Below are 56560 nucleotides of genomic sequence, written 5' to 3'. Positions count from 1 at the left end.
CCGGTCGCGGCCGGCGCCTCGCCCGACGACTCGCCGACCAGGCCGCGGAGGCGCTTGAGCGGGGTGAAACGCCACTCCTCCTCCAGGCCGGTGAGGGCCGGGAAGTCGGCGACGTCGAACGAGCGGAGCGCCTGCGACTTGGTGCTGGGCGGCGGCGCGGAAGCCTGGGTAGTCATTTCTTCCTTGGTCTGTTCTCTGCTGCGACGACGGTGTCAGGTCGGCCGGACGGGACGGACGGCGTCAGCCGACCGCGCCCTCCATCTGGAGCTCGATCAGCCGGTTCAGCTCCAGGGCGTACTCCATCGGAAGTTCCTTGGCGATCGGCTCGATGAAGCCACGCACGATCATGGCCATCGCCTCGTCCTCGCTCAGACCACGGCTCATCAGGTAGAAGAGCTGGTCGTCGCTGATCTTGGAGACGGTCGCCTCGTGCCCCATCGACACGTCGTCCTCGCGGATGTCGACGTACGGGTAGGTGTCCGAGCGGGAGATCGTGTCGACAAGCAGCGCGTCGCACTTGACCGTGCTGCGGCTGTGGTGCGAACCCTCCAGCACCTGCACGAGACCCCGGTACGAGGTGCGGCCGCCGCCCCGGGCGATCGACTTCGACACGATCGTCGAGGACGTGTGCGGCGCGGCGTGCACCATCTTGGCGCCCGCGTCCTGGTGCTGGCCCTCGCCGGCCATCGCCACCGAGAGCACCTCGCCCTTGGCGTGCTCGCCGGTCATGTAGACCGCCGGGTACTTCATGGTGACCTTGGAGCCGATGTTGCCGTCGACCCACTCCATGGTCGCGCCCTCGTGGCAGACGGCGCGCTTGGTCACCAGGTTGTAGACGTTGTTCGACCAGTTCTGGATGGTCGTGTACCGGCAGCGCGCGTTCTTCTTCACGATGATCTCCACGACCGCGCTGTGCAGCGAGTCGGAGGAGTACAGCGGCGCGGTGCAGCCCTCGACGTAGTGCACGTACGCACCCTCGTCGACGATGATCAGCGTCCGCTCGAACTGGCCCATGTTCTCCGTGTTGATCCGGAAGTAGGCCTGCAGCGGGATCTCCACGTGCACGCCCTTCGGCACGTAGATGAACGAGCCACCGGACCACACGGAGGTGTTGAGCGCGGCGAACTTGTTGTCACCGACCGGAATCACCGTGCCGAAGTACTCCTTGAAGACGTCCTCGTGCTCGCGCAGCGCCGTGTCGGTGTCCAGGAAGAGGACGCCCTGCTCCTCAAGGTCCTCACGGATCTTGTGGTAGACGACCTCCGACTCGTACTGCGCCGCGACACCGGCGACCAGGCGCTGCTTCTCCGCCTCCGGGATGCCCAGCCGGTCGTAGGTGTTCTTGATGTCCTCGGGCAGGTCCTCCCAGCTGGTGGCCTGCTTCTCGGTGGACCGCACGAAGTACTTGATGTTGTCGAAGTCGATCCCGGTGAGGTCCGCGCCCCAGGCCGGCATCGGCTTACGGCCGAACAGCCGCAGGCCCTTCAGGCGCAGGTCGAGCATCCAGGCCGGCTCGTTCTTCTTGGCCGAGATGTCCCGCACCACCGCCTCGTTGATGCCGCGCTGGGCGACCGCCCCGGCGGCGTCCGGGTCGGACCAGCCGTACTCGTAGCGACCCAGGGCGGCGAGCTGCTCTTCCTGGGTCAGGGGCTGGACGATCTGCTCGGTCATCTATCTGTCCTCACAGTGGTTACGGGATTACCGGACTGGGCGCGGGTCGGCTGGGTCGGAATGTGCGTGGTGCACACCCCGTCGCCGTGCGCGATGGTGGCCAGGCGCTGCACGTGGGTGCCGACCAGACGGGAGATCACCGCGGTCTCGGCCTCGCACAGCTGGGGAAACTCGGCGGCCACGTGCGCCACCGGGCAGTGGTGCTGGCAGAGCTGCCCGCCGGAGGCGATCGTGGTCGCGTTGGCAGCGTATCCCTCGGCGGTGAGCGCTCCAGCGAGTGCCTCCGCCCGCGCGAGGGGGTCGTCGCCGGCGTCCTCCATGGCGGCCCGGCAGCGCGACTCCAGGGCGGACACCTGCTCGGTGGCGAACGCCTCGACGGCGTCCGAACCACCGCTGCGGGCGATCCACCGCAGCGCGGCGGTGGCCATGTTGTCGTAGTGGTGTGTGCCACAGCGGACCCGGGCGGCCTCGGTCAGCAGGAACACCTTCGCCGGGCGCCCCCGACCACGACTGCCCTGCACGGTCTGCTCCCGGGCGAAGACGTCACCGTCGGCGAGCATCGCGTCCAGGTGCCGGCGGATCGCCGCCGGGCTCAGGCCGAGCGCCTGCCCGAGCTGCGCGGCGGTGGTGGCGCCCCGCTCCAGCAGCAGCTGGGTGACCCGGTCCCGGGTGGAGACCTCGGCCGCAGCGGCGCCGGAGAACCCGGTCGACGTGGTCACGGCGTGCGCGGACGCGGAAGCACCGACGGCCGGGACGGCCGCCGACCGCTGCCCGGAGAGCGCCGCCGCGTTTTTCACAACGCCAACGTTACGTAATTACCCTGAGGGTCGCAAACCCGGGCCCCGGTGATCCGAACCACCGACCCGACGGAGTCGGACGAACCTCGATCACTACGGTGCGTAGGATTTGCGCCGTGAACCGAATCGTCCGTCCGGTCTCCGGCACCCTGCTGAGCCGCCTCGCGCTCGCCTCGATCATCGCGAACGTGGGCATCGTCGTCACCGGCGGGGCCGTCCGGTTGACCGCGTCGGGCCTCGGCTGCCCCACCTGGCCCCGGTGCACCGACGATTCGTACGTCACCACCCCCGAGATGGGCATCTACGGGGTGATCGAGTTCGGCAACCGGATGCTGACCTTCGCGGTGGGCCTCATCGCGCTGGCCACCGTGCTGGCCGTACTGGCCCACCGGCCCCGCCGACCCGGGCTCCTCGCGCTGGCCGTCGCCGTCTTCCTCGGCATCCCCGCGCAGGCGGTGGTCGGTGGCATCACCGTGCTGACCAACCTCAACCCGTGGGTGGTCGGGCTGCACTTCCTCGCCTCGATGGCGGTGATCGCCGCCGCGTACGCCCTCTGGCGGCGGATCGACGAGCCGGACGGCCCCACGGTGGCCGTGGTGCCCACGCCGCTGCGCGCGCTGGCCCGGATCACCACAGGCGTCAGCGTCGCGGTACTGGTGATCGGCACCTGGGTCACCGGCAGCGGCCCGCACGCCGGCGACCAGGGCGCGGCCCGCAACGGGCTCGACCCGGAGTCGATCTCGCAGGTGCACGCCGACGGGGTCTTCCTGCTGATCGGCCTCTCGGTGGCGTTGATCTTCGCATTCCGGGCGGTCGGCGCGCGGCGGGCCACCCGGGCCGCGATCGTCCTGGTCGCCGTCGAGCTGAGCCAGGGTGTCATCGGCTTCGTGCAGTACTTCACCCACGTGCCCGCGCTCCTGGTCGGCGCGCACATGCTCGGCTCCTGCGTGGTGCTGCTCGCCACCCTCTCGGTGCAGTGGTCGACCCGGGAACGCCGCCCGGCCGCCTCGGCGCCGCAGACCACCGCGACCGAGGCCGAAGCCGTCCCGGTCACCGCCTGACACCCCCGCGCCGATCTTGCACGTCCACTCAATCTGCACAACTTCGGGGATGTTGCTGCTTCCGGGGCGCGGGAGACAGCAGCATCCCCGATATTGCGCGGATCTTGGGGGCTACGCCCAGGGCCAGGCGGCGGGGTGGGAGGTCAGGCGCGGCGGGCCAGGTGGGTGGTGATCGCTGTGGCGAGGCGGTCGGGGGCGCCGTCGGCGTACCCGATGAACAGCGACGGCTCGGTCAGCTCCAGCTCGACCAGGACGGGGTCGCCGTCCGGGCCGGGGATCAGGTCGACCCGGGCGTAGAGCAGTTGCCGCGTGCCGCCGGGCACGGTGGCGAGGGTGCGTTCGGCGACCGCCAGCTGGTCCGGTCGCGCGGTGCGGGCGGTGATCTCCTCGGCCTTGTAGAGCCCGTCCGGGCCGAGGTCCGGCCCGGTCAGCATCGGCCCCTTGCGGATGGCGTGGCTGAACGCGAGCCCGTCCGGGCCGGCCAGGAAGAGCAGCGCCGTCTCGCCCTCGGTGTCGACGGCCTCCAGGTACGGCTGGACCATTGTCGCCCGACCGGCGGTGGACAGCCGGCGTACGTGCGCCACGGCCAGGTCGCGGTGCTCCGGGTCGGCCAGGTCGTACCGGCCGGTGTCCTGGCTGCCCGCGCTGACCGCTGGCTTGATCACGTACTCGCCGGTGTCAGCGGGCGGCTGCCAGCTCTCCCCCGGCTCGACCCAGGAGGTCGGCACGGTGGGCACGCCTGCCGCGGTCAGCTCGGCGAGGTACCGCTTGTCGGTGTTCCAGTGGACCACGTCGGCCGGGTTGACAAGCGCCGGGACGGTGGCCGCCCAGGTGACGAACTCGTCGCGGCGCAGCGCGTAGTCCCACGGCGAGCGGAGCACGACCAGGTCGTACGAGGACCAGTCGACGTCGGGGTCGTCCCAGACGGGGGCCTCGACGGTGACGCCCCGGGCGGCGAGCGGGGCGAGGACGAGCCGGTCGTCCGGGTCCAGCTCGGTCAGCTCGGTGCAGGTGACGAGAGCGACCCGGGGTTTCCCCCGGGTCGACTGGTGGTGGTCGGTCAATTCAACTGTCTATCTCAGCGGGCCATCGTGCGCCGGGCCATCGACCGCCAGAGGTCGTTGCTCGGACGCATCTGGTCCATCAGTTCACGCTCCCAGGCGTTCTCGACGGTGACTCCCGCCCTGGCGCACGCCTCCCGGGCGGTGACGGTGTCGTCGGCGAACTGGTCGCCCCACTCACCGTCGGAACCCACGAGGACGATCCGCGCGCCACGCTTGCCGACGTACTCGATGACCGCCTTCGCTCCGCCGTGTCCGGCGGCGAACGCCTTGAGGCCGGCGACCAGGCCGTGCGGGGCCTGCTCACCAACGGTCTGCTCGTCCGTCAGCGTCGTATCGGAACCATCTGCCATGACGCGAAGCCTAAGCAGAGTTCCACTCGCACGGGCGAGAAGCATGAAGCTTTTGTGATGCCAATTACCTACAGGTTTAAGGAAGAACACAGGTTTGCTGCCCGGTTTTTTCCCGACTTACAGGTGCAAAACGCGCTGGCAAACCAGTACCGAGCCGCCACAGGTTGAGCCCATCCGACTCATGCGAAAGTTACCCCGATGTGACGTTAAACCCGGACAACCCATCCATGATGATGATTAGTCGAGTCAGCGGAACGGGCCGGTCGAGCCGGCTCCGGTCAGATCAGCGCGTCGAGCGCGACGGCCACGAACACGATCGTCAGGTACGTGGTCGACCAGTGGAACAGGCGCATCGGCTTGACGGCCTCGCCGCGCGTCGCGCGACGGCACAGCCGGTGCGCCTCGACGATGAAGATGGCGCCCACCACAAGCGTCGGCACGCCGTAGATCGCGCTCAGGCCCAGCGGCCAGACCGCCAGGGAGGTCAGCACGGTGAGCCAGGCGAAGATCAGGATCTCGGCGTTCACCCGGCGGGTGGAGGCCACCACCGGCAGCATCGGGATCCCGGCCCGCGCGTAGTCGTCCTTGTACTTCATGGCGAGCGGGTAGAAGTGCGGCATCTGCCAGAAGAAGACCACCGCGAACAGCCCCCACGCGGCCGGCGCCAGACCACCGGTCACCGCCGCCCAGCCGATGAGCACCGGAGCGGCCCCGCAGGCGCCACCCCAGAACGTGTTCGTCGGGGTGGAGCGCTTGAGCCACAGCGTGTAGACGACGTCGTAGTAGACGATCGCGGCGAGGGTGAGCGCGGCGGCGAGCAGGTTGGTGAACGCCGCCATCAGCACGATCGAGACCGCCGCCAGCACCAGACCGAAGACCAGGGCGCTGCGCGGTGACACCGTGTGCGCCGGCAGCGGCCGGCGCTTCGTCCGCCGCATCAGCTGATCGATGTCCCGGTCGATGTAGCAGTTGAGCACGCTGGCCGCGCCCGCGGCGAGCGAGCCACCGATGAGCACCACGGCCATCAGCCACAGCGACGGCAGGCCACCCTCGGCGAGCATCATCGCCGGCACGGTGGTGACCAGCAGCAACTCGACGATGCGCGGCTTGGTGAGCGCCACGTACGCCGAGACGATCGCGCGTACGTCCCGCCGCGCCACCGGGCCGTCGGCCGCCCGCGCCGGGGGCTGCCCGGCGGGATTGCTCGCGGGGCGCTCGGTGATCATGCTCACGGATTGCCACCTTCCGGCATCGCCACGGGGAGATCGGTCGGCCCAACCCGTTCGGGGGCCGCACACCGACCCACACACTACGCGTTGTCGTTTTGGCTGCCCGGCCGACCCGACAACGGTGCGGGCCGTCACACCACCGGGTTGAACGACTCGAGCCTTCGTCCCGTACCGCACACCATGCAGAGATCCGTGGGCGGACGTTTAGGGCCGCTCGATAGGGTCACCAGTGAGGGTTCCGCCCATCTGCCGAGGAGCACAACCATCGTGGCTGCCAACCGACCCGAGCACTCCGAACTCAACTGGTCCGACCTCGATCGCCGGGCTGTCGACACCGTCCGCGTCCTGGCCATGGATGCCGTGGAGAAATCCGGCAACGGCCACCCGGGTACCGCGATGAGCCTGGCGCCCGCGGCGTACCTCCTGTTCAACCGGGTCATGCGGCACAACCCGGCCGACCCGAACTGGCCCGGTCGGGACCGGTTCGTGCTGTCCGCCGGGCACTCCAGCCTGACGCTCTACATCCAGCTGTTCCTGTCCGGGTACCCGCTGAGCCTGTCCGACCTGAAGTCGCTGCGGCAGTGGGGCTCGCTCACGCCGGGTCACCCCGAGCACGGGCACACGCCGGGCGTGGAGACCACCACCGGCCCGCTCGGGCAGGGCCTGGGCAACGCGGTAGGCATGGCCATGGCGGCCCGCCGGGAGCGCGGCCTGTTCGACCCGGAGGCCGAGCCGGGCGCGTCGGTCTTCGACCACGACATCTGGTGCATCGTCTCCGACGGCGACATCGAGGAGGGCATCAGCCACGAGGCCAGCGCCCTCGCCGGGCACCAGCAGCTGGGCAACCTCACGGTGATCTACGACGACAACGAGATCTCGATCGAGGACGACACCCGCATCGCCAAGAGCGAGGACGTGGCGGCCCGCTACGAGGCGTACGGCTGGCACGTGCAGACCGTCGACTGGCGCAGCGGCGACGCCGACCAGGGTGACTACCACGAGGACGCCGAGGCGCTGCACCGCGCGCTGCTCGCCGCCAAGGCGGAGACCGGTCGTCCCTCCTTCATCGCGTTGCGCACCATCATCGGCTGGCCCGCGCCCAACAAGCAGAACACCGGCAAGATCCACGGCTCGGCGTTGGGCGCCGACGAGGTGAAGGCCACCAAGCGGATCCTCGGCTTCGACCCCGAGCAGACCTTCGAGGTGGACGAGGAGGTGCTCGGCCACGCCCGCGCGGTGATGGGCCGCGGTTCCGACGCCGAGCAGGAGTGGACCAGCGCGTTCGACGCCTGGAAGAAAGCCAACCCGGAGCGCGCCGCGCTCTACGAGCGGATGGCCGGCCGCGTGCTTCCCGACGGCTGGACCAACGCGCTGCCGGTCTTCCCCGCCGACGCCAAGGGCATGGCCACCCGGGCCGCGTCCGGCAAGGTGCTGGAGGCGCTCGCGCCGGTGCTGCCGGAGCTGTGGGGTGGCTCGGCCGACCTGGCCGAGAGCAACAACACCACGATGAAGGGCGAGCCGTCGTTCATCCCGGCCGCGCACGCCACCAAGGACTTCCCCGGTCACGAGTACGGCCGCACGCTGCACTTCGGCATCCGTGAGCACGCCATGGGAGCGATCCTCAACGGCATCGCGCTGCACGGGGGCACCCGCCCGTACGGCGGCACGTTCCTCGTGTTCAGCGACTACATGCGTCCGTCGGTGCGGCTGGCCGCGCTGATGAAGCTGCCGGTGACGTACGTCTGGACGCACGACTCGATCGGCCTGGGCGAGGACGGCCCGACCCACCAGCCGGTGGAGCACCTGACCGCGCTGCGCGCCATCCCGGGCCTGGACGTGGTCCGCCCGGCCGACGCCAACGAGACGGCATGGGCGTGGCGGCAGGCGCTGGAGCACACCGACCGGCCCACCGCGCTGGCGCTGAGCCGCCAGCCGCTGCCGACCCTGGACCGGGACGTCCTGGGCGACGTGGCCGGCGTGGCCAAGGGCGGTTACGTGCTGGCCGAGGCGTCCAACGGCAAGCCGCAGGTGATCATCGTCGGCACCGGCTCCGAGGTGCAGCTCTGCCTGACCGCCCGGGAGCGGTTGGAGGCCGACGGCACGCCGACCCGGGTGGTCTCGATGCCCTGCCAGGAGTGGTTCTACGAGCAGGACGAGGCGTACCGGGAGTCGGTGCTCCCACGCGGGGTAAAGGCAAGGGTGAGCGTGGAGGCGGGCATCGCGATGTCCTGGCGCGGGATCGTCGGCGACCTCGGCGAGAGCGTGAGCCTGGAGCACTACGGAGCGAGCGCCCCGCACACCGTGCTCTTCGAGCAGTTCGGGTTCACCCCCGACCGGATCGTGGCGGCGGCACACGCCTCGCTGGCCCGGGTGGGCGACATCACCGGTTTCACGACCGGCAACTGAGGGAGCGTGGACGGCATGACCGACAAGCTGAATGAGCTCACCGCCGCGGGTGTGGCGGTCTGGCTCGACGATCTCTCCCGGGTGCGTCTGAGCTCCGGCGGGCTGGACCAGCTGCGCCGCGAGAAGCACGTGGCCGGGGTCACCACCAACCCGACGATCTTCGCCAAGGCGTTGAGCGACGCCGACGAGTACAACTGGCAGCTGCGCGACCTGGCCATCCGTGGCGTGGACGTGGAAGAGGCCGTACGGATGCTCACCACGTACGACGTGCGGTGGGCGTGCGACGTGATGCGCCCGTCGTACGACGGCAGCGACGGTGTCGACGGTCGGGTCTCCATCGAGGTGGACCCCCGGCTGGCCCATGACAGCGACAAGACCGTGGCCGAGGCCAAGGCGCTGTGGTGGCTGGTCGACCGGCCCAACCTCTACATCAAGATCCCGGCCACCGAGGCGGGCCTGCCGGCGATCACCGCGACGCTGGCCGAGGGGATCAGCGTCAACGTGACGCTGATCTTCGGTCTGGACCGCTACTCGGCGGTCATGGAGGCGTTCCTGGCCGGCCTGGAGCAGGCCAAGGCCAACGGCCACGACCTGTCCACCATCGGTTCGGTCGCGTCGTTCTTCGTCTCCCGCGTCGACTCCGAGGTCGACAAGCGGCTTGAGAAGATCGGCTCGGACGAGGCCAAGGCGCTGAAGGGCAAGGCGGCCATCGCCAACGCCCAGCTGGCGTACGAGCGCTACTCCAAGGTGTTCTCCTCCGACCGCTGGAAGGCGCTCGCCGCCGCCGGAGCGCACCCGCAGCGGCCGCTGTGGGCGTCGACCTCGACGAAGAACCCGGACTACCGCGACGTCATCTACGTGGAGGAGCTGATCGCTCCCGGCACGGTCAACACCATGCCGGAGTCGGTCATCCACGCGTACGCCGATCATGGCGAGACCCGCGGCGACACCGTCACCGGGGCCTACGACGCGGCCCGGAAGGTCTTCGCGGACCTGGAGTCGGTCGGGGTGGACATGGACGACGTGATCGTCACCCTGGAACGCGAGGGCGTGGAGAAGTTCGAGGCCAGCTGGCAGGAGCTGCTCGACGGCGTCCGCAAGTCGCTGGAGGCGGCGGCGAAGGGCACGGGCGCTCCGAACAAGGCCGCCAAGGGCAACGCGAAGGCCGCCGAGCAGGCTGGTGGTAACGCATGAGCGACCTCCTCGCAGGGCCGGCGGAGGCCGCCGCCGGGCTCGTCGTGCACGGCGCGGACGCGGTCGACAAGTCCGCACCCGCCTCGACCCGGGACGCGCTGGTCAAGGCCGGCGTCCCGGGCAAGCTGGCCGCGAAGGACCCGGGCCTGTGGGGTCCGGACGCCGAGGCCGAGGCGAAGGTCCGGCTCGGCTGGGTGGACACCCACCGGCGCAGCCGGGAGCTGCTGGTGCAGCTCGCCGAGCTGACCACCGAGCTGGCCGACCTGGACCACGTGGTGCTCGCCGGCATGGGCGGCTCGTCGCTGGCCCCCGAGGTGATCACCCGGACCCTCGGCCGGCCGCTGACCGTGCTGGACACCACCGACCCCGGCCAGGTCCGCGCGGCCCTGGGTGACCGGCTGGAGCGCACCGTCGTGGTGGTGGCCAGCAAGTCCGGCTCGACGGTGGAGACCGACAGTCACCGGCGCGCGTACTGGCAGGCGTTCCTGGACGCCGGGATGACCGAGGCGGAGGCCGGCCGGCACTTCGTCATCGTCACCGACCCGGGCTCGCCGCTGGAGACGACCGCTACCGAGATGGGCGCGTTCACCGTGCTGGCCGACCCGAACGTGGGCGGTCGGTACTCGGCGCTGACCGCGTTCGGCCTGGTGCCGTCGGCGCTGGCCGGTGTCGAGGTGTCCGAGCTGATCGACCAGGCCGACGCGCTGGCCGCGTCGCTCGCCGGTGACCGGGACAATCCGGCGTTGGCGCTGGGCGCCGCGCTGGGCGCCGCCGCCACGCTGGCCCGGGACAAGGTCGCGCTGATCTCCGACGGCACCGGCATCGACGGGCTGGGCGACTGGGCCGAGCAGCTGATCGCCGAGTCGACAGGCAAGGCCGGCGTGGGCATCCTGCCGGTGGTGGTGGAGTCCCCGAGCAGCCCCGGCGCCACCGGGTCGGACGTGCTGACCGTCACCTACGGCGGCGCGCTGGCCCCCGGCGACGTGCCCGGTGGCGGCACCGCCCCGGACGTGGCGGTCAACGGCCCGCTCGGCGCGCAGTTCCTCGCCTGGGAGTACGCCACGGCGGTGGCCGGTGTGGTGCTCGGCATCGACCCGTTCAACCAGCCGAACGTCACCGAGTCCAAGGAGAACACCAACAAGATCCTGGCCTCGGGTCTGCCGGCGGAGACGCCGTCGTTCACCGAGGGCGCGATCGAGGTGTACGCGCCGCAGGGCGCGCCCGGCGACCTGGCGGGTGTGCTGCGGTGGCTGCTCGACGGGCTGGGCGACGACGGCTACCTGGCGGTCATGGCGTACCTCGACCGGTTCGCCGACGCGGACACGGCCCGGCTGCGTCCGCTGCTGGCCGAGGCGGCCGGCCGGCCCGTCACCTTCGGGTGGGGGCCGCGGTTCCTGCACTCGACCGGCCAGTACCACAAGGGTGGGCCGCAGGTCGGCAGCTACCTCCAGGTGACCGGCGCGGTCGCCGAGGACCTGGACGTGCCAGGCAAGCCGTACACGTTCGGTGAGTTGCAGGCGGCGCAGGCCGCCGGCGACCGGCAGGCCCTCGCGGGGCGGGAACGGCCCGTGCTGCGACTGCACCTGACCGACCGGGCGGCCGGCGTCGCCCAACTGCTCGACGCGGCCGGTCAGCTGCGCACGTGAGGATGGACGACGTGACCCAAGGCGTGAACCCGCTACGCGACCCGCAGGACCGCCGGCTGCCCCGGATCCCGGAGCCCTGCGCTCTGGTGATCTTCGGGGTGACCGGCGACCTGGCCCGCAAGAAGTTGCTCCCCGCGGTCTACGACCTGGCCAACCGGGGCCTGCTGCCGCCCGGTTTCGTGGTGCTCGGCTTCGCGCGCCGCGACTGGGGTGACGGCGACTTCGAGACCCTCGCCTGCGAGGCGGCCCGCAAGCACGCCCGTACCCCGTGGCGGGACGAGGTGTGGGCGCGTCTGGCCGGCAACATCAAGTTCGTCGGCGGGTCGTTCGACGACGACGCGGCGTTCGACACCCTCGCCTCGACGCTGGACGACCTGCGCCAGACCCACGGCATCACCGGCAACGCGGCGTTCTACTTCTCGATCCCCCCGGCCGCGTTCCCCGTCGTGCTCAAGCAGCTGGCCCGCACCGGGATGGCCGACAACGAGAAGTCCGGCGGTTGGCGCCGGGTGGTGGTGGAGAAGCCGTTCGGCAACGACCTGCCGTCGGCGAAGGCGCTCAACGACCTGGTCGACGACGTCTTCACCCGGCAGGACGTGTTCCGCATCGACCACTACCTGGGCAAGGAGACGGTCCAGAACATCCTCGCCCTGCGGTTCGCCAACAACCTGTTCGAGCCACTGTGGAACTCCAAGTACGTCGACTCGGTGCAGATCACCATGGCCGAGGACGTCGGCATCGGCACCCGGGCCGGCTTCTACGACACCGTCGGGACCGCCCGCGACGTCCTGCAGAACCACCTCCTCCAGCTCCTCGCCCTGGTGGCCATGGAGGAACCGACCAGCTTCGACGCCGACGAGATCCGCGCCGAGAAGCTCAAGGTGCTCAAGGCCATCACCCTGCCCAGGGACGTCGCCCGGGACACCGTCCGCGGCCAGTACCTGCCCGGCTGGGTCGGCGGCGAACGCGCGGTCGGTTACCGGGATGAGCAGGGGGTACCCCCCGACTCCACCACCGAGACGTACGTGGCGGTGCGGCTGGGCATCCAGAACCGTCGCTGGGCCGAGGTGCCGTTCTACATCCGGGCCGGCAAGCGGCTGCCCCGGCGGGTCACCGAGGTCGCCATCATGTTCAAGAAGGCGCCGCACCTGCCGTTCAACGACGCCGACATGGAGTCGCTGGGCAACAACCAGCTGGTCATCCGGGTGCAGCCGGACGAGGGCGTGGTGCTCAAGTTCGGCTCGAAGGTGCCGGGCACCACGATGGAGGTCCGCGACATCGCGATGGACTTCCAGTACGGCGAGGCGTTCACCGAGTCCAGCCCGGAGGCGTACGAACGTCTGGTGCTGGACGTGCTGATCGGCGACCGCACCCTGTTCCCCGACGCGGCCGAGGTCGAGCAGAGCTGGCAGGTGATCGACCCGTTGGAGCACGCCTGGGCGGGCACCACGCCGGAGCCGTACCGTGCCGGCGAGTGGGGGCCGCGGGCGGCCGACGAGATGCTGGCCCGCGAGGGCCGCGCTTGGAGAAGAGCATGATCGGGTTGTGGGACACCACCGGCAACGAGGTGGTCAAGGCGCTCGCCGCCGAGCGGCGCAGCGCCGGTGGCGTGGCCAGCGGCATGGCGCTCACCCTCATCGTCGTGGTGGACGAGAAGCGGGTCCGCGAGGCGGAGGCGGCGGCCACCATCGCCGCCGCCGCCCACCCGTGCCGGCTGGTGGTGGTGGTCCGCTCGGACATCGAGCGGGACCGCAACCGGCTGGACGCGGAGATCGTGGTCGGTGGTCGGCTCGGCCCGTGCGAGGCGGTGGTCACCCGGATGTACGGGCGGCTGGCCCTGCACGCCGAGTCGGTGGTGATGCCGCTGCTCGTTCCGGACGTGCCGGTGGTCACCTGGTGGCACGGCGAACCGCCGGCGGAGATCGCCACCGACTTCCTCGGTGTGGTCGCCGACCGGAGGATCACCGACTCGGCGCAGGCCGCCGACCCGCAGGAGGCGCTGCGGCAGCGGGCCCGGGACTACGCCCCGGGTGACACCGACCTGGCGTGGACCCGGATCACCCCGTGGCGGACCCTCGTAGCGGGGGCGTTCGACACCACCGAGGCGAAGGTCACCGAGGCGACCGTCGTCGCGCCGCCCAGCGACCCGACGGCGACGCTGATGGTCGGCTGGCTGTCCAGCCGGCTGGGCATCACCCCGCGCCGGGTGGACGACACCGAGTTCCCCCGGATGCGGGAGGTGCAGTTGACCTGCGCCAACGGTGACCAGCTGACGTTGACCCGGGAGGACAGCCTCGCCGTCTTCCGCCGGACCGGTCAGGACGACCGAACCCTGCCGCTGGTCCGTCGCCCGCTCGGCGACGAACTGGCCGAGGAACTGCGCCGTCTGGACGCCGACCAGGTGTACGCGGAGGCGCTCGGCGCGACCGTCGGGCTACGCGGCCTGGAGCAGCGTCCACCGCAGCGGGTGCACGTCTGGAAGGACCCGGCCACCGCGCAGCGCGCCGAGGCCGGGGTCACCGCGCACGCCGGTACGAGCGGCGAGAGCTGAGCCGCCCCGGGGCAGGGCCGGGCACCGCCCCGGCTCTGCCCCGGCACCCTCGGGGGCGCCCCGCCCCACACCTCCTCCCGGGCGTACGTCCGGGCACTACGACGCGACAGCGACCGCTCAGCGGTCGGGAAGGCACAACCCATGAGTGAGGCGAGTGTCGCCGTCCACGCCGACGCCGACCTGCTGGCGCAGGCCGTGGCGGCCCGGCTGCTTGTGAAACTGCTCGACGCGCAGGCCGACCGTGGTGAGGCGTCGGTGGTCCTGACCGGCGGCCGGGTCGCCGCGGCCGTGTACCGGGCGGTCGCGACGCTGCCGGCCCGCGACGCGGTGGACTGGTCCCGCGTCGACGTGTGGTGGGGCGACGAACGGTTCCTGCCCGCCGGCGACCCGGAGCGCAACGAGACCCAGGCACGGGCCGCCCTGCTGGACGTGGTGCCGTTGAACCCGGACCGGGTACACCCCATGCCGGCCTCCGACGGCCCGGCCGGCAACGACCCCGAGGCGGCCGCCGCCGCGTACGCCGAGGAGCTGGCGCGCGCCGCCCGACCCGGGCACGCCGCGCTGCCGCACTTCGACGTGCTGATGCTGGGCGTCGGCGAGGACGGCCACGTCGCGTCGGTCTTCCCCGGGCATCCGGTGCACTACGACACCCGTCCGGTCAGCGCGGTGCGGGGCAGCCCGAAGCCCCCGCCGGTGCGGACCACCCTCACCCTCGCCGCGATCAACACGGCCGAGGAGGTCTGGTTGGTCGCCGGCGGCGCCGACAAGGCCCGCGCGGTGGGCATGGCGCTTGCCGGCGCCGGGCCGGTGCAGCTGCCGGCGGCGGGCGTGCACGGCGTGGACCGTACCCGCTGGCTGCTGGACCGGGCCGCGGCAGCCGACGTGCCCGCCCGGCTCCGCAGCCTGCGCTGACGGCCGGCTACTCGCCTCGGCGGCGGCGCAGCGCGGCCAACGCCTCGTTCAACAGCGCCTCCCCCTCCTCGGCGGTGCGCCGCTCCTTCACGTACGCCAGATGGCTCTTGTACGGTTCGGCGCGGACCCGGCCGGGCGGGTTCTGCTCGTCCTGGCCGGCGGGCAGCCCGCACCGGGGACAGTCCCACAGCGGCGGCGGCGCGACGTCCGCGGCGATCCGGATGCTGGTCCGATGGTCGTTGCGGCACCAGTAGGTGACGTCCTGTCGGGGGGCGGGTTGGTGTCGCTCGTCCGGGCGGACGGGCGACGACCCGACCCGGGCGCCGCGGATGACGTTGCCACTAGGCACGGCTGCTCGCTCCTGTCGTCGGAGGGGACCCGCCATCTTCGGGGGTGGACGGCGGGCGACGCGGTGCAGCGGAGAAAAGCCTGCGCGCGGCCCGTCGAGTGACGGACCGCGCGCAGATTGTACGACTTTACGAGCCTGCTCAGGCGCCGCTGTTCATCTGGAGGCGGAGCCAGAGGCCGAGCCCGACGATGGCGGCGAACCAGACGACGCCCACCAGAACGGTGTAACGATCCAGGTTCTTCTCCGCCACCGAGGAGCCGGCGAGGCTGGAGCTGACGCCACCGCCGAACATGCTCGACAGTCCGCCGCCCTTACCGCGGTGCAGCAGGATCAGCAGGGTGAGCAGAACGCTCGTGATGACCAGCAACACGATCAACGTGTATGCGAACCAGATCGGCATGGCTGGGGGCAGTCCTCTCGTAGCGATCCTCGCCCGGACAGGTCGGGCACGATGGCACCGGCCGGTGGACGGGCGGTGTCAAGGATAGCGAGCGATCAGCGGGCGATGTGCTCGGGGAACCGGCAGATCTGCGCGAATTCCTCCGCGTCCAGGCTGGCGCCGCCCACCAGGCCGCCGTCCACGTCCGGCTGCGCCATGATCGAGGCGACGTTCGACGCCTTGACCGAGCCGCCGTACAGGATACGGACCGCGTCGGCGGTCTCGGCGTCGAAGCGCTCCGCCAACCGCTTCCGGACCGCGCCGCAGACCTCCTGGGCGTCCTCCGGCGTCGCGGTCTTGCCGGTGCCGATCGCCCAGACCGGCTCGTACGCGATGACGACCTGCCGCACCTGCTCGGCGGTGAGCCCGGCGAGGCCCCCGTCGAGCTGGTCGGCGCAGTGCGCCACGTGGGTGCCCTGCTCGCGCACGTCCAGCCCCTCCCCCACGCAGAGGATCGGGGTCAGGCCGTGCGTGAGCGCCGCCTTCACCTTCGCGTTGACCAGCGCGTCGTCCTCGTGGTGGTAGGCCCGCCGCTCGGAGTGCCCGACCACCACGTACGTGCAGCCGAGCTTGGCGAGCATCACGCCGGAGATGTCCCCGGTGTACGCGCCCGCCGTGTGCGGGGATAGGTCCTGCCCGCCGTAGCCGATCAGCAGCTTGTCGCCGTCCACCGCCGTCTGCACGGTGCGCAGGGCGGTGAAGGGGGGCAGCACGACCGTCTCGACCTCGGTGAGCTGCTTCTCGGTGAGGCTCGCGGCCAGCTTCTGCACCAGCAGGTTGGCCTCGAGGTGGTTGAGGTTCATCTTCCAGTTGCCGGCCATCAACGGCCGGCGGGTCGTGCTCGCCATGCTCAGTTCTCCAGGGCCGCGATGCCGGGGAGGGTCTTGCCCTCGAGGTATTCCAGGGAGGCGCCGCCGCCGGTGGAGATGTGACCGAACGCCTTCTCGTCCAGGCCGAGGAGCCGGATCGCGGCCGCCGAGTCACCGCCGCCGACCACGCTGAACGCGTCGGAGTGGGCGATGGCCTCGGCGACGCCCCGGGTGCCCGCGGCGAAGGGCGGCATCTCGAACACGCCCATCGGCCCGTTCCAGAAGATCGTCCGCGCGTTCCCGGGATCTCCACATGCGGAGGTGGTCAGGGCGGCGGCGAAGCCGGCGACCGTTTCCGGGCCGATGTCCAGCCCGACCCGGTGGCTCGGGATGCCGTCGGCCCGGAAGACGTCGTGATCGGCGTCCGGGGAGAAGGCGGTCGCGGCCACCACGTCGACCGGCAGCATGATCTTGCCCTCGGAGCGCTCCAGGAGGTTGCGGCAGGTCTCCACCATCTCCTCCTCCAGCAGCGAGGTGCCCACCTCGTGGCCCTGGGCCTTGAGGAAGGTGAAGCACATCCCGCCGCCGATGAGCAGCCGGTCGACAGTCGGCAGCAGCGCCTCGATCACCGCCAGCTTGTCGGAGACCTTGGAACCGCCGAGCACCACCACGTACGGCCGCTCCGGGCCGCCGGTGAGCTTCGAGAGCACCTCGACCTCACGCAGCACCAGCCGGCCGGCCACGTGCGGCAGCCGGGCCGGCACGTCGTACACGCTGGCGTGCTTGCGGTGCACGGCGCCGAACGCGTCGTCCACGTACGCGTCGCCGAACGCGGCGAGCTGGTCGGCGAAGGCGCCCCGCTCGGCCTCGTCCTTGCTGGTCTCCCCCGCGTTGAAGCGCAGGTTCTCCAGCAGTGCGACCTGACCGTCGGCCAGGCCGGCGACTGTGGAGCGGGCCGAGTCACCCACGGTGTCGTCGGCGAAGTGCACCGGCGCGCCGAGCAGCTCACCGAGCCGCCCCGCGACCGGACGGAGGCTGAACTGCGGGTCCGGCGTGCCCTTCGGGCGGCCCAGGTGCGAGCAGACGACCACCTTCGCGCCGGCCTCGACCAGCGCGCCGAGCGTCGGCAGCACCGCGCGGATGCGGCCATCATCGCTGATGGCACCGGTCTGCTTGTCGAGCGGGACGTTCAGGTCGGCGCGCACCAGCACGCGCCGACCCGACACCCCCTCGGCGAGCAGGTCGTCGAGGGTCCGGATGCTCACAGCGAGGAACCCACCAGCTTGACGAGGTCCACCAGGCGGTTGGAGTAGCCCCACTCGTTGTCGTACCAGCCGACGACCTTGACCTGGTTGCCGACGACCTTGGTCAGCGGCGCGTCGAAGATGCACGACGCCGGGTCGGTGACGATGTCGGTGGAGACGATCGGGTCCTCGTTGTAGACCAGGATGCCCTTGAGCGGGCCGTCCGCGGCGGCCTTCAGCGCGGCGTTGACCTCGTCCACGGTGGTCTCACGGCCCACGTTGACGGTGAGGTCGGTGACCGAGCCGGTCGGGATCGGCACCCGCAGCGCGTACCCGTCGAGCTTGCCCTTGAGGTCCGGCAGGACCAGGCCGATCGCCTTGGCGGCGCCGGTGGAGGTCGGCACGATGTTCAGCGCGGCGGCGCGGGCCCGACGCAGGTCCGAGTGCGGCGCGTCCTGCAGGTTCTGGTCCTGGGTGTACGCGTGGATCGTCGTCATCAGACCGTGCTGGATGCCGAACGTGTCGTGCAGGACCTTCGCCATCGGGGCGAGGCAGTTGGTGGTGCACGAGGCGTTGGAGATGATGGTGTGCTTCGCCGGGTCGTAGGTGTCGTGGTTGACACCCATGACGACGGTGACGTCCTCGTTCTTCGCCGGGGCGGAGATGATGACCTTCTTGGCACCGCCGTCGACGTGCGCCTTCGCCTTGGTGGCGTCGGTGAAGAAGCCGGTCGACTCGATGACGACGTCGGCGCCGACCTCGCCCCACGGCAGCTTCGACGGGTCCTTCTCGGCGTACGCCTTGATGGTCTTGCCGCCGACGGTGATCTCGTCGGCGGTGGCCTTCACCTCGTACGGCAGGCGACCGAGGATGCTGTCGTACTTGAGCAGGTGGGCGAGCGTGCCGTTGTCGGTCAGGTCGTTCACCGCCACGACCTCGATGTCGGCGTCGGACGCCAGCACTGCCCGGAAGAAGTTACGGCCGATTCGGCCAAAGCCGTTGATGCCAACCCGGATGGTCACAGGTCCCATCTCCTCGCGTTCTGGTCCGCCGGCTTCAGACAACGGGCCGGCGGGAATGGTGTGCGCCGACCGTTTGGAGCCGGCCGTCGACGGTTCATCTCGGCCACCCCGCCGCGCGGTCTGAGGACCTGACCGCCCGAGGCGGTGGGCACGACGAGAGGTGCCGGGTGTCGGCCCCCTTGCCGTACTCAGCGACCTTATCCGAGCGTGCGAGACCACGCTGCGCCGGGTCGTGCTCCCGGGCGCACCGTGCGGCCCCACCGTCCTATCAGACCACGAGCATGTCGGGCGTGACGGCTGCTTCCGTATCCGGGATGCCGAGGTCGCGGGCCCGCTTGTCGGCCAGCGCCAGGAGCCGGCGGATCCGCCCGGCGATGGCGTCCTTGGTCAGCGGAGGGTCGGCGAGCGCGCCCAACTCCTCCAGGGACGCCTGCCGGTGCTCCAGGCGCAGCCGCCCGGCGTCGGTCAGGTGGTTGGGCGCCTCGTCGGCGAGGATCTCCAGTGCGCGGGTCACCCGCGCGGCGGCGGCCACCGCCGCACGCGCCGAGCGGCGCAGGTTCGCGTCGTCGAAGTTCGCCAGCCGGTTGGCGGTGGCCCGCACCTCGCGGCGCACCCGCCGCTCCTCCCACGCCAGCACGCTGGAGTGCGCGCCGATGCGGGTGAGCAGCGCCGCAATGGCGTCACCGTCCTTGACGACCACCCGGTCCACCCCGCGTACCTCGCGGTTCTTCGCGGTGATGCCGATGCGGCGTGCCGCGCCGACCAGCGCCAGCGCCGACTCCGGACCCGGGCAGGTGATCTCCAGTGCGCTGGAGCGGCCGGGCTCGGTGAGCGAGCCGTGCGCCATGAACGCGCCCCGCCACGCGGACACCGCGCAGCAGACGTTCGCGGCCACGACGTGCGGGGGCAGCCCCCGCACCGGGCGTCCGCGCACGTCCAGCAGGCCGGTCTGCCGGGCGAGGGCCTCGCCGTCCTTGACCACCCGGACGATGAAGTGGCTGCCCTTGCGCAGGCCGCCGGAGGCCAGCACGTGGATCTCGCTGGGGTAGCCGTAGACCTCGGCGATCTCCCGCCGCAGCCGGCGGGCCACCGCCCCGGTGTCCAGCTCAGCCTCCACCACCACGCGGCCGGAGACGATGTGCAGCCCACCGGCGAAGCGCAGCAGCGCAGCCATCTCCGCCCGCCGACAGCAGGGCTTGGGCACGTCGACCCGACTCAGCTCGTCCTTGACCGCAGCCGTCATCGCCATTGTGCGTCCCCTCACGGACCTGTTCCGGCGTGTCGCCGGAGATTACGTACGTGTCTAACGATCGGCACCCAGGACAGGCACCAGCGCGGCGCCCAGGGCAGCCGGATCATGGCGGGGAGTGCCGTCGGTGACGGCGACGGGGGCGAGGACCAGGCGGGCACCCAGCGATTCTGCCGCACGTTCGACCGGTTCGGGGTCACCCACCGCCTTGGCGTCGGCCAGCACAAGATCCACCTTGAGCTCGGGAAGGTACCAGCGCAGCGCCGCGAGATGATCGGCGACGGAGAGTCCGAGCGTCTCCTTCTCGGCGGCGAGGTTCAGGGTGACCAGCCGCCGGGCCGGGCTGGACACGATCGCGTCGGCGAGCTGCGGCACCAGCAGGTGCGGAAGCACGCTCGTGTACCAACTGCCCGGTCCGAAGATCAACCAGTCCGCCGCGCCGATCGCCGCGAGGGCCTCCGCGCAGGCCGCCGGCGCGGCCGGGGTGAGCCGCAGCGACTCGACCCGCCCGGTGGTGACCGCCACCTGGTGCTGGCCGCGTACGGTGCGCACCTCGTCGGGGGCGGCCGGGTCCGCCCCGCGCACCCGGGCCTCGATGCCCACCGGCTGGCGGGACATCGGCAGCACCCGGCCGACCGCGCCGAGCATCGCCCCGGCGTGTTCCAGCGCCGCCACCGGGTCGCCGAGCAGCTCCATGAGGCCGCAGAGCACCAGGTTGCCCACCGCGTGCCCGGCCAGCCCGTCCGCGCGGGCCGCCGCCGGGTCCGCGTCGGTCTCCCCGAGTGGGGGTACGTCGTTCGCGGGTGCGTCGTTCGCGGGAACGGCGGCGAAGCGGTGCTGGAACAGCCCGGCGCTGCGCCGGGTCGCCGGGTGGTCACCGGCCAGCGCGACCAGGGCCTGCCGCAGGTCGCCCGGGGGCAGACCACCCCGCTCGGCGCGCAGCCGACCACTGGACCCACCGTCGTCGCCGACCGTCACCACCGCGGTGATGTCCAGGTCGAGTTCGGGAGCGCAGTGGCGAAGCGCCCGCAGCGACGCGGACAGCCCGTGCCCGCCACCGAACGCCACCACCCGACGCGCCGTCATTCCCGCCCCAGGTCACGGTGCTGCGCGTTGGCCGCCAACCCGGACTGGCGCAGCCGCCCGGCCAGCTCCTCGGCGATGGCCACGCTTCGGTGCTTGCCGCCGGTGCAGCCCACGGCGACCGTCAGGTACCGCTTGCCCTCCCGCTCGAAGCCCGTGGTGGTCGCGTTGACCAGGTCGGCGTACGAGGCGACGAAGGCGTCCGCGCCCTCCTGACCCAGCACGTACGCGCTGACCGCCTCCTCCCGCCCGGTGTGCTCCCGCAGCTCCGGCACCCAGTACGGATTGGGCAGGAACCGGGCGTCCAGCACGAAGTCGGCGTCCGGCGGCAGGCCGTACTTGAACCCGAACGACAGCACGGTCACCCGCAGCCGGCGGGCGTCCTCGCCGCCGAACAGCTCCTCGATGCGCCGCCGGAGCTGGTTGACGTTCAGGTGACTGGTGTCGATGATCACGTCGGCCTGGTCGCGGGCCTCCTCCAGCAGCCCGCGTTCCACGGCGATGCCGTCGGCCAGCCGCCCCTCGCCCTGCAACGGGTGCGACCGGCGCACACTCTCGAACCGCCGGATCAGCACCTCGTCGTCGGCGTCGACGAAGACCACCCGGGGCGAGAAGCCGCGCTCCTTGAGCTCGCGGATCGCCCCGGCCAGGTCCGTGGAGAAGGCCCGCGACCGCACGTCCAGCACCATGGCCGTACGCCGGGCAGCTCCCCCGGCCTTGAACGCCAACTCGGCCATGTCCAGCATCAACGCCTGCGGCAGGTTGTCCACCACGTAGTAGCCGACGTTCTCCAACGCGCGGGCCACGGTGCTGCGGCCGCCACCGGAGAGCCCCGTGACCACCACCAGCGTGGTCTCCGACTCGGCCGTCGCCTGCCCGTCGGCGCCCGTCGGGGCGTCGACCCGGTCTGCGGCTGTGCGCGCCTCGCTCACCCGTACGTCCCCCCAAGCCCGTGGCGCCGCGGCCGCCATCGGCCGCGATTGGTCAATCAGCGACTCTATCCCGCCGCGCGGCGGGGAGCCGGGCACCCGGCACGGGTCACGCGGCGCGCCCGCGGCTCGGGTGCGCCGGGCGTGCGGTGTCGGGGTGGGCTCGTAGACTCCGCGGATGGCTTCCCCCACCGATCTGCGGACCGAGGACGCGCTGCCGGTGCTGCGCCGGGTGTTCGGGTACGACGCCTTCCGCGGCTTCCAGCAGGAGGTGATCGACCATGTGGTCGGCGGTGGGGACGCACTGGTGCTGATGCCCACCGGTGGCGGCAAGTCGCTGTGCTACCAGATCCCGGCCCTCGTCCGCGACGGCGTCGCGGTCGTGGTGTCCCCGCTGATCGCGCTCATGCAGGACCAGGTCGACGCGCTCACCGCGGTCGGCGTCCGCGCCGGGTTCCTCAACTCGACCCAGACCCTCGACGCCCGACGCCGGGTCGAGGCCGCGTTCGTCGCCGGCGAACTGGACCTGCTCTACCTGGCCCCGGAGGCCCTCGGCGTCCGCTCCACCCTCGCCCTGCTGGACCGGGGTCGCATCTCCCTGTTCGCGATCGACGAGGCGCACTGCGTGTCCCAGTGGGGGCACGACTTCCGCCCCGACTACCTAGCGCTGTCGATGCTGCACGAGCGCTGGCCGCAGGTCCCCCGGATCGCCCTGACCGCTACCGCGACGAGCGCCACCCGCACCGAGATCGCCACCCGCCTCAAGCTCGACGACGCACGGCACTTCGTGGCCAGCTTCGACCGGCCCAACATCCAGTACCGGATCGTGCCCAAGCGGGAGCCCCGCAAGCAACTGCTGGCCCTGCTCCGCGACGAGCACCCCGGCGACGCCGGCATCGTCTACTGCCTGTCCCGCGCCTCGGTGGACAAGACCGCCGAGTTCCTCGTCGCCAACGGCATCGCCGCCCTGCCGTACCACGCCGGCCTGGACGCGGCCACCCGCGCCGCCAACCAGCAACGCTTCCTGCGCGAGGACGGCCTGGTCATGGTGGCCACCATCGCCTTCGGCATGGGCATCGACAAGCCCGACGTCCGCTTCGTCGCCCACCTCGACCTGCCCAAGTCGGTGGAGGGCTACTACCAGGAGACCGGCCGCGCCGGCCGCGACGGGCTGCCGTCCACGGCCTGGCTGGCGTACGGGCTCCAGGACGTCGTCCAGCAACGCAAGATGATCGAGACGTCCGACGGTGACGTCGCGCACCGCCGCAACCTCGCCGCGCACCTGGACGCGATGCTCGCCCTCTGCGAGACGGTGCGCTGTCGCCGCGTCCAACTGCTCGAATACTTCGGCGAGACGACGACGCCCGCCTGCGGCAACTGCGACACCTGCCTCACCCCACCGGAGTCCTGGGACGGCACTGTCGCCGCCCAGAAGCTGCTCTCCACAGTCTTCCGCCTCGACCGCGAACGCAACCAGCGGTTCGGCGCCGGGCACTGCATCGACATCCTGCTCGGCAGACAGACCGACAAGATCCGCCAGTACGGTCACGACGCGCTTACCGTCTTCGGCATCGGCGCCGAGTTGAGCGAGGCCGAATGGCGGGGCGTGGTCCGGCAACTGCTCGCCGAAGGACTGCTCGCCGTGGAGGGCGACTACGGCACCCTCGCCCTGACCGAGGCGAGCGCCGACGTGCTGGGCCGCCGCCGTACCGTCACCATGCGCCGCGAACCGGAGAGGCCGGCATCGAGCCGCTCGTCGAAACCCCGCGGCTCGGCCACCGTCGTCGCCGAACTGGCCCCGGCCGCCGTACCGGTCTTCGAGCGTCTGCGCGCCTGGCGGGCGACCACCGCCAAGGAACAGGGCGTCCCCGCGTACGTGATCTTCCACGACGCCACGCTCCGGCAGATCGCCAGCGACGCGCCGGGCACCCTCGCCGAGCTGTCCCGGGTCAGTGGTGTCGGCGAGAACAAACTCGCCAAGTACGGCGAGCAGATCCTGGCCGTCCTCGCCGGCGAATGACCTGGATGTGTTGAAGGGCCGGACCCCTGTGGTGGGGTCCGGCCCTTCAGTGTTCGGTGGTGTGGGTCAGCTGGTGGAGTAGCCGCGGGTGGCGATCCAGTCCGCGAGGTGCTCGACGCTGATCCAGTAGGAGGCGGTGTCGGGGTTGGCCGAGTCGGCGATCTTCACCGTCTGGCCGTTGTCGCGGTACCCGACGACGCTGATGTAGTGCCCGCCCTCGAAGGAGTGGACGTTGCCGTCGACGTCGGTGCTGGTGCCGGCGATGTTCGCGACCACGGCCCGACCGTCGTCGACGGTCTTGACGATGTCGGCGCGCAGCTTGTCGGTCTGCTTACCGTCCGCGGTGGGGGTGGAGATCTCCACGGAGTGGTAGGCGTCGCTCTTACCGGTCTCCTTGTTCAGCACCGGGGTGATGTCGTTGATCGAGTTGGTGCCGGCCTCGGTGGTGCCCATCTCCTTGGCCATGTCATCAACGTTGATGTTCTTACCCTGCACACTCAGGGCGTTACGGGTCGCGGCCGGGCCGCAGTAGTAGAAGTTCGGCTGCGCCTCGTAACGCACACCCAACTCCCGCTCACCGCTCTGACGGTCAGCCTGCGTCTGCGAAGCCGGCTTGGCGTCCGACATCGCGTACGCGGCGGTCACCGGACCGGCGATGGCACCACCGGCGAACGCGAGCCCAGCAGCGGTCAGAGCGGTCTTACGCATCAGATCGGTACGCATGATGGCGTGCTCCTCTGCATATCGGGGGATACCGCACCACCGCAAAAGGGGGGATCACGGCGGCGGCGCGGATGTTCGGGGGAAAAGTTCTGCACCCGGCAGCCCCTGCGAGGGGGCCGGCATCGGGAGACTGTGCAACGGCCGGCGGCGGCGGATCATTCCACCGCGCTGTCAGCCTCGTGGGGCTCGGCCGTGCGGGGGATGTAACCAACCCGGCCGGCGGCGCATTCCACCGACTCGGTTCAAGCCGCGTGCCAGGTATAACGACCCCGCCCGGCCCCCGATTCCGCCACCGGAGTGGCCCCGCCCACGGCACAAACCGCACACCGCCGGACACACCCACAGCCAGACGCAGCCCGAATCCGACACGGCGCCCATTCGAACCCGGCCCGATCCGAACACGTCCCACCCGGTCTCAGCTCGATGCGACACGTCCCCCCCTCGGCCTCGGACGGATCCGGACATCTCCGCCCGGACCCCACCACACGACACGACCTCCAAGATCCACACAGCGTCGGGGAAACTGCTGCCTTGCTGCCGCCTGAGGCAGCAACTTCCCTGAAGCTGCGCCCACCCGGGCGGGGATGGCGGGGCCGGAGCAGACGGCAGTAGCGGGTGGCTCGAGAGCGGCCCAGGGCCGAATGCGACATACAAGCACGATCATGCGAGACCATGCGCCACCTCGCGCGACCACGAAGCGCGTCCACGGCGGCTCCGCCGCTGCACGCGCCAGATCACGCTGAAACCCGGAAACAGGCCGATCACGAGGCCACCACGACAAGGGTCGAGCAGGAGAGGGCGGCGTTTACGTGCCGGGGGTGGCCCCCGCGCCTTCGTCGGCGCGATCGCCCTTGTCGAGGGCGGCCAGGATCGCCTCGGCGGTGCGACGGCCCAGGCCGGGCACCTCGGTGATCTCGTCCACGGTGGCGGCGGACAGCCGCTTGAGCGACCCGAAGTGCCGCAGCAGCGCCTTGCGCCGCACCTCGCCCAGGCCGGGTACGTGGTCCAGTGCCGATTCGGTCATCCGCTTGGAGCGGCGTTGCCGGTGGAAGGTGATGGCGAAGCGGTGCGCCTCATCGCGGACCCGTTGCAGCAGGTAGAGCCCTTCGGAGGTGCGGGGCAGGATGACCGGGAACTCGTCGTCGGGGAGCCACACCTCCTCCAGCCGCTTGGCCAGTCCGCACAGCGCCACGTCGTCGATGCCCAGGTCGGCGAGGGCCTGGGCGGCGGCCGCGACCTGCGGTGCGCCGCCGTCGACGACCACCAACTGCGGGGGGTACGCGAATTTGCGCGGCCGCCCGGTGGTCGGGTCGATGAGGATGCCCACCTGCGGATCGACGGCGCCTCCCGGGGCGGCCGGGTCGTCGGCCGACTCCACCCCCACCTCGCCCGTCTCGGCCCGCGAGTCCAGGTAGCGGGCGAAGCGGCGGCGCAGCACCTCGGACATCGCGGAGAGGTCGTCGGTGGCGCCTCGGACGATGAACCGCCGGTACTCACTCTTGCGGGGCAGCCCGTCCTCGAAGACCACCATGCTGGCCACGACGTCGGTGCCCTGGATCTGGGAGATGTCGAAGCACTCGATGCGCAGCGGCGAGGTGCGCATGCCCAGCGCCTCGCTGATCTCGTCCAGGGCCTTGCCCCGGGTGGTCAGGTCACCGGACCGCTTGAGTTTGTGCCGGGCCAGCGCGTCCTTGGCGTTGCGCTCGACCGTCTCCATGAGTGAGCGCTTGTCGCCGCGCTGCGGCACCCGCAGCGACACCCGGCTGCCCCGGTGGGTGCTGAGCCATTCCGCGAGGGCGTCGGCGTCGGCGGGCAGCTCGGGCACCAGCAGCTCGCGGGGCACGTCGCCCTCGCCGTGTTCGCCGCCGTACACCTGGGTGCAGAAGTGGTGGACGAGGTCTCCGGTGGTCAGGTCCTCGGTCTTCTCGACCACCCAGCCGCGCTGGCCGCGGACCCGGCCGTCGCGGACGTGGAAGACCTGCACGGCCGCCTCGAGGGGGTCGTCGGCGAACGCGACCACGTCGGCGTCGGTGCCGTCGCCCAGCACCACTGTCTGCTTCTCCATGGCCCGGCGCAGCGCGGCCACGTCGTCGCGTAGTCGGGCGGCCCGCTCGAACTCCAGTTGCTCGCTCGCCTCGGTCATCTCGCGTTCGAGCTTGCGGACCATGGTGTCGGTGCGTCCGGCCATGAAGTCGCAGAAGCCGTCCACGATGGCGCGGTGTTCGTCGGCGGAGACGGTGCCGACGCACGGCGCGGAGCATTTGCCGATGTAGCCGAGCAGGCAGGGACGGCCGACCTGGCCGGCCCGCTTGAACACCCCGGCGGAGCAGGTCCGGGCGGGGAACACCCGCAGCAGCAGGTCGAGGGTCTCCCGGATGGCCCAGGCATGCGAGTACGGACCGAAGTAGCGCACCCCCTTGCGCTTGGCGCCGCGCATCACCTGTAGCCGGGGGTACTTCTCGTCGAGGGTGACGGCCAGGTACGGGTACGACTTGTCGTCGCGGTAGCGGACGTTGAACCGGGGGTCGTACTGCTTGATCCAGGTGAACTCCTGCTGGAGCGCCTCGACCTCGGTGCCGACGGTGATCCAGTCCACCGACTCGGCGGTGGTGACCATCTGCCGGGTGCGCTCGTGCAGGTTCCACACGTCGCCGAAGTAGGAGTTGAGCCGGCTGCGCAGGTTTCGCGCCTTACCGACGTAGATCACCCGGCCGGTGCCGTCACGAAAGCGGTAGACCCCCGGTAGCTCCGGGATGGTGCCGGGTGCGGGGCGGTAGGTCGAGGGGTCAGCCACACCGACAAGCCTAGTCCGCGCCCCCGACAGGCCACCGCAACCGCTTGATCGACTCGGGTTCCCGGAGGGCGGGTCGATCAAGCGGCGGCGTCCTGCCGGGGGCGCGGCCGGTCAGGCGAGGGAGATCTGGTCGCCGGTGACCTTGATGTCCCTGGGCGGCAGCGGCTTGGTGGCCGGGCCGGCCTTCACCGAGCCGTCCTCGATCGAGAACTTGCTGTTGTGGCAGGTGCAGTTGATGGTGCCGCCGTCGACGTTCGTCACCGGGCAGTTCTGGTGCGTACAGATCGGGCTGAAGCCCTTGAACTGGCCCGCCGTGGGCTGGGTGATGACCACACCTTCGGTGGCGAGGACCTTGCCGCCTCCGACCGGGATGTCGGCGGTGGTGGCCAGCGACTGGGCATTCTGCCGATCGCCGCCGCCGGCGTCGCCGGTGCTGGGCACCGCCGGGCCGCCGCTGGTCGGGGCAGCGCCCTCGCCACCGGCGTCGCTGCCGCAGCCGGCCAGGACGACGGCCGCGCCGACCGCCCCGACGCCGGTGAGCAGGGCTCGACGGGTCTGCGTACCCGGACCGGTCAGCGCCTGATCGTCACTCATGCCTCGCCTCTCTCTTGCCCACAGCGCCGGGTCGAAAGCCGGCCGCACTTCTTGACACGGGCAACTGTGCCGGATGGTTCACGCCGCCGCCTGCCCGACCCGGGAAATGCGGACGGGGCGGGCCCGACCGGACCCGCCCCGGACAAAACCGACCAAGCCCGGCCGGGGTCAGCGCGCGGCGGCCGGCACCTTGCGGCTGGCCCGTGCCTTCGTCACACCGTTGGCCTTGGCGGCCCGGGTGGTGGCGGCAGCCGCGCCCTTGGCCTCGCCGTCGAGCTTGAGCACCTGGCGCAGGAACTCGCCGGTGTGGCTCTCGGCCACCTCGGCGACCTCCTCGGGGGTGCCGGTGGCGAGCACGGTGCCGCCCCGGTGGCCGCCCTCGGGACCCATGTCGATCAGCCAGTCCGCGGTCTTGATCACGTCGAGGTTGTGCTCGATGGTGATCACCGTGTTGCCCTTGTCGACCAGCCCCTCCAGCACCATCAACAGCTTGCGGATGTCCTCGAAGTGCAGGCCGGTGGTCGGCTCGTCGAGCACGTAGACCGTCCGCCCGGTGGAGCGCTTCTGCAGCTCGGACGCGAGCTTGACCCGCTGCGCCTCGCCGCCCGAGAGCGTCGGCGCGGGCTGGCCGAGGCGTACGTAGCCCAGGCCGACGTCGACCAGGGTCTTGAGGTGCCGGTGGATGGCCGGGATGGCGGAGAAGAACTCGGCGGCCTCCTCGATCGGCATCTCCAGCACGTCCGAGACGGTCTTGCCCTTGTAGTGCACCTCAAGGGTCTCCCGGTTGTACCGGGCGCCCTTGCAGACCTCGCAGGGGACGTACACGTCGGGCAGGAAGTTCATCTCGATCTTGATGGTGCCGTCGCCGGAGCACGCCTCGCAGCGACCGCCCTTGACGTTGAACGAGAACCGGCCCGGCCCGTACCCCCGGACCTTGGCCTCGGTGGTCTCGGCGAAGAGCTTGCGGACGTGGTCCCAGACACCGGTGTAGGTGGCCGGGTTGGAGCGCGGCGTCCGACCGATCGGCGACTGGTCCACCCCGACGACCTTGTCCACGTGCTCCAGGCCGGAGACCCGGGTGTGCCGGCCCGGCACCAGCCGGGCGCCGTTGATCTGGTTGGCCAGGACGGCGTAGAGGATGTCGTTGACAAGCGTCGACTTGCCCGAGCCGCTGACCCCGGTGACGGCGATCAGCTGGCCCAGCGGGAACGAGACGGTCAGGTTGCGCAGGTTGTGCTCCCGCGCGCCGTGCACCACCAACTCCCGGGCCGGATCCTGCGGACGGCGGCCGGTCGGCGTCGGGATCGACCGGCGACCCGACAGGTACGCCCCGGTGATCGACTCCTTGTTCTTCAACAGCGCCGGCACCGAGCCGCTGTGCACGATCTTGCCGCCGTGCTCACCCGCGCCGGGCCCGATGTCGACGATCCAGTCGGCGGTACGGATGGTGTCCTCGTCGTGCTCGACCACGATCAGCGTGTTGCCGAGCCCGCGCAGCCGGATCAGGGTCTCGATGAGCCGATGGTTGTCGCGCTGGTGCAGGCCGATCGACGGCTCGTCGAGCACGTAGAGCACGCCCACCAGGCCGGAGCCGATCTGGGTGGCCAGCCGGATGCGCTGCGCCTCGCCGCCGGACAGGGTGCCGGCCGGCCGGTCCAGGGACAGGTAGTCGAGGCCGACGTCGAGCAGGAACCGCAGCCGGGCGTTGATCTCCTTGAGGACCCGCTCGGCGATCATCTTCTGCCGGTCGGTCAGCTCGATGCCGGCGAGCAGGTCGGCGCACTCCCCCACGGACAGGTTGCAGACCTCGGCGATGCTCTTGCCGGCCAGCGTGACGGCGAGCACCTCGGGCTTGAGCCGGGCGCCGCCGCAGGCCGCGCACGGCACGTCGCGCATGTAGCCCTCGTACTTGTCGCGGGACCACTCGGACTCGGTGTCGGAGTGCCGGCGCTCGATCCACTGCACCACACCCTCGAAGCCGGTGTAGTAGGAGCGCTCGCGGCCGTACTTGTTGCGGTAGCGCACGTGCACCTGGTCGTCGGAGCCGTGCAGGATCGTCTTCTGCGCCCGCGCCGGCAGCGCCCGCCACGGGGTGTCGACGTCGAAGTGCTGCGCCTCGCCGAGCGCCTCCAGCAGGCGCAGGAAGTATTCGAGGTTGTGCCCGGTGGACCAGGGCTGGATGGCGCCCTCGCGCAGGGATCGCTCCGGGTCGGGGACCAGCAGCTCCGGGTCGACCTCCTTCTTGGTGCCCAGGCCGGTGCACTCCGGGCAGGCGCCGTACGGCGCGTTGAAGGAGAAGACCCGGGGCTCGAGATCCTCGATGGCGAGCGGGTGGTCGTTGGGGCAGGCCAGGTGCTCGGAGTAGCGGCGCTCGCGGTCCGGGTCGTCCTCCGGGAGGTCGACGAAGTCGAGCAGCACCAGGCCGCTGGACAGGCCCAGCGCGGCCTCGACCGAGTCGGTCAGCCGCTGCTTGGCGCTCGGCTTCACGGTGAGCCGGTCGATCACCACCTCGATGGTGTGCTTCTCCTGCTTCTTGAGCTTCGGCGGCTCGGTCAGCGGGTGCACCACACCGTCCACGCGGGCGCGGGCGTAGCCCTTGGCCTGCAACTCGGCGAAGAGGTCGACGTACTCGCCCTTGCGACCGCGGATGACCGGGGCGAGCACCATGAACTTGGTGCCCTCGGCCATCGCGAGGACCCGGTCGACGATCTGCTGCGGGCTCTGCCGGGAGATCCGCTCACCGCAGACCGGGCAGTGCGGCTCGCCGATGCGGGCGTACAGCAGGCGCAGGTAGTCGTAGACCTCGGTGATGGTGCCCACTGTCGAACGCGGGTTGCGCGAGGTGGACTTCTGGTCGATCGAGACGGCCGGGCTCAGCCCCTCGATGAAGTCGACGTCGGGCTTGTCCATCTGACCGAGGAACTGCCGGGCGTACGACGAGAGCGACTCGACGTAGCGGCGCTGCCCCTCGGCGAAGATCGTGTCGAAGGCCAGGCTCGACTTGCCCGACCCGGACAGCCCGGTGAACACGATGAGCGCGTCCCGGGGCAGGTCGAGACTGACGTCACGCAGGTTGTGCTCGCGCGCGCCACGGATGATCAGTCGGTCGGCCACGGTGCGTGTACTCCCGGGAGAAGACGAAGCGGAGGATCTGTCCCGCTCTGGAGTGATTCTGAGCGGTCGTGCGGGCGCGGAAAACGCGCCTCGGCAACTCTAGCCCCGAGGTACGACAGTTTCCCCCGCCCGCACATTCCCCAGCTCAGCCCGGTCGGCCGCGCCCCGCGAGCCCTCGCCACGCCGCCGGGTCAGTAGCCGCCGGGCGCCGGTGGACGGGCCGCCCGCCGTCGGGCCGAACGCCATCCGCCACGCCGCTCGGCGGCCAGCCGCGCCTCCCGGCGTCGACTCTCGTGGGCCACCTCACCCTGCAGCCGCCGCCAGCTCTCCCACCGGCGGGTGGAGAGCTCACCGCTGCGCAGCGCATCCCGGACGGCGCACGCCGGCTCGCCGTCGTGCCCGCAGTCGGCGTACCGGCAGCCCTCGGCCAACCCGGCGATGTCGGCGAACGCCCGGTCGAGCCCGGCCACGCCGTCGAGCAGGCCGACCGCCCGCACGCCGGGCGTGTCGATCACCGCCCCGCCGCCGGGGATCGGTACGAGTGCCCGCCAGGTGGTGGTGTGCCGCCCCTTGCCGTCCACCCGCCGGATCGCCTGCGTCGGCATCATCACCGCGCCGGCGAGTGCGTTGACCAGGCTCGACTTGCCGGCGCCGGACGGCCCGAGCAGACCGAGGGTGCGGCCCGGCGCCACCTCCCCGCGCAGCCGGTCGAGCCCGGCGCCGCGCTCGGCGCTGACCGGCAACACCGGCACCCCGGGGGCGACCGCGGCGAGCTGCCGGGCCAGCGCGGCCGGGTCGGCCGCGAGGTCGGCCTTGGTCAGCACGACCAGCGGCCGCGCCCCGGACCCGTACACCAGGGAGAGCAGTCGCTCGATCCGGCCGACGTCCGGCTCCGGGTGCACCGGCTCGACGACGGCGGCCGTGTCGAGGTTGGTGGCGAGCACCTGGCCGCTGGCGTCCTTGCCGGCGGTACGGCGGATCAGCGCGGTCCGTCGCGGCAGCACCGCCTCCACGGTGACCCGGCCGTCGGGCCAGTGCCCGAGCAGCACCCAGTCGCCCGCACAGGGCAGCGCGGAGGGGTCCCGGGCGGCGGCGGCCAGCACCGTCCCGCCCAGGCTGGCCCGGACTGGGCCGGACGCGCTGAGCACCGTGCAGACTCCCCGGTCCGCCCGGGCCACCCGGCCCGGTCGGCACTCAGCCCGGGAAGCGGCGTACGCCGCGCGCTCGGCGTCCCAGCCGAGGGCGGTCAGATCGATCGTCATGGCATCCTCATCGGTGTCGAAGCTGGTGATGGCGGTACACGCGTGCCACGTCCGGCATGATCACCACCTCCGTCCGACGTCCCGGTGCCGCATCTGCCGCTGACGGTAGGTCGCGCGCCGACGCGCCGAAAGCGATTTCCCCGACGACGGTGTGACCGGTTCACCGTTAGGGTCTACGGGTGACCACGGATCCGCTGCTGCTGATGGGTGAGGTGGACGCCGCCACCGATCGGTTGCTGCGCACCGCGGCCTCCTTCGACGCCGCCGACCTGGCGGGCGCCTCGCTGCTGCCGGGCTGGACGCGCGGGCACGTGCTGGCCCACCTGGCGCGCAACGCCGACGGCTTCGTCAACCTGCTCACCTCGGCCCGCACCGGCGAGTCGGTGCCGATGTACGCCTCCCTGGCGGCCCGTACGACGGATATCGAGACCGGCTCGGGCCGGCCACCCGCCGAGCACCTGGACGACCTCCGGCGGACCGCGGACCTGTTCGCCGAGTCGGTCGCGGCGATGCCGGTCGAGGCGTGGGCGGCGACGGTGCAGGCGCGACGGGGCCCGTGGCCGGCCGCGCTGCTCGTCTGGGGCCGTCTGCGGGAGATCGAGGTGCACCATCTCGATCTGGCCGCCGGTTACGGCCCCGCCGACTGGTCGGAGACGTTCACCCACCGACTGCTGCGGGAGGCTGCCAGCCATCACGCGACGGGGGCGACACCGCAGTCGCTGGTGCTCCGCGTCGACGGGAGCCGGCACGAGGTGGTCATGGGCGACCGGGCCGACGCCCCGGTCGTCTCCGGTCCCGCCCCCGACCTCGCCGCCTGGTTGATCGGCCGCGGCGGCGGCGACACGCTCTCCGTCACCCCCGACGGTCCCCTGCCTACTCCACCGGAATGGATATAGAAACCTCATGACCTACAGCGGAGATGTCACCCAGGGTGGCGCACCGGCGGTACGAGAGCTGGACGGGCTCACCATCAGCAAGCTGTCGGTGGGTCCGATGGACAACAACGCCTACCTGCTGCGCTGCACGGGCACCGGCGACCAGGTGCTGATCGACGCCGCCAACGAGGCACCCCGGCTGCTGGAGCTGATCGGTGACGGTGGGCTGACCGCCGTGGTGACCACCCACCAGCACATGGACCACTGGGTGGCGCTGGAGGAGGTGGTGGCGAAGACCGGCGCGCGGGCGCTGGTGCACGCCGACGACGCGGCGGGGCTGCCGATCGAGGCGGAGCGGCTCGCCGACGGCGACACCGTGCCGGTCGGCGACTGCGCGTTGGAGGTCATCCACATCAAGGGGCACACCCCGGGCTCGATCGCGCTGCTCTACCGCGATCCGACCGGCACCCCGCACCTCTTCACCGGTGACAGCCTCTTTCCCGGTGGTGTCGGCAACACCGACAAGGACCCGGAGCGCTTCGCCGCCCTGATCGACGACGTCGAGCACAAGGTGTTCGACAAGCTTCCGGACGACACCTGGTTCTACCCCGGCCACGGCAAGGACAGCACCCTGGGAGCCGAACGCCCGGCCCTCCCCCAGTGGCGAGCCCGAGGCTGGTAACGGCTTTACAAGGTCGACAACCCGGTCGGTAGGGCGCGGAACCACCGGACGAGCCGCCACCACGACGGGGCGGGGGCCTGCCGTGCCTGGCGCAGGGATCAAGCCTGACCGCCTGGAGCCGCGCACGGCAGGCCCCCGCCCCCCACCGCAACCGACGGCTCAGCGACAGCGAACAACCGACGCCGCGCACCCAGCAGCACGACCGAGGCCAGCACCAGACCCACCCCCATCGTGACCAGCAGGGGGCTCGGCTCGCCGGGGAGCAGGCCGGCCAGGGACCGCGACGCGGTGCCCAGCGCGAGGTAGAGACCGGCCCAGGCGGCAGCGCCGACGGTCGCGCAGCCGAGGAACCTGCGGTACGACATGCGCAGTCCACCGGCGGCCAGCGGCAGCAGCGCGTTGAACACCGGCAGGAACGGCGCGACGACAATCATCCGGCCACCGCCGCGACGCAGGATCCCCTCCGCCGCGCTCCAGCGGGCCTCGCCGATCCAGTCGCCGACCCGGCTGTGACGCAGCCGTTCGGCGTACCGGCGGCCGACGAGGAAACTCAACGACCAGCCGGCGAGACACCCGGCGAGCACCGCGGCGAAGGTGGCGAGCCCGGTGGTGGGGCGGCCCACCCCGACCGCGGCGAGGATCGCCACGTCGCCGGGGATGAGGACGCCGAGCAGAGGTACGGCGTCGAAGAGCATGACGACCCCGAGCGCCCCCATCAGCAGCAGGATGGGCAGCTCTCCGACCTGGGCAAGCCATTGCGTCATGTCCCGTACGCTATGGCCGACCCGCCACCGTTGACATCCGGTCGCGTCCCCCAGCGTCCCCTGGTATCGGCCTCGGGGTCGCCCCTGAGGCGGCCTCGGCGTCAGACCGGTCGCAGCACCAGCACCTGGCGTAGTGACGAGTCGACCGACGGTTCGGTGGTGGGCACCGGGTAGTCGGCCAGCACCGTCAAGCGGTCCTCGGGCAGGTGCCCCCGGTCGGGGTCGCCGACCAGGACCTCGGCACCGCCGGCGGCGGCCCGTTGCAGGAACGGCAGCACCCGCTCGGCCAGGGCGCGGCTGTAGAAGACGTCTCCGGCGACCACCAGGTCCGCCTCCGCGCCGGCCTGGTCGAGCAGGTCGTCCCCTGTGGTGTCGACGTCGACCTGGTTGACCCGCGCGTTGATGGTGACGGCGGCCACGGCGTACGGGTCGATGTCGTTGGCGACCACCCGCGCGGCGCCGGACACCGCGGCGGCGATGGCCACCAGGCCCGATCCGGCGGCGAGGTCGAGCACCCGCCGGCCGGCGACGAGTTCGGGGTGGTCCAGCAGGTGGCGGGCCAGGGCCTGACCACCGGCCCAGACGGAGGCCCAGTAGGGCGGCGGGAGGGCGTGCCCGGCAGCCGCCTCCATCCGGGCCCACCAGACGATCGCGTCCTCGGCGAGGTGCAGTCGTACCTCCGGGACGAAGGGGGTGGGCACGAGCCGGAGCCGGTCCAGGCCGGTGCCGGGAGCGTCGATCTCGCGCTCCAGCACGGACAGCGCGGCGGCTGTGGCACCCTTCATCGGCGCAAGCATGCCCCAGCGGAGGGTCGGCGGGGCGTGTTTCACGTGCCGCCGCGCAGAGTTCACCCGACTTCGCGCAAAGACCTACGGCACTTCGGCCGGCGGATCGGGGGTTTGCCCGTTACTGTCGGACAGGTACGGGCGATCACCGGCCAACGGCCGAGGGTCAGCCGCTTTGAACAGGGAGAGATGCATGGCAACCGGCACGGTTAAGTGGTTCAACTCGGAAAAGGGCTTCGGCTTCATCGAGCAGGACGGTGGAGGGCCGGACGTGTTCGTCCACTACTCCGCCATCGCGACGAGCGGCTACCGGGAGCTCAACGAGGGCCAGAAGGTCGAGTTCGAGGTGACCCAGGGGCAGAAGGGTCCGCAGGCGGACAACGTCCGCCCGATGTAGCTCCGTGCCGGTGACGGCGGTCGGGTCTCCGGCCGCCGTCGCAGCGCACTCAAGACGCCGCCGGGGCGGCGGGCAGGTCCCGCCGCCGCCGGAGCGGTCCAATCAACAGAATCGTCGGCGTGAGGGCCAGCCAGGCGGTCATCGCCGTGATCGCTGTCCCGACGCCGTAGCGCGCGCCGACCGCACCGGCCAGCAGGGCCGCCAGCGGGATGGCGCCGAAGTTGAGCAGATGCATGCTCACGGTCACGCGGCCGAGCAGGTGGTGCGGGGTGTACGTCTGTCGGAAGGCGCCCTTGACCACGTTGCCGACGGCCACTCCGAGACCGATCAGCACTCCGCCGAGCGCGGGCCAGATCAGGCCCACGCCGGGTGCGGCCAGTGGGATGAGCAGCGCGGGCGGGCCGGTCAGGGCCGCCCCGATCAGCATGGCCCGTGCGGTGCCGCAGCGCCGTGCCAGTGTGGTGGCCAGCAGCGCGCCGACGATCCCTCCGACGCTCATGACCGCGACCAGGGCGCCCACCATGCCGGGCGCGAGTCGCAACTCGCGGACCAGGAAGACCACCAGGACGGCCTGGTAGCCGGTGAGTCCGATGTTGCTGGCCGCGCCGAAGACCGTGAGCACCCGCAGGTACGGGTCGCGGATGACGAAGCGCAGCCCCTCGGCGATGTCGCGGCGCAGCGACCGGGAGCGGTCGGTACGGCCGGCGCGTGGCTCGACGGTGCGGATGCGCAGCAGGAAGGCCGCGGAGAGCAGGAATGTGACGGCGTCCAGCAGCAGTGCGGCGACGGCCCCGGTGAGCTGGGCGATCAGGCCGGCGAGACCCGGCCCGACGACGTAGCTGACGGTCTGGGTGGCCTGGAGCTTCGCGTTGCCCTCGGGCAGTTGCTCGGGCCGCAGCACGACGGGCAGGTAGACCTGGTCGGCGGTTTCGAAGAAGACCCGCGCGGCGCCGGCGCCGAGTGCGACGAGCAGCAGGTGCCCGACGGTGAGCCGGTCGAGCGCGGCGGCGAGGGGCACGCTGAGGAAGGCCAGCGCGCAGAGCAGGTCGCAGATCACCATCACCGGCCGGCGTGGCAGTCGGTCCACCCACGCGCCGGCCGGGAGGCCGATCAGCAGCCACGGTAGCCAGGCCGCGGCGGTGAGCACCGCCACCTGGAACGTGCCGGCGTCGAGGACGGCCACGGCGACCAGCGGCAGTGCCACCGTGGTGACGTTGCTGCCGATGCTGCTGACGGTCTGGCCGGCCCAGAGCAGCCGGAAGTCCCGGTGCCGCAGCAGCCCGCCGCGTGCTCGGGCGCGGCTGGGGCCGGAGTGGGTGGTCGCGGTCACGGCCGGGCCGGAATGCCGTGGGCGAACACGAACACGGGCTGCCGGTCGCGACCGTCGTCGAGCAGCGGCCGGTCGGCCCAGCGGGCCAGCAGGTCGATCACTTCGCGGCTCAGCTCGGCCAGTTCGTCGGGGGTGAGGTGCAGCCACTTGTCGGCGGAGAACGGGCCGTCGTGCCAGAGGGCCTGAGTCGACTCGTCGGCGGCGTGCCAGGCCCGGGCCAGGGCGACGTGCCGGTCGAGGTTGAGTGAGACGGCCGCGTCGGCGACGGCCCGGGCGCCCGGGTCGGCGTCGAAGTCGCTGCTGGACCAGCGCACTCCCCGGGTGACCAGCCGCCACCACCGCTCGCGTCGGTCGCGGGCCAGCTCGGGAGCCTCGGTGACCAGTTCACCGGCGGCGAGGACCTTGAGGTGGTGGCTGACGTTGGCGGGTGCCTGGTCGGTGCGTTCGGCGAGCATGCCGACAGTGGACGGCCCGTGGACCTTGAGAACGTCCATCAGCCGGCGGCGCAGCGGATGGGCCATGGCCGCGAGGACCCGCGAGTCGGTGACCTGGCGTACGTCTGGGATCTCCATGCGACCCAGCCTGACACCCGCAACAACTCTTGCGCAATAGTCCTTGCCCAAGAGCTGTTGCGGATGAGTGAATCAGGCCACCAGGCGGCGCGCCAACTCGTCGGCCACCTGCTTGGCCATCGTGGGCGGGATGGCCGCGGCGATCCGCTCCGGGGTCAGCCCGGCCAGCACACCCTGGATGATGGCGGGCTCGTCGGTGAAGTCCCGGCCCGCCACCGCGGCCAGCGCGGACTGCAGGGCGGTCAACTGCGCGCCGAGCGTCTTGAGCGTCGGGTGCGCCGGAACGTAGTTGGTGGCGGTGGCGTCCTCGCCCAGCGCCATCCGGGTGTAGATCTGGCCGATCGGGTTGCGGCCGTCCAGCACGGTCAGGTTCCGGTGGACGGTGGCAAGCCAGTTGTGCTCTTCGGGGGTCATGTCGTTCTCCTCCAGGAGGCCGATGGAGCTGAGGTAACGGCGGAACAGCGGCCGCTGGTCACGGCCCGCCTTGATCGCGTCACGGAAGAAGCTGAAGTGGGTGTGCCAGCGGTGCGAGCTGTCGCCACTGGTGCGCCTGCCGAGCCGGTCCCACCGCTTCACGGTCGTACCGTCGGGGCTGTAGATGATCTCGCGGATGTCCCGGGTGTCCGCCGCGTTCGCGGCGCACTGCCCCACACACCAGATCGAGAAGCTGGCCAGGGTGTGCGTGCCGCCGGCGGACCTGACCTCGAAACCGCCGACATCCAGCGCCGCGGCGTCGAGGGTCAGGCCGGCCCGGTCCCGGGGTGACTCCACCACCGAGTAGTCGTTGGTGACCACCCGGTCGGATCCACAGTGGTACCCGCCCCGGTGGGCCGGGTCGCCGACGATGCCGACCTCCGCCGGCTCCAGATCGTCCGGTCCGGGGGCGTTGTCGAGGTGGGCGAGCAGCAGGGTTCGAAGGGCCAACAGGTTCGCCGGGGCCCGGGTCATGGGGTCCCCCTTTCCGAATGGACGGGGGCCGGACACGGCGTCACACCGCGTACGCGGTGCGGGCTTGCGGACGAGCCCGGCCTACTGGTGCACGGCGCCGGGCGTTGACCCAACCATAGCCCGCTATTCGGATGAATGCCCAGCTCAGGAGCTTAAGAGCGCATGGAGCCAGAGTGGACGACCGGAAGTATCAGCGCGGAGGGACGTTCGGGGTCATGAAAGACCTGCTGCCATCCGGCACGCAGCGTAGCCGCCGTACCGAGGGATTCACCGCTGCCCGGGTTGCGCGCCCAGCGCGGGTGGGCGCCTCCGGTGACCTGCAACCGCAGCCGGTGCCCGACGGCGAACCGGTGCGCGGTCGGCCAGAGCGGCACCGGCACCCGCAGCACGCCGGACGGGTCGGCCGGAAACCGGTCGGGCGCGACCCGGACCAGCCCGTCGCAGATGTTCCAGGACCGACCCCGGCGGTCCACATCGCACAGTCGCACGAAGACATCCAGGTACGGCAGCTCGCCGCGCACGTGGATGTCGGCCCGTACCGGCCCGGTGACCTCCATCGGCCGGGTCAGCGGGGCGCTTGTGTACGTGAGCACGTCGGGGCGGGCCTCGACGCGCCGGTTGTCCACCGCGCCGGCGCGCTGCGCGACGAGCAGCGGCCCACCCAGGGAAGGGGTGGGATCGGCCGGGTCGTAGCGGAACTCGTCCGGCGTCGACGGCACCGCTGGACGTGTCGCCAGCTCCCCGCCCGGATGCAGGTGCCACGCGGTGTCCGTCGCGGGTGGCGGCCAGTCCGGCAGGTCCCGCCAGCCGCCGCCGCGGCCCCCCACGTACAGCCGGACCGCCGCCGTCGACCCGTCCGGACGGCGATCACCCGGGGTCAGGTGCGTGTCGAGCCAGGCCAGCCCCTCGCGTAGGGCGGCGACGAACAGGCCGGGACTGCCATGCGTCCAGGGCCCGATCACGAGGCGCGGTCGGGCGCCGGCGGCGCGCAGCGTGGCATGGTCGTCGAGCTGGGCGGGCAGGAAGATGTCATGCCAGCCGGTGACCATCAGCACCGGTGCCCGTACGCGGGCGACCCGGTCGGCGAAGATCCGCGTCCGCCAGTACGGGGCGTCCGGGGTGTGGTGGCGCAGCCACTCCTGGAAGAAGGGGATGGTCACACCGGTGGCCACCCGGTCGGCCTCGGCCAGCGGCAGGTGCTCCAACGCGGCGGCCAGCCGGGGCTGCCCCCGCTTGAGCTCCCGCTGCCGGGCCAGCCACGGCACGGTCTGCGCGTGCAGCAGCTCCGCCCAGGTCAGCACCGTGTCCAGGGCGAAGGACTCCCCCGCGTACGTCGAGTCCCGGGTGGCCGAGGCGGTGACCACCGCGACCATGGCGCGCAGGTCGTCGCCGGCGTCGGCGGCCAGCGCCCACTGCGCGAAACCCTGGTAGCTGATCCCGAACATGCCCAGAGCCCCTGCCCACCAGGATTGGCGGCGCAGCCAGTCGAGGGTGTCCAACCCGTCGTCGCGCTCGTGCACCAGCGGAGCGAAGGTGCCGCCGGATCCGCCGGTGCCCCGGCAGGACTGGATGACGGCGTGCTTGCCGCGCGCGGCGAGCACGCGCCCGAGCAGCCGTAGCGGGCCGCCCCGCCCGTACGGGGTGCGGATCAGCACGGTCGGCGCGTCGACGGCGGTCGGGGCGTAGTGGTCGGTGCGCAGCACCACGCCGTCACGGGCGCGTACCGGGATGTCGCGGGTGACCCGTACCGGCCCGGTGCGGGTCGCCGGCAGCCGCAGCGCGGCGCCGGCCATCCGGGCGACGAACGGGCGCGGCACGGTCAGCCGGTCGGACGGCGGGGCGACTCGGGCCGGGCGGCGCGCACCGAGTCGCGGTGGGTGCGGATCGACTCGCTCATCGCCGCCATGAACCGCTGCACCACCTCCAGCTCGTCCTCGCTGAACCGGTCCATCACCGTGTCGGTACGGGCGCCCAGCGGCCGGAAGAACTCCATGGCGAGCGCGGCGCCCTGGTCGGCGTAGTGCAGCAGCACCTTGCGCCGGTCGGCGGTGTCCCGGTCCCGGCGGATGTGCCCGGCCCGTTCGAGTCGGTCGATCAGGGCGGTGACCGAGCCGGAGGAGAGGTTGAGCTGCTCGCCGAGGCGCCCGGGGGTGATCGGGTCGCCGAGCAACTCGGCGTCCATCACGGCGATCAGCGCCTGCAGGTCGGTCGGGTTGAGCCCGTGCAGGTTGGCGAAGGCGTGGCCGACCTGCTGGGCGTCGACCGCGTACCGCCGAAGGTTGTTGGTGATCTCCGCGACCAGTTGTGCGCGGCGCGTGTCGCGCCGCCGGTACATGCCGTGAGTCGTCACCTCGTGCCGCTTCTCCCCGTCGTTTGACCTCCGGTTGCAGCATAGAACAGCCGGCGATAATCTCGACAGTCAAGATACTCGGCGCTCGAAACACCATGAGGTCACTGATGTCCGTCTTCACCAGAGTCGCCCGCGGCCGGCTGGCCGCCTGGCTCACCGTGGCCGCCGCGATCGTCGTCGGCGCGGCCGTCTTCGGGTTGCCGCGCCCGGACAACCCGGCACCGGTCTCCGCCAGCGGTCTGTCCGTGCAGTGGCAGTCGACCCAGGTGGAACGCCTGCAGGACCAGCTCCCGTCCAGCGAGGTCCAGCCGGCCATCGTGGTGGTCAGCCGCGACGACGGCGGCGCGCTGAGCGAGGCCGACCGGGGCGCCGTCGCCGCCCGCACCGGTGACCTGGGCAGCCTCGCGGTGGGCGGGCGGGTCAGCCCCCCGCAGATCTCCCCGGACGGCACGGTGGCGCTGGTCGCCGTGCCGCTGAGCACCGCCGGCGGTCAGGACGAGGTCACCGGGAAGGTCAGCGACGTACGCGCCGCGCTGGACGCCCTGCCCGACGGGCTCGCCGTCGAGGTGACCGGCGCTCCCGCCTTCACGGCCGACCTCGCCTCGGTCTTCGAGGGCGCCGACATCACCCTGCTCGCGGTGACCGCCGCCGTGGTCGCGCTGCTGTTGCTGATCACCTACCGCAGCCCGTTCCTGTGGATCGTGCCGCTGGTCGTGGTCGCGGCGACCGAGCAGATCACCCTGCGCGCGGTCGAGACGGTCGTGCCGGCGTTCGGGATCACCCTCCAGTCGGGTCAGGTCACCGGCATCGCCAGCGTACTGGTCTTCGGCGCCGCCACCGACTACGCCCTGCTGCTCATCGCCCGCTACCGCGAGGAGCTGCGCCGCGAGGAGAACCGGTTCGCGGCGATGCGCGCCGCGCTGCGCCGGACGGCCGAGCCCATCCTGGCCAGCGGCGGCACCGTGGTGCTCGGCGTGCTCACCCTCCTGCTCAGCGAGCAGGAGACGAACCGGGCACTGGCCGTGGCCTGTGCCACAGGTGTGGTCTTCGCCATGCTCTCGGCGCTGTTCGTGCTGCCCGCCATCCTCGTGCTCTTCGGCCGGGGTCTGTTCTGGCCGTTCGTGCCCAAGGTCGGCGGCCCGGCACGCGAGGGCCGGCTCTGGGGTCGCCTCGGCGCCGCCGTGGAACGCCGTCCCGCGCCGGTCGCCGTGCTGTCCACCCTGCTGCTCGCCGGCCTCGCGCTGGGCGGGCTCGGTATCCGTACCGGCCTGTCCGAGACCGAGCAGTTCCGGGCCCAGCCCGAGGCGGTCACCGGGGCGCAGACCCTGGCCCGGGCATTCCCCGCCGGCACCACCCAGCCGGTGGCCGTGCTCACCACCCCGGCCGCGGTGCGGGCGGTCACCGACGCCGCCACCGCCGTGCCCGGCGTCTCCTCGGCCCGTCCCGGCGACGCCGGCGAGGCCGTCGCCCAGGTCGACGTGGTGCTGGACGCCGAACCCGGCACGGCCGCCTCGGACCGGACGATCGAGGCGCTGCGCGACGCCGTCGCCGCCGTTCCCGACTCCGCGCCTCCCGCGGTCGACGGCGCCGACGCACCGACCGGCGCGATCGTCGGCGGCACCGTGGCGGCCACCTACGACTCCGACGAGGCCAACGACCGGGACCTGCGGCTGATCATCCCGATCATCCTGTTGCTGGTCGGCGCGGTGCTCGTGCTGCTGCTGCGCGGTCTGCTCGCGCCGCTGCTGCTGGTGCTCACCGTCATCGCGTCGTTCTTCGCCAGCCTCGGCGCGGCGTGGCTGCTCTTCGACCACGTGCTGGGCTTCCCGGCGCTGGACAGCGGGGTACTGCTGCTCGCCTTCGTGTTCCTGGTGGCGCTCGGGGTGGACTACAACATCTTCCTGGTCACCAGGGCCCGGGAGGACGCCGGCACGGCGGGCACCCGGGACGGGATGCTCTCCGCGCTACGGGTCACCGGTGGCGTGATCACCAGCGCCGGCGTGCTGCTCGCCGCGGTCTTCGCCGTCCTCGGCGTGCTGCCGCTGATCACGCTCACCCAGATCGGCATCATCGTCTGCATCGGCGTCCTGCTCGACACCCTGCTGGTCCGTACGGTCCTGGTGCCGGCGCTGGCGTTCCTGCTCGGCGACCGCTTCTGGTGGCCCGGCCGGATCAGCCGGGACAACGACGCGGGCACCCCTGCGGCGCCGGAGCCCGTCGCCGCCCGCGACTGACCGGCGGACCGACTCCGACGGCGGGGCCGTGGCGCGGTTGCCACGGCCCCGCCGCCGTCGGTCAGTACGTCAGGCAGACGCACTCGGTCATCAACGCCCGCACGTTGCGCACGTACGACGGGTTGGGGATGGTCAACGGCTCGCCCTCCTGCGCCACCGCCGCGTGCCCGTAGTTGTACGCGGCGATGACGGCGTTGAGCAGGCAGGAGTTCAGCTCGGCGGTGCAGAGGGCGGCGTCGAGGCGGAAGTCGGACTCGAAGTACATGTCGCCGATGTACTTGGTCAGCCAGGCCAGGTAGTTGGCCCCCAGGTACGCGTTGTCCCGGTAGTCGTCGATGTCGTAGCTCTGCTCGAACCGCTGGTTCATCCAGGTGGCGGTGCCCGACATCACCTGCATCAGCCCGACGCCGCCGTCACAGGCGTAGATGTTGGACTGCCAGCCGCTCTCCTGCCAGGCGGTGGCCTTCACCAGGTCGAGCGGGATCTTGATGTCCGGTGCGGAGGTCGGCCAGTAGGTGCGCCCGGCGGCGTCGGTCAGTGCCGCCTTCACCGCGGACCGGCTGGCCTGGGTGCCCTTGTAACTCGGCTTGCAGGAGGTGGGCGCCGGCTTCGGCGGCGGCGGCGGGACCTTGGTCTCGCTTGGTGGCTTCGCCACGGCGCGCGGCTTCGGCGCCGAGCCGGTCGGCTTTTTGGTCGGCTTGGGGGATGCGGTACGGCTCGGCGCGACGCCCATCGACGCCACGGCACTCGCCGACGGGGTGGGCTCCCCGGTCACCTCGTCCAGCGGGACGTCCGTCGGGGCGTCGGTGATCGCGACCGGCGCGCCCAGGTCCGCCGGGCTGTCGCCCCTATCCGCGCAGCCGACCAGGGTGCCCGCCAGCAGAAGCCCGGCGAGCCCCGCGGCGCTCAACCGATGAGTCCATCGAACCATCGCCTTGCCTCCCCCGTGTGACCGTCGCCGCACCCTAGCAAGGCTCGACCGGGCGGCGAGGCCCCTTCGGCGGCGCCCGGACCGGCTCCACGGGCTGCTCCCGATCCCTGATCGCCCGGTCCCGGGTGGCCCAGGCGACGACGAACACCACAGTCCAGAGCACCCCGAGCAGCACCGCCGCCGCGGTCCCGCTCGGCGTGTCCAACCCGAGGTAGAGCCGTGCGCCGCCGACGCCCACCACGCCCGCGGCGGCGGCCGTCCAGGCGGCCACCGCCACCGGCCAGCGGGCGCTGCGCGACACCAGCCAGGCCAGGGTGCAGAGGCTCGCGGCGACCACCGCGTTCTGGGTGGGGAACGGGACCGACTCTCCGCCGCCCGGCCCGGCCGCCGTCGACCCGGTCAGCTCCGCCACCACGGCCAGCACCAGCAGCGGCACGAACGCGCCCGCCGTGCCGACCACACTGAGCAGGTCGGCCCGCCACGGCCGGTTCCGCCACGCCAGCACCGCCGCCACCAGCGCCACCAGCACGATCAGCACCCACCCCCGCACCAGGGACACCACGACCGTGGTGGCCTCGGCGGCGTCCGGGGTCCGCCGGACCGCGAACCAGCCCTCGATCGCCCCGTCCAGCGCGGCGAGCCCGCTGTTGCGCACCACCACGGCGAGCAGACCGGCGATGGCGAAACCGGCGGCGAAGAGCAGCAACAGCCCCGCCGCGAGGTTGAGCAGCAGCGTCCAGGCCGGCCCGACCCGCATGGCCACCAGGAAGAACAGCAGCCCGTAGCGGGCGCTTAGCCAACGTACCGGGGGCAGCGCGCCGGCGCGGGAGAGCAGCGCGCGCACCGGGTCGGGGTTGCGGCCCAGCCACCGGCCGGTGAGCACCACACCCAGCAGGCCGGCCAGCAGCACCAGCGCCGCGCCGGTGGCCCGGCCGAGGAAGGCGGAGACCGTGTCGTACGACTCACCGGCGAGGTGACCGAGCAGCACCGAGCCGCCCACCCAGGTCACCACGCCGGCGACGTTCCACGGCGCGAACCGCCGGTACGGCATGCCGGCCGCGCCGGCCAGTCGGGGCACCAGGGTACGGGCGAAGGCCACCCAGCGGGCGGCGAACACGCCCCGCCCGCCGAGCCGGGCGAGCATGGCATCGGCCCGGCCCCACCGCGCGGACCCCACCCGGTGACCCAGCCCGGCGCGCAGCTTCGGGCCGTACCGCCGCCCGGCGCGGAACGCCAGCCCGTCACCGACGACGGCCGCGACGATCATCGCGAGCAACGCCGGGCCGAGCCGCAAGGTACCGTTGTAGGTGAGGAAGCCGACGAGCAGCAGGGTAGCCTCACCCGGCACCAGCAGGCCGAAGATCACCGCGGTCTCGCCCGCCACGATCAGCGCGGCGACCAGGTAGATCCACAGAGTGGGCAGACCCTGCACCGTGGTCAGCAGGTCGTGCACTCAGGCCCCCGGGACACGGGAGCCAGCATGCCAGCCGGGGGAACGACCGGCACAGCCGTTTCACCAGAGATCAGGGGCACCTGGGGGTGACCCCGACGCAGCCTGCGCGAGCGCAGGCGGAAGGATAGAGGGTATGCAGCTTCGCACCGACCTCCGCAACGTCGCCATCATCGCTCACGTCGACCACGGCAAGACCACCCTGGTCGACGCCATGTTGCGGCAGGCCGGCGCGTACGGCGCACGAGGCGAGACGACCGAGCGGGTGATGGACTCCGGTGACCTGGAACGGGAGAAGGGCATCACCATCCTGGCCAAGAACACCGGCGTGCGCTACCTGCCCGCCGATGGGTCGGACCCGGTCACCATCAACATCATCGACACCCCCGGTCACGCCGACTTCGGTGGTGAGGTCGAGCGCGGCCTGACCATGGTCGACGGTGTGGTGCTGCTGGTGGACGCCAGCGAGGGCCCGCTGCCGCAGACCCGCTTCGTGCTGCGCAAGGCCCTGCGGGCCCGGATGCCGATCATCCTGGTGATCAACAAGGTGGACCGTCCCGACGCCCGGATCAAGGAGGTCGTTGACGACACCTACGAGCTCTTCCTCGACCTGGACGCCGACGAGGAGCAGATCGACTTCCCGATCGTCTACGCCTGCGCCCGCGACGGCATCGCCTCGCTGACCCAGCCCGCCGACGGCTCGGTGCCCGACGACAGCACCTCCCTGGAGCCGCTGTTCCGCACCCTGCTGGACACCATCCCGGCCCCCGCGTACGAGGACGGCGCGCCGTTGCAGGCGCACGTCACCAACCTCGACGCCTCGCCGTTCCTCGGCCGGCTGGCGCTGTGCCGGGTCCGCCAGGGCACCATCAGCAAGGGTCAGACGGTGGCCTGGTGCCGCACCGACGGCAGCACGCAGCGGGTCCGCATCTCGGAGATGCTGATGACCGAGGGTCTGGAGCGCAAGCCGGCCGAGACCGCCGGGCCGGGCGACATCATCGCCGTCGCCGGCATCTCGGACATCATGATCGGTGAGACCCTCGCCGACCCGGAGAACCCGGTTCCGCTGCCGCTGATCACGGTGGACGAGCCGGCCATCTCGATGACCATCGGCACCAACACCTCGCCGCTGGTCGGCCGGGTCAAGGGCTCCAAGGTCACCGCCCGGATGGTCAAGGACCGGCTCGACAAGGAGCTGATCGGCAACGTGTCGCTGCGGGTGCTGCCCACCGAGCGGCCGGACGCCTGGGAGGTGCAGGGCCGCGGCGAGCTGGCGCTGGCCATCCTGGTCGAGCAGATGCGCCGGGAGAGCTACGAGCTGACCGTCGGCAAGCCGCAGGTGGTCACCCGGGTCATCGACGGCAAGACCTGCGAGCCGGTGGAGCGGCTGACCATCGACGCCCCGGAGGAGTACCTGGGCGCGATCACCCAGCTGCTGGCCACCCGCAAGGGCCGGATGGAGCAGCTGGTCAACCACGGCACCGGCTGGATCCGGATGGAGTGGCTGGTTCCGGCGCGCGGCCTGATCGGCTTCCGCACCGAGTTCCTCACCGACACGCGGGGCACCGGCATCCTGCACCACGTCTTCGAGTCGTACGAGCCGTGGTTCGGTGAGCTGCGGACCCGCAACAACGGCTCGCTGGTCGCCGACCGGGCCGGCGCGGTCACCGCCTTCGCGATGATCAACCTGCAGGAGCGCGGTCAGCTCTTCGTCGAGCCGACCACCGAGGTGTACGAGGGCATGATCGTCGGGGAGAACTCCCGCTCCGACGACATGGACGTCAACATCACCAAGGAGAAGAAGCTGACCAACATGCGGGCGTCGACCTCCGACGAGACCGAGAAGCTGATCCCGCCGCGCAAGCTGTCGCTGGAGCAGGCGCTGGAGTTCTGCCGCGAGGACGAGTGCGTCGAGGTCACCCCGACCGCGGTGCGCATCCGCAAGGTGGTGCTCGACCAGCAGCTGCGCGGCCGGGCCGCCGCCCGCCGCAAGCACGCCGGCTGACCCCACCAGCACCCGGTTTCCGGGCGCGTCGGCCGATCGCGGCCGGCGCGCCCGTTGCGCTCTCCGGCACGGGTACGCGGGCCCGCCCCACGGTGATCGGCTACGGTCACCGGCATGACCTGGGATGATCTCGACGCCCACCTGGACCGGGTGCCCGGCACCGTCTCGGCGTACGTGGGCCGGCTCGACGCCCCACCCACCTGGACCCGGCACGCCGACGCGGGCCATTACGCCGCCAGCACCATGAAGGTCGCCGTGCTCGCCGCGCTGCACCGCGTCGCCGAGTCCGGCGCCCTGGACCTGGACGCGCAGGTCCCCGTGGTCAACGGGTTCGACTCGGCCCAGCCCGGCGCGCCCCGGTTCTCCTGCGCCCGGCACTACGACAACGACGACGCGGTCTGGGACCGGGTGGGCGGCACCGCGCCGCTGCGCTGGCTCGCCGACCGGATGATCGTGCGGTCCAGCAATCTGGCCACCAACCTGGTCATCGGGCAGGTCGGGCTGCCGGCGGTGGCGCAGGTGTGGGCGGCGGTCGGGGCCCGCACCAGCGTCACCGGCCGGGGCATCGAGGACTTCGCGGCCCGCGAGGCCGGCATCACCAACGTGGTGAGCGCCGCCGACCTGGCCGCCCTGCTCGGCGCGCTGGCCACCGGGGCCACCGCCCCCGGCCAGCTCGCGTCCCCGGCCGCCTGCGCGGCCATGCTGGACGTCCTGTTCGCCCAGGAGCACCGCGAGGACCTGGCGGCCGGCCTGCCCGACGGCACCCGCATCGCGCACAAGAACGGGTGGGTGCGCGGGGTCCGGCACGGCGCGGGCGTGGTGCTGCCCGACGACGCCCCGCCGTACCTGATCGCCGTCTGCACCACCACCGACCTGGCCGGCGGCGACGAGGTCGAGGACGACGCCTGCCTGCTGCTCGCGCACATCTCGGCGCGGGTGTGGGCCGCCCGTCACCGGCTCTGACCGGGACCGCCGCTGCGGCTAGGCTGCTCGCACCCCCACCCCGGAGCCGCCGATGCCGCGCAGCCGCACCATCCTGGTCGTCTTCCTCGCCGTGACGGCGGCGAACCTGCTGGCCAACGCCACCGACAACCACCTGGCCGAGGTGCTCAGCAAGCCGCTGCTCATGCCGTTGCTGGCCGCGTACCTGTGGCGGTCCACAGTCGAGCGTGCGGCCCGGGCGGATCGGCTGGTGCTCGCCGGGCTGGCGTTCGCCACCGGCGGCGACGTGGCCCTGCTGGGCGACGGCACCGGCTGGTTCATCGCCGGCATGGCCTGCTTCCTCGGCACCCATCTGTGCTACCTCGCGGCGTTCACCCGGGGCGGCGCCGCGACCGCGTTGCGCCGCCCGCCGCTGGTCGCGGTCCCCCTGGGGTACGCGGTACTGACAGTCCTCGCGCTGGCCTGGATGTGGGCGGGACTGACCGACGCGGGACTGGCCGTACCGGTGGCCGGCTACGCGCTCGCGTTGGCCGCGATGGCAACCACCGCCGTCACGCAGGGCTGGCGGGTCGGTCTCGGCGCCGCGTTGTTCCTCGGCTCCGACCTGCTGATCGCCGCCGGGGTGGCCGACGTGGCACGGCCACCGGGAGCGCCGGTGCTGATCATGGCGACGTACGCGGCCGGTCAGGCGCTGATCGTCGCCGGCCGGGCGGCCCACGCGCAGGCCCCGCCGGGCGCGCCGGTCACTCCAGCAGCTGCGCCCGCAGCGTCGTGAGGACGTCGTCGGTCAGCCCGAGCCCGTCGCGCAGGTAGCCGTCGAACGAGCCGTGCACCAGGCGTACCTCGTCGTAGCCGGCGTCGAGGTACGCGTCGCGGACCTCCAGCACCGGCAGCACGGCCTCCACGTCCAGTTCCGGCTGCCGCCGTCGCATCGCCTCGACGATCACCGCGCGCAGGCTCTCGGTCAGCGCGTTGTTGCGCAGGTACTCGGCGCGGATCGTCGCCTCGTCGACGCCGAGCGCGGTCAGCAGGATGACGGTGAGCCAGCCGGTGCGGTCCTTGCCGGCGGAGCAGTGGTAGACCAGCGGCAGGTTCTCCGGCCGGGTGGCCAGCCGCACCGCCTCGGCGAAGCCGACCCGCGCCGACTCACCGGTGACGAACCACCTGTAGATCTGGGCCATCGCCCCCGCCGTGCCCTGCCGGGCCAGCTCCGCGTACGCGTCGAGGTCGTGGCCGAGCAGCACCGCCGAGACGTACGTGAAGACGGGGTGTTCCGGGTCGTGTACCGGCAGGTGCACCACCCGCGGTTCGCCGGCCAGCCGGTCCGCCGGGGCGACCGCGACCTCCGAGGAGTCCCGCAGGTCCAGCACACAGGCCGGTCCGAGCTTCGCGAGCACCGGCAGGTCCTCGTCGGTGAGGCGGCCCAGCGCAGGGGTGCGGATCAGCCGTCCGGCGCGTACCCGCCGGCCGTCGGCGCCCGGCAGGCCACCCAGGTCACGGGCGTTCGGCGCGCCCACCAGCTCCCAGTCCCGCCCGGTCATCGGTCTCCCCCTCCGCCGCGAGTCTGCGTATAGGGTGCCCCACATGACGATCTCGGCGGTACGCACCCACCGGGTTTCCGCCCCCTTACACACTCCGTTCGTCACCGCGCTGCGTCGCACCACGACTGTCGAAACCCTGGTCGTCGAACTCGTGGACGCGGACGGCCGGTCCGGCTTCGGCGAGGCGCCGCAGGTCTGGCAGGTCACCGGGGCGTCGGTCGCCGGTTCCCAGGCGTGCGTGCGCGAGCTGCTCGGGCCGCTGTTGATCGGCCGTGACCCGGACGACCTGGTGGCCCGCTGCGCGGAGGTGCAGCGGGCGGTGGTCGGCAACGAGGCCGCGAAGGCGGCTGTGGACGTGGCGCTGCACGACCTGACCGCGCGGCGGTTGGGCGTACCGCTTGTGCGTCTGCTGGGTGGCACGGCGCTGCGGGTCCCGACGGACGTGACCCTCGCGGCGGGCGACGCGGTCGACCTGGCGGCGGCCGCGCGGCAGCGGCAGGCCGACGGTTTCGGCGTGCTCAAGTTGAAGGTCGGCACCGACGCGGCGGGTGACCTGGACCGGGTGCGGGCGGTCCGCGCGGCGGTCGGCGCCGGGGTCCGGATCCGACTGGACGCCAACCAGGGGTGGACGCCCCGGGAGGCGGTGCGGGTGATCCGGGGCATTGAGGACGCCGGCCTCGACGTGGAACTGGTCGAGCAGCCGGTGGCGCGCTGGGACCTGGACGGTCTGGCGTGGGTCAGCGACCGGGTGTCCGTGCCGATCCTCGCCGACGAGGCGGTCTTCGGGGTGCGTGACCTGGTGGAGGTGATCCGTCGCCGGGCCGCCGACATGGTGAACGTCAAGCTGGCCAAGTGCGGCGGGCTGCACCCGGCGCGCACGCTGCTGGAGCTGGCCGCCGCGCACGGCCTCGGCACGGTGGTCGGGTCGATGATGGAGAGTCAGGTCGGCATCGGCGCGGCGGCGAGCCTGGTCGCGGCGTACGGCACCACGGCCGTGGCGGACCTGGACGCCGCCTGGTGGCTGGCCTGGTCGCCGGTGCAGGGTGGGATCCGCTACGAGGGGGCGACAGTGGTGTTGCCGGAGGCTCCTGGCCTGGGCATTTCCGGCCTTACTGAAGCTAAGGTGCAAGTCAGCGGTTGAACGCCGTTGCTTTCTTTCATAGAGTTCCCCGGGACAGCCGATTCGAGCTGGGGGTTGACGTGGAGCTGCAAACGGGCCGCGAGGCCCTCGTCCGGGTCGCGGTGGCCACCCTGTGGACCTCCCCCGAGGCGGTCCGTCCGGTCGACGGCCCGGCGCTGAGCGCCGGCGCCGACATCTCGGCCTGGATCTCCGGCCTCGACACCGACCAGCAGGTCGGCGACTGCGTGCTGAGCCAGCTCCTGCTCGGCGAGCGGGTCCTGGTCAGCGAGCTGCGCCCGGACGGCTGGGCGCGGGTGGTCGCCGTCGAACAGCCAGCCGCCAAGCTGGACCCACGCGGCTACCCGGGCTGGCTCCCCGCCGACCAGCTCACCCCCGTCGACCCGACCGTCGCCGGGGATCCGCTGGTGGTGGACGCGACGGTCACCGGGTTGCGCGCCGCGCCGCACGGGCCGGTCGTGGTGCCCGGCGTGGTCGTCGGGACCCGCCTCGTGCCGGCCGGTCCGGCCCGCGACGGCTGGCAGCCGGTGCACGTTCCCGGCCAGGCCACGCCGCTCTGGCTACCCGACAGCGACCTCGCCCTGCCGTCCACCGAGCCGCCGAGCGCCGAGCAGGTGCTCGCCGTGGCGCAGCGGCTGCTGGACGTGGCGTACGTGTGGGGTGGGCTGTCCGCGTACGGCATCGACTGTTCCGGGCTGGTGCACCTGGCGTGGCGGCGCTTCGGGGTCCTGCTGCCCCGCGACGCCGACGACCAGGCGGTGGCCACCACTCCGCTGCCGCTCGGCGCGGAACGCCCCGGCGACCTCTACTTCTTCGCGCGGCCCGGCCGCGGCATCCACCACATCGGGATCGTCACCGCGGCCCCGGGCGGGGAGCAGCGACGGATGTTGCACGCCTGCTACCGGCGGCGGCGAGTCATCGAGGAGGCCCTGCCGGCCGAGCGCACCGCCACCCTGGTCGGCGCGCACCGGGTCTGACACCGGCCGGGCGCTCGGACGCCCGGCCGGCGCGACGTCAGCGTCGGGCGTCGGTCAGCTCGCGGCGCCGGTCCCGGGAGGACTTGATCAGACTGGCGACGGTGGCGATGCCCAGCGTGCCGATGATGACCAGCAGCGAGAGCCAGATCGGGATGTGCGGCGCCCAGCCCACGTGCTCCCCGCCGTTGATGAACGGCAGGTTGTTGTCGGCCAGCGCCTCCAGCACGAGCTTGACCCCGATGAAGCCGAGCACCACGGCCAGGCCGTAGCTCAGGTAGATCAGCCGGTCCAGCAGGCCGCCGAGCAGGAAGTAGAGCTGCCGCAGGCCCATCAGCGCGAAAACGTTCGCGGTGAAGACCAGGTACGGCTCCTGGGTGATGCCGAAGATCGCCGGGATCGAGTCCAGAGCGAAGATCAGGTCGGTGGTGCCAATCGCGATCATCACGATGAGCATCGGGGTGAACAGCCGCTTGCCGTTCTCGTGGGTGATCAGCTTCGCGTCGTCGTAGCCCTTGGAGATCGGCAGCGCCCGGCGGCTCCAGCGGATCAGCAGGTTCTCGGAGAACTCGTCCTCGTCCGGTTCACCCTGGCGGGCCAGGTTGACCGCCGTGTAGATCAGGAACGCGCCGAAGATGTAGAAGACCCAGGAGAACTGCGAGATCAGCGCGGCGCCGGCGGCGATGAACCCGCCGCGCATCACCAGGGCCAGCACGATGCCGATGAGCAGCACCTTCTGCTGGTACGGCCGGGGCACCCCGAAGCGGGCCATGATGATCACGAAGACGAAGAGGTTGTCCACCGAGAGGCTGTACTCGGTGAGCCAGCCGGTGTAGAACTGCCCCGCCGCGCTGGCCCCGGAGGTCAACCAGAGGCCGGCGCCGAAGAGCAGGGCCAGGCCGACATAGAACGCGACCCAGAGGCTCGACTCCCGCACGCTCGGCTCGTGCGGACGCCGACCGATGATCAACAGGTCGACGAGCAGAACCGCAGTCAGTGCGACGAGGGTCCCCGCCCACACCAATCCGGACACGTCCAACGTTCCATCCTCCGGCAGACACGCGGCGTCGGGCACACCGTACGCCCGTGGGGAGGCCGGTGTACCGGTGACGCTCACTCTGGTGACTGTCGGAGGTCTCTTCCGCCGCCGCCCCACCGGGGTGACGACCGACGGAGCCGGGTCGGAACGCCCGGGCTTGCGGCGATCGACCGTGCTGACGACTCCGACGCGGGGGAATACTCCCCTCCTCGGGGACCATTGTTGCCCACCACGCGCCGTGATCACACCCCGGGCGGCCGGTGGCACTGCCCACTGGCACCGCGCGCGCCACACGCGCGGGCGTGTCCTAGGAGGCTAGTGCAGATCGGGTGCGGCCGCCGACCCCACGACGCCGCCGCTCCCCCGGGCCGTGGGAGGCTGTGCGACATGGTGCTTGAGGTCGCGTTGATCGACGTACTGCCCGGACACGAGGACGTGTTCACCGCCGCGTACGCCCAGGGCCACCCGATCCTGGCCGGGGCCACCGGCTGCCGGTCGGTGCGGATGACCCGGGGCATCGAGTCCCCGACCCGGTTCGTGCTGCTCGTCGAATGGGACTCGGTCGAGGCGCACGAGGAGAACTTCCGGGCCACCGAGCGGTTCGAGCAGTGGCGCGCCCTGATCGGCCCGCACTTCGCCGGGCCGCCGGTGGTCGAGCACTTCCTCGACGTGCCGGCCTGAGCGGAGCTGTCGTACCCCCCGGTTAGCGTGCCTGCGCACGCGCCGGCCGCCGGTCCCGACGGGCTCGGGGGCGCCGGGCCCGGTGGCCGCGCGGGCGCCGCCGTGCCCGCCTCACTCGCCGACGCGCCGGGCCAGCGCGGTGACCGTCTCCTCCGCTGACAGCGCGGCCGCCAGCAGCGCCTCGGTCATCCGCTCGTAGCGGTCGACGTCCAGCACCGTGGCCAACCGGACGTCGGTGGTCAACGCCTCCAACATCACCGTCCGCGGGTCCGCCGGGTCGGGAAAGGCATAGCAGGAGTACGGCGTGAGCGGGTGCAGGCCACCACCGGCCGCCCCACGCGGCAGCAGCCGCACCGTCACGTGGGCCAGCCCGGTCACGGCGACCAGGTGCCGCAGCTGTTCGCGCCACACCTCGACGGGCAGGTCGCCCGGGTCGCAGACCGCCTCGGCGAGCACCGCCGTGTAGCGCGGCGGGTCGGCCCGACGCAGCACCTCCTGACGCAGCGCCCGGGCGCGCACCTCCACCTCGACGTCGACGTCGGGCGCGAGCAGGGCGCCGGCGGCGACCCGCAACCGGGCGTACGCCGGTGTCTGGAGCAGCCCCGGCACGACCGCCGGCTGGTACTCGACGATGTGGGCGGCACCCGCCTCCAGCTCGGCGTACGTGCGCTGCCGCTCGCTCATCTCGCCCAACGTCTTCCACCAGCCACGGCTGGTGGCCGCGTCCCGGGCGATCACGATAAGCGCGTCGCGGGCCGGCGACGGCACCTGGTAGACGTCCAGCAGGTCCAGCACGTCGGCGAGGTCCGGTCGGCTCTGCCCCAGCTCGATGCGGGACAGCTTCGACGTCGAGGCCCACCCCAGCCGGTCACAGACCTGCTCCAGGGTCAGCGCCTCACGTCGGCGCAACTGGCGCAGTTCCGCGCCCAGCCGTACTCGTCGAATGACAGGACTTGTTGGCAGCGGCATCCCGGCCTCCCCATCGAGGGAGCGTACGCAGGACGATCACCCAGTGCAATACCTTGCTCGCACACCGCAACCGGCGAGGTTCGCCAGGTCACCCGGCCGGACCGGCGCGACCTGCGGTTTCGGCGCCGGTGGCCGGCAGCCGACCGGCCGCCTCCCGTGTGGGCCGGTCGGCGCCCCAGCCGAGGCTCAGGGCCGGTACGTGCCGAACGCCCACACGGTGCCAGCCAGGTCGCGGGCGGCGTAGTCGCGGGAGCCGTAGTCGGTGTCGAACGGCTCACGCGTGATCTCCGCCCCGGCGGCGCGGGCCCGGGCACAGTGAGCGTCGACGTCCGGCACCGCCACGTAGATCGACCAGTCGGTGTCGGCCGGCCGAGGCGCCGCCTCGGCCCGGGGACCCAGCATGACCATGCCGGTGTCGAGGACGAGTTCGGCGTGCGCGACAGTGCCGTCCGGCGCCTCGTGCACGGCGTGCACCTGGAAACCGAAGGCGGAGCAGAGCCAGTCGATCGCGGAGCGGGGATCGGGATAACGGAGGATCGGATAGACGGTTCGCATGCGACAAGTCTCCCGCCCGCGGCGCCGCTGCCGATTGGACGAATGTGACCTCGGCCCGTCGGCTGGTCAGCCCGTCGGGCGGGCGGCGAGCAGCGCCGCCGGAGTAGCCCCGGCGAACTGGTGGAAGTCCCGGATGAGGTGGGACTGGTCGTAGTAGCCGCATCGGGCCGCCACCTCGGCCCAGTCGACGGCTCGCCCGGCCGACGCCGCTCCGCTCGCCGCGACGGCGCCGGCCAGGGCCGAGCGGGCCTGCTGGAAGCGCAGCAGCCGGGCCGCCGTCTTGGGCGGCAGGCCGACCTCCTGCCGGAACCGGACCGCCAGGTGTCGCCGGCTCCACCCGAGCTCGGTGGCGAGCGTGCCCACGCAGCCCTGCCCACCCCGTGCCACGAGCCACCGCCAGGCCCAGTCGAGCCGGGCGTCGACCGGTGGGGACGCCGCCAGCCGGGCGGCGAGCGCCGTGTCGAGGAGCGCGAAGCGTCGCGTCCAGTCCGGCGCGTCGGCCAGCCGGCACCGCAGCCGATCGAGCCACCCGTCGGGGAGCTGCCCGACACCCACCGCCCGGTTGGTCAGCTCACCCAGCGGCAGACCGAGAACGCGGCGGGCGGTCAGCGGCGACAACAGCAGCTCGACGCCCTCCCCCACCCCCACCGTGCGGGTCGTGCACCAGCCGTCGAACGTGCCTGCCACGAACGAGTCCACCCGCCGGACGCCGCGCTCCGCACTGCGCGGGTCCGTCACGTCCAGCGGGGCGCCCCACCCCAGGATGAGCACCACGAAGACGCCTGCGGTCTCCCGGCGGACCAGCGGCACATCCGCGCGTTCCCGGTAGCCGATGTACCTGTCGACGAACGGCCGCAACCGGGCCTCGGGCAGCCCGACGCCCCTC

Annotated in this window: 51 protein-coding genes (1 of these 51 cut by a window edge); 18 read left to right on the top strand and 33 right to left on the bottom strand. The window is 72.0% G+C overall.

The genetic code is table 11. The features are described 5' to 3' along the window. From sufD to FHG89_RS12980, 3 genes are all read right to left on the bottom strand, one after another. A protein-coding gene (sufD, locus tag FHG89_RS12990) for a Fe-S cluster assembly protein SufD (protein WP_139584643.1) crosses the window boundary here: on the bottom strand, positions 1-176 show its 5' portion. The gene continues 982 nt to the left of window position 1, outside the view; 176 of the gene's 1158 nt are visible here — the first part of the coding sequence; it begins with the start codon at positions 174-176; the stop codon falls past the left edge of the window. Positions 177-240: 64 nt separating this feature from the next. After that, the gene (gene sufB, locus FHG89_RS12985) at positions 241-1671 is read right to left on the bottom strand and encodes a Fe-S cluster assembly protein SufB (protein WP_074312771.1); all 1431 of its coding nucleotides are present in this window, start codon (positions 1669-1671) and stop codon (positions 241-243) included. Beyond that, positions 1668-2468, bottom strand: coding sequence for a helix-turn-helix transcriptional regulator (locus FHG89_RS12980; protein ID WP_139584642.1), 801 nt, complete (start codon positions 2466-2468; stop codon positions 1668-1670). Before FHG89_RS12980 ends, sufB begins: the two co-directional genes overlap by 4 nt. A 98-nt stretch (positions 2469-2566) precedes the next feature. Here FHG89_RS12980 and FHG89_RS12975 point away from each other — a divergent pair, with 98 nt between their 5' ends. Then, positions 2567-3529, top strand: a complete 963-nt coding sequence (locus FHG89_RS12975; RefSeq protein WP_167517401.1) for a COX15/CtaA family protein — start codon at positions 2567-2569, stop codon at positions 3527-3529. A gap of 143 nt (positions 3530-3672) precedes the next feature. Here FHG89_RS12975 and FHG89_RS12970 read toward each other — a convergent pair whose 3' ends face one another. The 3 genes from FHG89_RS12970 to FHG89_RS12960 form a co-directional block, all read right to left on the bottom strand. Continuing rightward, the gene (locus tag FHG89_RS12970; RefSeq protein WP_139584640.1) at positions 3673-4593 is read right to left on the bottom strand and encodes an ATP-grasp domain-containing protein; all 921 of its coding nucleotides are present in this window, start codon (positions 4591-4593) and stop codon (positions 3673-3675) included. 14 nt (positions 4594-4607) lie between these two features. Continuing rightward, a complete protein-coding gene (locus tag FHG89_RS12965) occupies positions 4608-4943 on the bottom strand; it encodes a hypothetical protein (protein ID WP_139584639.1) in 336 nt (111 codons plus the stop codon). A 278-nt stretch (positions 4944-5221) separates the two neighbouring features. Beyond that, the gene (locus FHG89_RS12960) at positions 5222-6175 is read right to left on the bottom strand and encodes a heme o synthase (RefSeq protein ID WP_139584638.1); all 954 of its coding nucleotides are present in this window, start codon (positions 6173-6175) and stop codon (positions 5222-5224) included. Between the two features lie 264 nt (positions 6176-6439). Here FHG89_RS12960 and tkt point away from each other — a divergent pair, with 264 nt between their 5' ends. The 6 genes from tkt to pgl all read left to right on the top strand — a co-directional run bounded on the left by tkt (position 6440) and on the right by pgl (position 14881). Next, on the top strand, positions 6440-8578 hold the full coding sequence (tkt, locus tag FHG89_RS12955; RefSeq protein WP_139584637.1) for a transketolase: 2139 nt from the start codon (positions 6440-6442) through the stop codon (positions 8576-8578). A gap of 15 nt (positions 8579-8593) precedes the next feature. Continuing rightward, positions 8594-9772, top strand: a complete 1179-nt coding sequence (tal, locus tag FHG89_RS12950; protein ID WP_139584636.1) for a transaldolase — start codon at positions 8594-8596, stop codon at positions 9770-9772. Continuing rightward, positions 9769-11418 (top strand): glucose-6-phosphate isomerase, encoded by a 1650-nt coding sequence (locus FHG89_RS12945; protein ID WP_139584635.1) that lies wholly within the window; start codon positions 9769-9771, stop codon positions 11416-11418. Before tal ends, FHG89_RS12945 begins: the two co-directional genes overlap by 4 nt. Positions 11419-11420: 2 nt before the next feature. Further along, complete coding sequence (zwf, locus tag FHG89_RS12940) at positions 11421-12956, top strand: glucose-6-phosphate dehydrogenase (protein ID WP_139584653.1); 1536 nt, start codon at positions 11421-11423, stop codon at positions 12954-12956. Then, positions 12953-13969, top strand: coding sequence for a glucose-6-phosphate dehydrogenase assembly protein OpcA (locus tag FHG89_RS12935; protein WP_139584634.1), 1017 nt, complete (start codon positions 12953-12955; stop codon positions 13967-13969). Before zwf ends, FHG89_RS12935 begins: the two co-directional genes overlap by 4 nt. Before the next feature lie 141 nt (positions 13970-14110). Further along, positions 14111-14881, top strand: a complete 771-nt coding sequence (gene pgl, locus FHG89_RS12930; protein ID WP_139584633.1) for a 6-phosphogluconolactonase — start codon at positions 14111-14113, stop codon at positions 14879-14881. A gap of 7 nt (positions 14882-14888) precedes the next feature. On the opposite strand, the gene FHG89_RS12925 is transcribed toward pgl, so the two are convergent. The 8 genes from FHG89_RS12925 to rapZ all read right to left on the bottom strand — a co-directional run bounded on the left by FHG89_RS12925 (position 14889) and on the right by rapZ (position 22008). After that, positions 14889-15230 (bottom strand): RNA polymerase-binding protein RbpA, encoded by a 342-nt coding sequence (locus FHG89_RS12925; RefSeq protein WP_139584632.1) that lies wholly within the window; start codon positions 15228-15230, stop codon positions 14889-14891. Between the two features lie 139 nt (positions 15231-15369). Further along, entirely contained in the window at positions 15370-15630 is a 261-nt protein-coding gene (gene secG / locus FHG89_RS12920) for a preprotein translocase subunit SecG (RefSeq protein ID WP_109819549.1), read from the bottom strand. Positions 15631-15725: 95 nt separating this feature from the next. After that, positions 15726-16517 (bottom strand): triose-phosphate isomerase, encoded by a 792-nt coding sequence (tpiA, locus tag FHG89_RS12915; RefSeq protein ID WP_139584631.1) that lies wholly within the window; start codon positions 16515-16517, stop codon positions 15726-15728. Positions 16518-16519: 2 nt separating this feature from the next. Then, on the bottom strand, positions 16520-17743 hold the full coding sequence (locus FHG89_RS12910; protein ID WP_139584630.1) for a phosphoglycerate kinase: 1224 nt from the start codon (positions 17741-17743) through the stop codon (positions 16520-16522). Further along, positions 17740-18744, bottom strand: coding sequence for a type I glyceraldehyde-3-phosphate dehydrogenase (gene gap / locus FHG89_RS12905; RefSeq protein ID WP_088988543.1), 1005 nt, complete (start codon positions 18742-18744; stop codon positions 17740-17742). The genes FHG89_RS12910 and gap overlap by 4 nt, the downstream gene beginning before the upstream one ends. Positions 18745-19012: 268 nt before the next feature. Then, complete coding sequence (gene whiA / locus FHG89_RS12900) at positions 19013-19993, bottom strand: DNA-binding protein WhiA (RefSeq protein WP_030337350.1); 981 nt, start codon at positions 19991-19993, stop codon at positions 19013-19015. Between the two features lie 54 nt (positions 19994-20047). Continuing rightward, entirely contained in the window at positions 20048-21079 is a 1032-nt protein-coding gene (locus tag FHG89_RS12895; protein WP_139584629.1) for a gluconeogenesis factor YvcK family protein, read from the bottom strand. Further along, positions 21076-22008, bottom strand: a complete 933-nt coding sequence (gene rapZ, locus FHG89_RS12890; RefSeq protein ID WP_244295403.1) for an RNase adapter RapZ — start codon at positions 22006-22008, stop codon at positions 21076-21078. The genes FHG89_RS12895 and rapZ overlap by 4 nt, the downstream gene beginning before the upstream one ends. A gap of 175 nt (positions 22009-22183) precedes the next feature. Between rapZ and recQ the strand changes: the two genes are divergently transcribed. After that, on the top strand, positions 22184-24025 hold the full coding sequence (gene recQ, locus FHG89_RS12885) for a DNA helicase RecQ (protein ID WP_139584628.1): 1842 nt from the start codon (positions 22184-22186) through the stop codon (positions 24023-24025). Positions 24026-24091: 66 nt separating this feature from the next. On the opposite strand, the gene FHG89_RS12880 is transcribed toward recQ, so the two are convergent. The 5 genes from FHG89_RS12880 to rsgA all read right to left on the bottom strand — a co-directional run bounded on the left by FHG89_RS12880 (position 24092) and on the right by rsgA (position 32512). Further along, positions 24092-24748, bottom strand: a complete 657-nt coding sequence (locus FHG89_RS12880) for a C39 family peptidase (protein WP_139584627.1) — start codon at positions 24746-24748, stop codon at positions 24092-24094. Between the two features lie 805 nt (positions 24749-25553). Beyond that, positions 25554-27542 (bottom strand): excinuclease ABC subunit UvrC, encoded by a 1989-nt coding sequence (gene uvrC / locus FHG89_RS12875; RefSeq protein ID WP_139584626.1) that lies wholly within the window; start codon positions 27540-27542, stop codon positions 25554-25556. Between the two features lie 111 nt (positions 27543-27653). Then, positions 27654-28136, bottom strand: coding sequence for a Rieske (2Fe-2S) protein (locus FHG89_RS12870; RefSeq protein ID WP_139584625.1), 483 nt, complete (start codon positions 28134-28136; stop codon positions 27654-27656). Between the two features lie 168 nt (positions 28137-28304). Beyond that, the gene (uvrA, locus tag FHG89_RS12865; RefSeq protein WP_139584624.1) at positions 28305-31250 is read right to left on the bottom strand and encodes an excinuclease ABC subunit UvrA; all 2946 of its coding nucleotides are present in this window, start codon (positions 31248-31250) and stop codon (positions 28305-28307) included. Between the two features lie 191 nt (positions 31251-31441). Next, complete coding sequence (gene rsgA, locus FHG89_RS12860) at positions 31442-32512, bottom strand: ribosome small subunit-dependent GTPase A (RefSeq protein WP_139584623.1); 1071 nt, start codon at positions 32510-32512, stop codon at positions 31442-31444. Between the two features lie 179 nt (positions 32513-32691). Here rsgA and FHG89_RS12855 point away from each other — a divergent pair, with 179 nt between their 5' ends. Both FHG89_RS12855 and FHG89_RS12850 read left to right on the top strand, forming a co-directional pair. Beyond that, positions 32692-33408 carry a maleylpyruvate isomerase family mycothiol-dependent enzyme gene (locus FHG89_RS12855; protein ID WP_139584622.1) on the top strand — a complete coding sequence of 239 codons (717 nt, stop codon included), beginning with the start codon at positions 32692-32694 and terminating at the stop codon, positions 33406-33408. Between the two features lie 7 nt (positions 33409-33415). Next, the gene (locus FHG89_RS12850; RefSeq protein ID WP_139584621.1) at positions 33416-34069 is read left to right on the top strand and encodes an MBL fold metallo-hydrolase; all 654 of its coding nucleotides are present in this window, start codon (positions 33416-33418) and stop codon (positions 34067-34069) included. Positions 34070-34167: 98 nt separating this feature from the next. Here the strand turns inward: FHG89_RS12850 and FHG89_RS12845 are convergent, their stop codons facing one another. Both FHG89_RS12845 and FHG89_RS12840 read right to left on the bottom strand, forming a co-directional pair. Continuing rightward, the gene (locus tag FHG89_RS12845; protein WP_139584620.1) at positions 34168-34833 is read right to left on the bottom strand and encodes a DedA family protein; all 666 of its coding nucleotides are present in this window, start codon (positions 34831-34833) and stop codon (positions 34168-34170) included. Between the two features lie 101 nt (positions 34834-34934). Further along, positions 34935-35618, bottom strand: a complete 684-nt coding sequence (locus FHG89_RS12840; protein WP_341874256.1) for a class I SAM-dependent methyltransferase — start codon at positions 35616-35618, stop codon at positions 34935-34937. A gap of 193 nt (positions 35619-35811) precedes the next feature. Between FHG89_RS12840 and FHG89_RS12835 the strand changes: the two genes are divergently transcribed. Continuing rightward, complete coding sequence (locus FHG89_RS12835; RefSeq protein ID WP_007072071.1) at positions 35812-36015, top strand: cold-shock protein; 204 nt, start codon at positions 35812-35814, stop codon at positions 36013-36015. A gap of 49 nt (positions 36016-36064) precedes the next feature. Here FHG89_RS12835 and FHG89_RS12830 read toward each other — a convergent pair whose 3' ends face one another. The 5 genes from FHG89_RS12830 to FHG89_RS12810 all read right to left on the bottom strand — a co-directional run bounded on the left by FHG89_RS12830 (position 36065) and on the right by FHG89_RS12810 (position 41200). Then, positions 36065-37345 carry an MFS transporter gene (locus FHG89_RS12830; protein WP_139584618.1) on the bottom strand — a complete coding sequence of 427 codons (1281 nt, stop codon included), beginning with the start codon at positions 37343-37345 and terminating at the stop codon, positions 36065-36067. Beyond that, on the bottom strand, positions 37342-37917 hold the full coding sequence (locus FHG89_RS12825; protein WP_139584617.1) for an ArsR/SmtB family transcription factor: 576 nt from the start codon (positions 37915-37917) through the stop codon (positions 37342-37344). The genes FHG89_RS12830 and FHG89_RS12825 overlap by 4 nt, the downstream gene beginning before the upstream one ends. Before the next feature lie 72 nt (positions 37918-37989). Continuing rightward, positions 37990-38865 (bottom strand): hypothetical protein, encoded by an 876-nt coding sequence (locus FHG89_RS12820; RefSeq protein WP_139584616.1) that lies wholly within the window; start codon positions 38863-38865, stop codon positions 37990-37992. 152 nt (positions 38866-39017) lie between these two features. Beyond that, positions 39018-40658, bottom strand: a complete 1641-nt coding sequence (locus FHG89_RS12815; RefSeq protein WP_139584650.1) for a CocE/NonD family hydrolase — start codon at positions 40656-40658, stop codon at positions 39018-39020. Positions 40659-40684: 26 nt separating this feature from the next. Further along, positions 40685-41200 carry a MarR family winged helix-turn-helix transcriptional regulator gene (locus FHG89_RS12810; protein WP_139584651.1) on the bottom strand — a complete coding sequence of 172 codons (516 nt, stop codon included), beginning with the start codon at positions 41198-41200 and terminating at the stop codon, positions 40685-40687. Positions 41201-41322: 122 nt separating this feature from the next. On the opposite strand from FHG89_RS12810, the gene FHG89_RS12805 reads away from it, so the two are divergent. Next, the gene (locus FHG89_RS12805) at positions 41323-43449 is read left to right on the top strand and encodes an MMPL family transporter (RefSeq protein WP_139584615.1); all 2127 of its coding nucleotides are present in this window, start codon (positions 41323-41325) and stop codon (positions 43447-43449) included. Positions 43450-43510: 61 nt separating this feature from the next. On the opposite strand, the gene FHG89_RS12800 is transcribed toward FHG89_RS12805, so the two are convergent. Together FHG89_RS12800 and FHG89_RS12795 are read right to left on the bottom strand one after the other, a co-directional pair. Beyond that, positions 43511-44380 carry a lytic transglycosylase domain-containing protein gene (locus FHG89_RS12800; protein WP_208760952.1) on the bottom strand — a complete coding sequence of 290 codons (870 nt, stop codon included), beginning with the start codon at positions 44378-44380 and terminating at the stop codon, positions 43511-43513. 34 nt (positions 44381-44414) lie between these two features. After that, a complete protein-coding gene (locus FHG89_RS12795) occupies positions 44415-45833 on the bottom strand; it encodes a DedA family protein (protein ID WP_139584614.1) in 1419 nt (472 codons plus the stop codon). 133 nt (positions 45834-45966) lie between these two features. Here FHG89_RS12795 and typA point away from each other — a divergent pair, with 133 nt between their 5' ends. From typA to FHG89_RS12780, 3 genes are all read left to right on the top strand, one after another. After that, positions 45967-47835, top strand: a complete 1869-nt coding sequence (typA, locus tag FHG89_RS12790) for a translational GTPase TypA (protein WP_139584613.1) — start codon at positions 45967-45969, stop codon at positions 47833-47835. 114 nt (positions 47836-47949) lie between these two features. Beyond that, positions 47950-48798, top strand: coding sequence for a serine hydrolase (locus tag FHG89_RS12785; RefSeq protein WP_139584612.1), 849 nt, complete (start codon positions 47950-47952; stop codon positions 48796-48798). Positions 48799-48850: 52 nt separating this feature from the next. Further along, on the top strand, positions 48851-49552 hold the full coding sequence (locus FHG89_RS12780; protein WP_139584611.1) for a lysoplasmalogenase: 702 nt from the start codon (positions 48851-48853) through the stop codon (positions 49550-49552). Here the strand turns inward: FHG89_RS12780 and FHG89_RS12775 are convergent. Then, positions 49521-50318 (bottom strand): tyrosine-protein phosphatase, encoded by a 798-nt coding sequence (locus tag FHG89_RS12775; protein WP_139584610.1) that lies wholly within the window; start codon positions 50316-50318, stop codon positions 49521-49523. The two genes, FHG89_RS12780 and FHG89_RS12775, sit on opposite strands and share 32 nt — an antisense overlap. Positions 50319-50361: 43 nt before the next feature. Between FHG89_RS12775 and FHG89_RS12770 the strand changes: the two genes are divergently transcribed. Continuing rightward, complete coding sequence (locus FHG89_RS12770) at positions 50362-51459, top strand: mandelate racemase/muconate lactonizing enzyme family protein (protein WP_139584609.1); 1098 nt, start codon at positions 50362-50364, stop codon at positions 51457-51459. A gap of 59 nt (positions 51460-51518) precedes the next feature. Further along, on the top strand, positions 51519-52433 hold the full coding sequence (locus FHG89_RS12765; protein ID WP_139584608.1) for a C40 family peptidase: 915 nt from the start codon (positions 51519-51521) through the stop codon (positions 52431-52433). A gap of 37 nt (positions 52434-52470) precedes the next feature. On the opposite strand, the gene FHG89_RS12760 is transcribed toward FHG89_RS12765, so the two are convergent. After that, complete coding sequence (locus tag FHG89_RS12760) at positions 52471-53469, bottom strand: TerC family protein (RefSeq protein ID WP_139584607.1); 999 nt, start codon at positions 53467-53469, stop codon at positions 52471-52473. Positions 53470-53856: 387 nt separating this feature from the next. Between FHG89_RS12760 and FHG89_RS12755 the strand changes: the two genes are divergently transcribed. Then, a complete protein-coding gene (locus FHG89_RS12755) occupies positions 53857-54150 on the top strand; it encodes an antibiotic biosynthesis monooxygenase family protein (protein ID WP_139584606.1) in 294 nt (97 codons plus the stop codon). A 111-nt stretch (positions 54151-54261) separates the two neighbouring features. On the opposite strand, the gene FHG89_RS12750 is transcribed toward FHG89_RS12755, so the two are convergent. The 3 genes from FHG89_RS12750 to FHG89_RS12740 form a co-directional block, all read right to left on the bottom strand. Continuing rightward, on the bottom strand, positions 54262-55119 hold the full coding sequence (locus FHG89_RS12750; RefSeq protein ID WP_139584605.1) for a helix-turn-helix domain-containing protein: 858 nt from the start codon (positions 55117-55119) through the stop codon (positions 54262-54264). A 186-nt stretch (positions 55120-55305) separates the two neighbouring features. Then, the gene (locus FHG89_RS12745) at positions 55306-55674 is read right to left on the bottom strand and encodes a VOC family protein (protein WP_139584604.1); all 369 of its coding nucleotides are present in this window, start codon (positions 55672-55674) and stop codon (positions 55306-55308) included. A 66-nt stretch (positions 55675-55740) separates the two neighbouring features. Then, the gene (locus FHG89_RS12740; RefSeq protein ID WP_139584648.1) at positions 55741-56547 is read right to left on the bottom strand and encodes a helix-turn-helix domain-containing protein; all 807 of its coding nucleotides are present in this window, start codon (positions 56545-56547) and stop codon (positions 55741-55743) included. Positions 56548-56560: the final 13 nt, after the last annotated feature.

The organism is Micromonospora orduensis (assembly GCF_006228125.1).
GTDB lineage: Bacteria > Actinomycetota > Actinomycetes > Mycobacteriales > Micromonosporaceae > Micromonospora > Micromonospora orduensis.
Note: the sequence above shows the minus strand (reverse complement) of the source record. Positions and strands in the feature narration are given on the sequence as shown.

What these genes read in the sequence shown, in the direction of transcription:
- sufB (WP_074312771.1), bottom strand. Translation starts at nt 1,671, where the DNA reads ATGACCGAGCAGATCGTCCAGCCCCTGACCCAGGAAGAGCAGCTCGCC.
- FHG89_RS12965 (WP_139584639.1), bottom strand. Translation starts at nt 4,943, where the DNA reads ATGGCAGATGGTTCCGATACGACGCTGACGGACGAGCAGACCGTTGGT.
- tal (WP_139584636.1), top strand. Translation starts at nt 8,594, where the DNA reads ATGACCGACAAGCTGAATGAGCTCACCGCCGCGGGTGTGGCGGTCTGG.
- FHG89_RS12945 (WP_139584635.1), top strand. Translation starts at nt 9,769, where the DNA reads ATGAGCGACCTCCTCGCAGGGCCGGCGGAGGCCGCCGCCGGGCTCGTC.
- zwf (WP_139584653.1), top strand. Translation starts at nt 11,421, where the DNA reads ATGGACGACGTGACCCAAGGCGTGAACCCGCTACGCGACCCGCAGGAC.
- FHG89_RS12935 (WP_139584634.1), top strand. Translation starts at nt 12,953, where the DNA reads ATGATCGGGTTGTGGGACACCACCGGCAACGAGGTGGTCAAGGCGCTC.
- pgl (WP_139584633.1), top strand. Translation starts at nt 14,111, where the DNA reads ATGAGTGAGGCGAGTGTCGCCGTCCACGCCGACGCCGACCTGCTGGCG.
- secG (WP_109819549.1), bottom strand. Translation starts at nt 15,630, where the DNA reads ATGCCGATCTGGTTCGCATACACGTTGATCGTGTTGCTGGTCATCACG.
- tpiA (WP_139584631.1), bottom strand. Translation starts at nt 16,517, where the DNA reads ATGGCGAGCACGACCCGCCGGCCGTTGATGGCCGGCAACTGGAAGATG.
- whiA (WP_030337350.1), bottom strand. Translation starts at nt 19,993, where the DNA reads ATGGCGATGACGGCTGCGGTCAAGGACGAGCTGAGTCGGGTCGACGTG.
- FHG89_RS12895 (WP_139584629.1), bottom strand. Translation starts at nt 21,079, where the DNA reads ATGACGGCGCGTCGGGTGGTGGCGTTCGGTGGCGGGCACGGGCTGTCC.
- recQ (WP_139584628.1), top strand. Translation starts at nt 22,184, where the DNA reads ATGGCTTCCCCCACCGATCTGCGGACCGAGGACGCGCTGCCGGTGCTG.
- FHG89_RS12880 (WP_139584627.1), bottom strand. Translation starts at nt 24,748, where the DNA reads ATGCGTACCGATCTGATGCGTAAGACCGCTCTGACCGCTGCTGGGCTC.
- FHG89_RS12870 (WP_139584625.1), bottom strand. Translation starts at nt 28,136, where the DNA reads ATGAGTGACGATCAGGCGCTGACCGGTCCGGGTACGCAGACCCGTCGA.
- rsgA (WP_139584623.1), bottom strand. Translation starts at nt 32,512, where the DNA reads ATGACGATCGATCTGACCGCCCTCGGCTGGGACGCCGAGCGCGCGGCG.
- FHG89_RS12850 (WP_139584621.1), top strand. Translation starts at nt 33,416, where the DNA reads ATGACCTACAGCGGAGATGTCACCCAGGGTGGCGCACCGGCGGTACGA.
- FHG89_RS12845 (WP_139584620.1), bottom strand. Translation starts at nt 34,833, where the DNA reads ATGACGCAATGGCTTGCCCAGGTCGGAGAGCTGCCCATCCTGCTGCTG.
- FHG89_RS12840 (WP_341874256.1), bottom strand. Translation starts at nt 35,618, where the DNA reads ATGAAGGGTGCCACAGCCGCCGCGCTGTCCGTGCTGGAGCGCGAGATC.
- FHG89_RS12835 (WP_007072071.1), top strand. Translation starts at nt 35,812, where the DNA reads ATGGCAACCGGCACGGTTAAGTGGTTCAACTCGGAAAAGGGCTTCGGC.
- FHG89_RS12825 (WP_139584617.1), bottom strand. Translation starts at nt 37,917, where the DNA reads ATGGAGATCCCAGACGTACGCCAGGTCACCGACTCGCGGGTCCTCGCG.
- FHG89_RS12820 (WP_139584616.1), bottom strand. Translation starts at nt 38,865, where the DNA reads ATGACCCGGGCCCCGGCGAACCTGTTGGCCCTTCGAACCCTGCTGCTC.
- FHG89_RS12815 (WP_139584650.1), bottom strand. Translation starts at nt 40,658, where the DNA reads ATGGCCGGCGCCGCGCTGCGGCTGCCGGCGACCCGCACCGGGCCGGTA.
- FHG89_RS12810 (WP_139584651.1), bottom strand. Translation starts at nt 41,200, where the DNA reads ATGTACCGGCGGCGCGACACGCGCCGCGCACAACTGGTCGCGGAGATC.
- FHG89_RS12805 (WP_139584615.1), top strand. Translation starts at nt 41,323, where the DNA reads ATGTCCGTCTTCACCAGAGTCGCCCGCGGCCGGCTGGCCGCCTGGCTC.
- FHG89_RS12800 (WP_208760952.1), bottom strand. Translation starts at nt 44,380, where the DNA reads ATGGTTCGATGGACTCATCGGTTGAGCGCCGCGGGGCTCGCCGGGCTT.
- typA (WP_139584613.1), top strand. Translation starts at nt 45,967, where the DNA reads ATGCAGCTTCGCACCGACCTCCGCAACGTCGCCATCATCGCTCACGTC.
- FHG89_RS12785 (WP_139584612.1), top strand. Translation starts at nt 47,950, where the DNA reads ATGACCTGGGATGATCTCGACGCCCACCTGGACCGGGTGCCCGGCACC.
- FHG89_RS12780 (WP_139584611.1), top strand. Translation starts at nt 48,851, where the DNA reads ATGCCGCGCAGCCGCACCATCCTGGTCGTCTTCCTCGCCGTGACGGCG.
- FHG89_RS12775 (WP_139584610.1), bottom strand. Translation starts at nt 50,318, where the DNA reads ATGACCGGGCGGGACTGGGAGCTGGTGGGCGCGCCGAACGCCCGTGAC.
- FHG89_RS12770 (WP_139584609.1), top strand. Translation starts at nt 50,362, where the DNA reads ATGACGATCTCGGCGGTACGCACCCACCGGGTTTCCGCCCCCTTACAC.
- FHG89_RS12755 (WP_139584606.1), top strand. Translation starts at nt 53,857, where the DNA reads ATGGTGCTTGAGGTCGCGTTGATCGACGTACTGCCCGGACACGAGGAC.
- FHG89_RS12750 (WP_139584605.1), bottom strand. Translation starts at nt 55,119, where the DNA reads ATGCCGCTGCCAACAAGTCCTGTCATTCGACGAGTACGGCTGGGCGCG.
- FHG89_RS12745 (WP_139584604.1), bottom strand. Translation starts at nt 55,674, where the DNA reads ATGCGAACCGTCTATCCGATCCTCCGTTATCCCGATCCCCGCTCCGCG.